Genomic DNA, 48,214 nt, shown 5'->3' with positions numbered 1-48,214 from the left:
CAACCGAAACAAGTAACAGCTGCAGGAAAACCACATGTCCGACCGGCTTACAGGCAAGCGCGCATTCGTCACCGCGGCGGCGGCCGGCATTGGCCGCGCCAGTGCGATCGCGTTCGCGCGCGAGGGCGCCGAGGTGTTCGCCACCGATATCGACGAAGCCGGCCTCGCCTCGCTGGCGGATCACGGCATCGCGCGCACCGCAAAGCTCGACGTGCGCGACACCGCCGCTGTCGAGGCGATCGGTCGCGAGGTCGGCACCGTCGACATCCTGCTCAACGCCGCCGGCTTCGTGCACCACGGCACCGTGCTCGAATGCTCCGACACCGATTGGGACTTCTCGTTCGACCTCAACGTCAAATCGATGCACCGCACGATCCGCACCTTCCTGCCCGGCATGCTCGAGGCCGGCCGCGGCTCGATCGTCAACATTTCATCGGCCGCCGGCGTGTTCAAGGCTGCGCCGAACCGCTACGTCTACGGCGCCACCAAGGCGGCGGTCGCGGCGCTGACCCGCGCGGTCGCGGCCGACTTCATCACCCGCGGCGTCCGCTGCAACGCGATCTGCCCCGGCACGATCGAGACGCCGTCGATGCTCGGCCGCGCCGCGGCTGCGGGCCCTCAAGGCCGCGAGATGTTCGTGGCGCGCCAGCCGATGGGCCGGCTCGGCACCGCCGAAGAAATCGCGGCGCTTGCCGTGTACTTGGCGAGCGACGAAAGCGCCTTCACCACCGGCGTCGCGCATATCATCGACGGCGGCTGGACGTTGTGAGTAGCATAGGGGCGAATAACGTCCGTCATTGCGAGCCAACGGGTCGGCGCAAAGCGCCGCCCGATGACAGGCTCCGCGAAGCAATCCAGGCCCCGCATGCTGAGCCCATGGATTGCTTCGTCGCTTCGCTCCTCGCAATGACGCAACCTGCAGGTCGAGCAAAGGGCGCGAACAGATGAACACGATCAACCTCAACCATCGCTGCGCCGTGGTCACCGGCGGCGCTCAGGGGTTCGGCCGCGCCATCGCCGAGCGGTTCGTCGCGTCCGGCGCGCGCGTCGCGATCTGGGATCACGACATCGCGTTCGCGGAGCGCACCGCGAAGGAGATCGGTGACGCAGTGATCGCGATCCAGGTCGATGTCGCCGATCCGGCCGCGGTCGACGCAGCGCGCGACGCCACGCTCAAAGCCTTCGGCAAGATCGACATCCTGGTCAACAATGCCGGCATCGCCGGCGTCAACAAGACCGTCTGGGACACCGATTACGAGGAATGGCGCAAGGTGCTGCGCATCAACCTCGATGGGCCGTTCATCTGCTGCAGGTCGATCGTGCCGGCGATGGTCGCCCACAAATACGGCCGCATCGTCAACATCGCCTCGATCGCCGGCAAGGAAGGCAACCCTAACGCCGCGCACTACTCGGCTTCGAAGGCCGGCCTGATCGCGCTCACCAAGTCGCTCGGCAAGGAGCTGGCGTCCTACGACATCACCGTCAATGCGGTGACGCCGGCCGCGGCAAAGACCGCGATCTTCGACCAGATGACGCAGCAGCATATCGACTTCATGCTGTCGAAGATTCCCAAGGGGCGCTTCGTGCTGGTCGAGGAGCTGGCCGCCATGGTCGCGTGGCTTGCGTCGGAAGACTGCTCGTTCTCGACCGGCGCTGTGTTCGACATTTCGGGCGGACGCGCGACGTACTAAGCCGGTTCGTCGTCGCCCCAACGCCCGTCATTCCGGGGCGACCGCAGCGCAGCTGCGGGCGAACCCGGAATCCCGAAGTTGTTGCAAAGAATGTCGCCCGGCAGTGCCCGCGTTAGATTCCGGTTCGCGCTGCGCGCGCCCCGGAATGACGCGCCTGAGGGTGTGGCGAGCGATCGGCGCAGTCGAGCGTCGGACTTTCGACGCGCGTTGATCAACGACCGCCCTAACCCTTCCCCTTGGTCCGGAAGATCACCGGAAGGCTGAACGTGAGGCCTTCGTCGGCAATCAGCGGCGGCGGCGCGGGGACGGGGTCGGCGCGCTTCACCATGTCGAGCGCGGCCTGATCGAACGCGGCGTCGCCGGAGCCTTCGACGATGCGGGTCGACAGCACGTGGCCGAGGCGGTCGAGTTCGAAGCCGACCACGATCTTGACGTTCTTCTGATTGGCTTCCTTCGGATAGCGCTTGTGCTTGTCGAGATACGCCACCAGTTCCTTCTGCCAGGTGGCGCGGATCCGCTGCGCGGCCTGACCGACGCCCTGAGCCGGGGCCACCGAGCGCGGACCTTCCTTGGCGGTCTCGTTGCTCGGCATCGCGGTGGCTTCGGCCGCGACCGACTCGGTCGAGGCCTGTTGCTGCACCACAGCCTTTTCCTTCTGCTCCTCGTCGGGCTTCTTGGATTCCTGCTCGGTGACGACGCGGTCCGGCTCTTCGGTCTCCTGCGGCGTATCCTTCGGCAGGTCGGTTTCCTGGACCTCTGCCTTCTGCTCGTTCAGCGCGGGCGATGCGGCCGAGGCGTCGGTGTCCGGCCCGGGCGGCAGATCGCTCGCTTCGTGCTTCGGCGACATCATCTCGAGGCCGACCTCGATCGCCGGCGCGCCGAGCGCGTCGTCGTCGAGTTCGTCGGCGCTGTGCGACAGCGCCAGCGCAACGCCGCCGGCATGCAGCGCGAAGGCGGCAACGCCGGCGATCAGCCACAGCGTGCGGGACGGTTTGTGAGAGAAATCGAACTCGGTCATGCGCTCAACGATCGTTCCGCGTCTCAACTATCACGAAGCCCCGCCGCAACGGCCGCTCCGCGCGCGCCTGCGGCGCCAGGCCGCAAGGCGCTTCCTGTCTGTTACTGCTGCGCGGCGCCGGGCGCCGCGCCTGGTACCGCTTCCAGCGCCACCAACTTGATCTTGGCGTAGCCACCGGCACGCAGCATCTCGAGCACGTCCATCAGTTCGCCATACGGCACTGCGCGGTCGGCACGCAGGAAGATGAAGCGATCCTTGGTCATGTCGGGCATCGTATCCAGCGTCTTCACCAGATCGACGCGTTTGACCTGGTTCTCGCCGATCGCAACCGCAAGATCGGGCTTGATGCTCACATAGGTCGGCTTGTCGGGCCGCTTCTGCGGCGTCGCGCTCGAGGTCGGGAGGCTCACCGGCAGATCGACGGTCGACAACGGCGCCGCCACCATGAAGATAATCAGCAGCACCAGAATGACGTCGATGAACGGCGTGACGTTGATCTCGTGGGTCTCGTCGAAATCGTCGTCGAGGCCGTCGGAATCATTCAGAGAAACAGCCATCGGTTACTCCGCCGCGCGGGCGTGACGGCCGCCGCTGTGGCTGCGATCGAGATCGCGCGACAACAGCCGGAGCGTCGCGCCGGAGGCCCGCGCGACCATTTCGAGATAGACCTTAATCTCGCGCGAGAAGTGATTGTAGATGATCACGGCCGGGATCGCCGCGACCAGACCGATCGCGGTAGCGAGCAGCGCTTCGGCGATGCCGGGAGCCACCACCGCGAGGTTGGTGGTCTGCGACTTCGAAATGCCGATGAAGCTGTTCATGATGCCCCACACCGTACCGAACAGGCCGATGAACGGCGCGGTGGCGCCAATGGTGGCGAGAAAGCCCATGCCGTGGCGCATATGCCGGGACTCGGCGCGGACGATTTCGCTGAAGCTCGAGGCGGCGCGTTCCTTGATGCCCTCGTCGCTGGTGAGGCCTGCCGACACCCGCGCTTCGTGCAGCGCCGCGGCCAGCAGCATCGACAACGGGCTTTTCTTATCGCCGAGCGCGAGCTGCGCTTCGGACATCGAACGGGCCTCGCCGATCTCCTTCAGCGCCGAGCGCAGCCGCCAGCGGGCGCGACCGAGCTCGATCTTCTTGGCGATCAGGATCGTCCAGGTAATCACCGAGGCCAGCGCGAGCCCGACCATCACGGACTTCACCACGAGGTCGGCCTGCAGGAACATGCTCCACGGCGAAAGCTCGTGAAGGCCCGGTGTCACACTTCCGTTGGTGGACGCTCCCGAGGCAGGCAGCGCTTGCGTCGCCGCTGTGGTGTCCGAGGTGGTCTCGGCCGACGGTGCCGACATCGCCGGCGCGGACGGCTGCTGCGCAAAGACCGGCGCAACCGGCGCTGCGAGTGCCAGCGACAGCAACGTCGCAGTGATCAATCGAATGTTCGACAGTTTCATACTTCGGCCCAGTAGCGGATGAGGTTGTGATAAATACCGGTCAATTTGACCGTTTCAGGGTCATCGCGTCCCAGCCGCTCGACCAAAGCCTGAATGGCGCCGTCGAGATCGTAGATCATGCTGCGCGCATGGGCATCACGTACCATGCTCTGCAGCCAGAAAAAAGACGCGACCCGGGCGCCGCGGGTCACCGGAGTGACCATGTGCAGGCTGGTCGATGGGTAGAGCACGCAGTCTCCCGCGGGCAATTTAACTTCGTGCGACCCGTAAGTGTCCTCCACCACGAGTTCGCCGCCCTCATATTCTTCGGGCTCCGCCAGGAACAGCGTGACCGACAGGTCCGTGCGGATTCTCAGGCCGGTGAGCGGATCGCCGCGCACCGCATTGTCGACGTGGATGCCGAAATGGTGATTGCCCGCGGCCGTATAGCGATTGAACAGCGGCGGGAAAATCTGCAGCGGCACCGCTGCGGAGACGAATTTGGGATTGCCGGTCAACGCCGAGATGATGCGGCGGCCGAGCGCACGCGCCAGCTCGCCATCCGGCGGCAGTTGCTCGTTGCGCTTGACCAAGGCCGACTGTGCGCCGGCGGTGGAGCGGCCATCCTCCCAGTCTGCGGCGTCCATGAGGCAGCGGAACTCCGCCACCTCAGGCTTGGACAGAACGTCGGGAATACAAACCAGCATAGCAACTCCAGTACCGGCGGCGCGTCAGAGCGTGCCGCGCAGCGTCAACCAGACCGACCGGCCTGGCGCAATAAACACGAACGGCGAGTTGCTGCGATAGAACGCGTCGTAATAGGTCGTGTTCAGGATGTTGTTGACCGAGAGCTTCGCGGTCAGGTGCCTGTCGACCTTGAACTCGACGAAGCTGTCGAACCGCCAGTGCTCCGGCAACACGTTGCCATTGATGGCGCCGAAGGTGCCGCCGAAGATCTTCGACGCGTAGGTCGCCTGCCCGCCGACTTCCCATTGCTCGCCAAACCTGTATTTGGAGAGCATGTTGAACGACTGGTGGGCGATGTTGGCGAGTTTGGCGCCGACCTGGTTCGGGTCGACCGACTGCAACACCTCGCTCTCCATCAACACCAGGCCGCCGAACACACTCCAGCGCTCGGTGATCTTGCCGGCGACTTCGAGATCGATGCCGCGGACGCGATACACCCCGGTGGAGAGGATATTGCTGCCGACCGTCTCGCGGGCGTTCGACTTCTCGGTCTGGAACAACGCTCCGGTGACGAGCAGATGCCGGTCGAACAACTCCCATTTGGTGCCGACTTCGGCGGCCTTGTTCATTTCAGGCGGCAGCGCCTGGAAGCTGTTATTATTGACAACGAGGCCGCCATAAGCGGTGCCCGACGCGTCGAGCTCGGCGCCGACCGGATTGGTCGAAGTCGCATAAGCCGCGTACAGGCTGGCGTAAGGCAGCGGCTTGACCACCGCGCCGAGATTGTAATTCCACATCCCCGACTGCACGCCGCTCGCATTCGTCGCGGTACGGCCTGTGATGTCGTAATCGTCGTAGCGCAGGCCGCCGTTGAGGATGACGACGTCGTTCCAGTTCGCCGTCTCGATCAGATAGGCGGACTTGGTGTCGACCTTGATGAACGTCGGATTGTAGGCCCGGCGCGGCGCATTGGCGAATTCGAACAGGTTCGGCGGCGCCAGCAGCGGAACGGTGATGCGGCCGCCGCTCTGGAAGCCGTTGAGCTCCGAGGTCAGCCCCGCATAGGTGTCACGCATCACGCTTTCGCGCGACACTTCCGCGCCGCCGATCAGCGCGTGCTTCACCGGACCGGTGTCGAATTTGTAGGTCAGGTCGGTCTGGTTGGCGAGCACGTCGGTGGTCTGATAGCGGCTCTGCGACGCCAGCGACACCGTGGTGGCGGTCGGATTGCTCGGCAGCGTGCCGATGTAATCGAGCACCGAATGCGCCGCGCGGGTGCGATTGCTGAGCTTGAGGTCGGGCGTGATCTCGAACTCGCCGGTGACCGTGCCGAAATCCTGCGACGCCTTCTGGAAGTCGCGGTTGACGAAGCCGTAATAGGTGTTGCGCGGCACGTTGACGTCGGTCGACGGCCGGCGCAGCGCGGTGTTGTAGGGCACACCGAAGTCCGGCAGGCCACTGAGATCGGTGTGAACGTAGTTCGCGGTGATCTTGATGGTGTCGGTCGGCGTCCACTTGACGGCGCCCATGGCGCCCCAGCGATCATCGTAGACGTAGTTGCGGCCGGCGACGTTGGCTTCCTGATACAGGCCGTCGACACGCACCGCCAAGGTCGGGTTGATGACCTGGTTGACGTCGACGGTGACGCGCCGCGTCGCATCGGTGCCGAACGTGGTCTCGGCCTTGGTGAAGTTGCCGGCCGTAGTCGCCTGCTTGGTGACGATATTGATCGCGCCGCCGGCCGTGCCGCGGCCCGCCATGGTCGAGGCCGGACCGCGCAGGATCTCGATCTGCTCGGTGAAGAAGTTCTCGCGGATCGACACCGCGGGATCGCGGATGCCGTCGATGAAGACATCGTTACGCGCATCGAAGCCGCGGATGAAGAAGCGATCGCCGAAGGCGTTGCCGCCCTCGCCGGTGCCGAGCGTCACGCCGGCGGTCGAGCGCGCGACGTCACGCAGCGAGGTCGCGTTCTTGTCCTCGAGCACTTCCTTGGTCAGCACCGTCACGGTGCGCGGCGTGTTGATCAGCGGCTCGGTGAATTTGGTGCCGGACAGCCGGTCGACCTTGTAGGGGGCTGCGGCGTCCGCATAGGGATTGACGTCGGCCGAGAGCGAGCCGGCGTTCGGGAACGGCACCGGCGCCACCTGAGCCGGCTGCGCACGGCGAGCGGCGCGGCGCAGCGCGGTGCGGGCGCGAATTTGATCGGGCGTCGGCTTCGCCGCCGCAGGTCGCGGTCGCGCCACCGGCGCGTCCACCGTCACAGCGGGCAGGCTCGATTGCTGCGCCTCGGCGCCGCCAATCGAGGCCACCGCGATCATGCCAGCCACCGCCGAAACCTTGCGACCGTAACGACCGTCGAACTCGTCGTTGAACGTCCGGATCGACGCGTCGGTGCGCAACGACCTTGGCGTCTTCACCCCGCTAATACCCGCCTCGTTTATCACTTGTGCCCCCCAAAACCTGCAGATGGTAATTATCTGCAGAATTTCAGTGGTATCGACCGCAAAATAGAGGGTCAACGCACGCGCGCGTTTGTCGCGCTGGAATCGTTCAAGATCAAAACGGTTCTAAACAAGCGCCTCCGTAAACATCCGGAGGCGGGTGAGCAATCCGAAGGAAATTGCGCAGAAGCTAAGCAATTGCGGATTTTTTGCGCGCAGAGCTGTGGTACTTGGATAGTACACAGAAAACGCGCACGCTTAGTCCGCCGGCGCGCTCGGCGGCTTCATCAACGCGAACAACTCATCGACCGTCTGCTGCGCCGTCACGCGCACGCGTTCGGAGTCCATTGTGCCGCCAATTCTGATGCCGCTCACCACCGCGCGGATCTCGTCGCGAAACTCACTGAGGAAACGCAGCGGATCGGCCTGATCGTTGGCCACGCGCGCGATCAGCCCGGTGATCAGGATCTGGCAGGCGATCATCCGCCCGTTCAGTTCTTCCATTCCCCACTCCGGCTCGCCCCGGCCGAATGCGGCTGGATTGTCGCCGGATATGACCGAGAGTCCGCCCGCTGACAATTGGAACCGTTCTCAACTGGCAAATTGGTCAGATCTAGGGCAAACGCTTCGGCCTCCCGAACTCGAAGCTATTGACCGCGCGAAAACCACTGCAGCGGTGCGCTTGGCAAGCGATTCATGAAGCTTTGGCAATGTAACGCACTTTCAAGCCCAAGTGTGTTTACACTGCCTGCACCGCTGGTTAGGTCCAATCGTCCCTGACCGCCGCAACAGGCTGGACGGCGTGTGCCCATGTGAATTCCGGCAGCGAACGTAACGGATCGTCATGATCTCTTCCCGCAGCCCCCGCCTCGCCTTGATCGTTGTCGCCCTCCTAGGAGCGGTGGGCGCAGGCACCTGGGGTTGGCAGCATTATCGCGCCGCGCCCGCAAGCCAGCAGGGCGCCGGATCCACCGCTAAGGACGGCGGCAAGTCCGGCTCGGCCGCGGCCGTTCCGGTCACCGTGGCAACCGTTCAGAAGGCCTCCTTCCCGGTCTATCTGACCAGCCTCGGAACTGTTCAGGGGTTCAACACCGTCGTGGTCCGGACCCGGGTCGACGGCCAGATCGACAAGATCGCCTTTAAGGAAGGTCAGATCGTCCAGGCCGGCGACCTGATCGCCCAGATCGACCCCCGGCCGTTCCAGGCCGCGCTCGACCAGGCCAAGGCCAAGAAGGAGCAGGACCAGGCCAATCTCGCCAACGCCCAGCTCGATCTCGGCCGCTCGGTGCGGCTCGGCGAATTCGCCACCAAGCAGCAGACCGACACCCAGCGCTCAACTGTCCAGCAGCTCACCGCCCAGATCGCGGCCGACGACGCGGCGATCGCCAATGCCCAGACCCAGCTCGACTACGCCAGCGTGAGGGCCCCGATCTCAGGCGTGACCGGTATCCGCCAGGTCGACAAAGGCAACATCGTCAACGCCGCCACCCAGACCGGGATCGTCACCATCGCGCAGATCGAGCCGATCGCGGTGATCTTTACGGCGCCCGAGGAGCGCGTCTCCGACATCAACAAGGCGCAGGCGGCGCATCCGCTGCAGGTGGTGGCGCTATCCACCGATGGAAAGACGCGGCTCTCGGAGGGCGTGCTCTCGGTCGTCAACAACCAGGTCGATTCCAACAGCGGCACGGTGCGGCTCAAGGCGGTGTTCGACAACAAGGACCACGCGCTGTGGCCCGGCCTCGCCGTCTCCACCGAACTGCTGGTGAAAACGCTCGACGATGTCGTCGTCGCGCCGAACGAGGCGATCCAGCACGGCGCCAACGGGCTTTATGCCTATGCGGTCGATGCCGACAGCAAAGCGCAGGTGCGCAAGCTGCAGGTCGGGCCGAGCAACGACCGTAACACCGTGGTCGAAGGCGGGCTGGAGCCCGGCGACCGCGTCATTGTCGGCGGCCAATACAAAGTGAAGCCCGGCTCCCCGGTGGCCTTCAAGGTCGCCGACAGCCAGCCACGGGGCGCCCCCATCGCCGGATCAGCCGACGGAGCCCGCTGAGATGAGCGGCGGCATTTCCTCTCCGTTCATCCGCTTTCCGATCGCCACCTCGCTGCTGATGGCCGGCATCCTGTTCGTCGGTCTGGTCGCCTATCCGATGCTGCCGGTCGCACCGCTGCCGCAGGTCGACTTTCCGACCATCCAGGTCTCCGCCAGCCTGCCCGGCGCCAGCCCCGAGACGATGGCCTCGTCGGTCGCGCAGCCGCTGGAGCGGCAGTTCGCCCAGATCCCCGGCGTCGCGCAGCTGACGTCGAGCAGTTCGCTCGGCAGCACCGCGGTAACGATCCAGTTCGACCTCGGCCGTGCCATCGACGGTGCCGCCAACGATGTCCAGGCGGCGATCAACGCCGCCGGCGGCCAGTTGCCGAAGACGCTGCCGAGCCCGCCGACCTATCGCAAGGTCAACCCGGCGGACTCGCCGATCCTGCTGCTATCGGCGACCTCCGACACGCTGCCGCTGATCAAGGTGAGCGACGCGGTCGACGCCCAGCTCGCCCAGCAGATCAGCCAGATCACCGGTGTCGCCCAGGTGCTTATCGGCGGCCAGCAGAAACCCGCCATCCGCATTCAGGTCGATCCGGCCAAGCTGGTCGCCAAGGGCCTGTCGCTGGAGGATGTCCGCACCCGCATCGGCATCACCACTGTGGACGGCCCGAAGGGCAATCTCGACGGCGCCAAGCGCAGCTACACGATCTACGCCAACGACCAGCTCACCCGCGCCAAGGACTGGAACGACGTCATCATCGCCTATCGCAACGGCGGGCCGCTGCGGATTCGCGATATCGGCCAGGCGGTCGCCGGGCCCGAGGACGCCAAGCAGGCGGCGTGGGCCAACGGCAAGCGCGGCGTGTTCCTGGTGATCTTCAAGCAGCCCGGCGCCAACGTCATCGACACCGTCGACAAGATCAAGGCGCAGCTGCCGCGCCTCGTCGCGGCGATCCCGCCGGCGATCAAGATCGACGTGATCAGCGACCGCACCCAGACCATCCGGGCCGCGGTCGAGGACGTGCAGTTCACCCTGCTGCTGACCATCGCGCTGGTGGTGATGGTGATCTTCCTGTTCCTGCGCAGCGTCTGGGCCACCATCATTCCGAGCATCACCGTGCCGCTCGCCTTGCTCGGCGCCTGCGCGCTAATGTGGGCGGCCGGTTATTCGCTCGACAATCTGTCGCTGATGGCGCTGACGATTTCGGTCGGCTTCGTGGTCGACGACGCCATCGTGATGCTGGAGAACATCACCCGCTACATCGAGGAAGGCGAGAGCCCGATGGCGGCGGCGCTGAAGGGCGCCGGCGAAATCGGCTTCACCATCGTGTCGATCTCGATTTCGTTGATCGCGGTGCTGATCCCGCTGCTGCTGATGGGCGGCATCATCGGCCGGCTGTTCCGCGAATTCGCCGTGACGCTGGCGATGACCATCGTGGTGTCGTTGGTGGTGTCGCTGACGCTGACGCCGATGATGGCGTCGCGCTTCCTGCGCAACGAGCATGCGGTCAAGCACGGCCGGCTGTACGAGCTCAGCGAGCGCGGATTCGAGGCGATGCTGCGCGCGTATGAGCGCGGGCTCGATCTGGTGCTGCGCTGGCGCTTCACCACGCTGATGGTGTTCTTCGCCACGCTGGGGCTTTCGGTCTACCTGTTCATGGTGATCCCGAAAGGCTTCTTCCCGCAGCAGGACACCGGCCTGATCACCGCGTCGTCCGAGGCCGCGCAGGACATCTCGTTCGCCGACATGAAGGCGCACCAGGAGGCACTCGGCAAAATCGTGCTGGCCGACCCCGACGTCGCCAGCGTGGCGATGTCGATCGGCGGCTCGGGCAGTGCACTCAATACAGGGCGGATGTACATCACGCTGAAGCCGCGCGACCACCGCGACGCCAGTGCGCAGCAGATCATCGCACGGCTGCGGCCCAAGCTCGAGCAGGTCGAGGGCGCGCGGCTGTTCATGCAGGCCGCGCAGGACGTCCGGCTCGGCGGCCGGCCGACCCGCACCCAGTTCGAATACACCCTGCAGGACGCCAATCTCACCGAGCTCAACGAATGGGCGCCGAAGGTGCTGGCCAAGCTGCAGACACTGCCGGAGCTGCGCGACGTCGCCAGCGACCAGCAGACCGAAGGCACCACGCTGACGCTGACCATCAACCGCGACACCGCCTCGCGCTTCGGCATCCAGCCGCAGCTGATCGACGACACGCTGTACGACGCCTTCGGCCAGCGCCAGGTCGCGCAATACTTCACCCAGACCAACTCGTATCACGTCATCCTGGAAATCCTGCCGGAGCTGCAGGGCAAGGTCGAGTCGCTGGACAAGATTTACATCACCTCGCCGACCACCGGCAGCGCAGTGCCGCTGTCGGCCTTCGCCAAATGGACCACCGTGCCGGTGCGGCCGCTGTCGATCGCGCATCAGGGCCAGTTTCCGGCCACCACGATCAGCTTCAATCTGGCGTCGGGCGCTGCGCTCGGCCAGGCCACCGAGGCGGTGCAGCGCGCGATGGCCGAGATCGGCGCGCCGCTGACACTGAACGGCAGCTTCCAGGGCACCGCGCAGGCGTTCCAGCAGTCGCTCGGCACCGTACCGCTGCTGATCCTCGCCGCACTGGTGGTGGTCTATCTGATCCTCGGCATCCTCTACGAGAGCTACATCTACCCGCTGACGATCCTCTCCACCCTGCCCTCCGCCGGCGTCGGCGCGCTGGCGATCCTGATGCTGTTCGGCTTCGATTTCAGCCTGATCGCGCTGATCGGCGTCATCCTCTTGATCGGCATCGTCAAGAAGAACGGCATCATGCTGGTCGACTTCGCCATCGCGGCCGAGCGCGACGAGCATCTCGACCCCGAACAGGCGATCCGCAAGGCGGCGCTGCTGCGCTTCCGCCCGATCATGATGACCACGATGGCCGCATTGCTCGGCGGCGTGCCGCTGATGCTGGGCACCGGCACAGGGTCGGAAATCCGCCAGCCGCTCGGCTACGCCATGGTCGGCGGCCTCGCCGTCAGCCAGGCGCTGACGCTATTCACGACGCCTGTCGTCTATCTCTATCTCGACCGCCTCTCCAACGCCCTGTCGAACTGGAGCCGCGGCAGACGCCCGGACCAGCCCGGCCTGCCGCACGGCGAGGTCAAGCAGGCAGCAGAGTGAGGCGAAGGGGAGTTCGATCCAAAGCTGGCATCTTCGTCAGGAAGCCCCTTGCAGGGAGCGCCCGACCCCGCTAGAAGTCGCCCCCATCCGAGCCGCCGGGCCGGCCCACTTCGCCCCGCCCCCGGCTCGACCCTAAGTGCCTGGCCTTGCCGGCATTTTCGGTGGGGAATGGTGTAACGGTAGCACAACAGACTCTGACTCTGTTTGTCTAGGTTCGAATCCTAGTTCCCCAGCCAGATCTTGAGGCAAAGCGATCGGCTCCGGCTTGCCTCCCCCGCTCTGCCACTTTCCAGATCTTCGTAAGAGAAAGCTTCGGCGCGTCGGCCGCAGGAATTCGCCGCGACAGGCTGACGAACCGCCCTCAAAGCCTTCCCTCTGACGCAGAAATTTCGCTTCGGCTCGCTCGCTTCTCACCGTCGTTCCGGCCGCGGATGGTGTTCGAAGCTGGCGCAAACGTACGGGCTGAGAAGCTTCTCTGCCTCAAAGAGGCGAGAATGGGTTGAATCGTCCTGTCGCAGCTTCGGCGAGCTGTTTGATGATCGCGAACTTTGCTGAGAAGCCTCGGATCTTGGTGGGTGTCGCCTCTCCTACGGGATAGCAGCGGCGTACGGGTATTTCGCAGATTCGATAGCGAAGTTGCCCGGCGCGCACCGTCAGATAGAACAGCAATTCGTAGTTGATGAAGATATCCCTGAACGGCGCCACTCGGGGATCGAGCAGGAAGCGGCGCGAATAGCCGCGATATCCATTTGTGGTGTCGGTCAACCAGTGTCGGCTGGCGAGGCTCATGACGGGCGCGTGGATCAGCCGATTGCCGATCGTGCGCTCCAGCGGCGTATTGATGGCGGCCCCCCCGCGGCGATAGCGCGAGCCCTGAACATAATCGTAGCCGTCATGCAGCTTGGCGACGAAATGGCTCACGGCCTCGACATTGTCCTTGCCGTTGCCGTCGATCGTGACGATGCCGGCGTAGCCTTGCTGCAGACACCAAGCATAGGCCACACGCAGCTGTGCGCTCAGGCGTCCGGATCCGGTCTTGGTAAGCACCGCGCGAACGCCGACGGAAGCCACGAAGTCCGGCGTGAGCGAGCCGTCGGTCGAGCCGCCATCGGTGACGATGACATCGACCGGCAGCGACGCAGCGAGCACGCGCCGTAGCTGGTCGCGGATCCGCTGACCTTCATTGATCACCGGAATCACCAACGCGTAGTCGTGGCGCTTTTCGCCATACAGATCGGCGCGGAAGGCCGGCACCTGCCAATCCGCGACCGCCGGCGTGGGAATGTCAATCATGTTGCGTCCGATCGGGCTTCAAATGACTTGTTCGGTCCCGGCGCGGAACACGAGATACTTGCTGAGGAGGTAGTTGACGGCAAACGACGTGCCGATCGCGATGGACAGCGTCGTGAATTCATGCCCTGCCCCGGTCAGGACGAAGAGCTGCAGAACCGCAATGACGCCGGCCCTGACCAACAGGGTGACGGCCAGGGTCGCCATATAGAGCAGCCAGCGCCGGCCGGATAGCCGGCCCCCGTTGGAGCGGAACGTCCATGTTTCGTGCAGCAGATAGTTGACGATCGCACCGACCAGGACGCCGACAGAGGCCGCACCCGCCAGCGGGATCCCAGCGAACACGGCCAGCGCCCAGGCGGTCGAGAGGTCGAAGCCGAGCCCGATGGCCGACACGATTCCGAAGCGCAGCAGGTCCCAACTGAGCATCGGCGACATCACACCGCCGCCATCGCAGCCTGCGGCGCAGCGACGACATAACCATCATGCGCCGCGGCCCACTCCGGTTCGCTCCGCCGCACCAGTTCGAACAGATCGTAGATGTTGTCGATCTTGCCGCCCATGATCGAAATCACGCGGGATTGCTGCGGCTGCCGATGGTACAGAATGGGCCGGCCGTCGTCGGTCTCGTTCTTCACCAGCACGGTCTTCACCTCATAGATCGACTTGACCCATTCGGCTCCCGTCAGACACGGCACGTAACGCCGGCCGTCGAGGATCATGTGCCGGTAGTGCGTGTCGGGATGCAACGATTCGAAAATGCTGTATGGCGACCGCTCGGACCCGCTGTCGGTCCAGCTTTGGTGCGGCGTGTAGCGTACATGCGTCAGAGAATACAGCCTCTCTGCCGGATAGGGCATCACCGACAGGAATGGCCCGTCCATGATCGTGATGCCGTATCGCTGCAATTGGCGCGGCGGCCGGATCAGGGCGATTTCTGTCAGCTCGTGCTTCAGATTCGCTTCGGGCAGCCCGCCGCTCCGCAACACGCTGTTGATCTGTGAATAGGTGACGTTGAACACGAAGCGCGCGTTCAGCTCTGCCCCGGTGGACAGTCGCACGACGACGTCATCGTCGCGCTCTTCCACCTCCTGCACGTCGGTGTTGAGCCGAAGATCGACAGCGAGCGCGTCGAGCCGGCCAACCATGTGATCACGCAGCACAGTGTAGTCGAATGCGAACTCGGTGCATGCAAAGGCGGCTTCAATCATTGCCGGATCGAATAGCGCCGCCTGAGACGGATCCGCCGGCGCGATCGGAGCGCCCATGTCCGAGAACATCCGATAGAACCGCTTGGCAGAAATCTTCGATCGCCGCCGGGCGATCGCGTAGAGCATCTGGAAATCGCTATCGATGGCATCCGGGAAATCCGCGGCGAAGCGGCGATGCAGCACCATCGATTTGACCGCCGTCATCGCGCTGCGGGGATAGTGAAACCCTGTGTGCACCCGGGCCTGATTGACGCGAGACGCGCGAGTCAGCAATTCGCCGGCGGCTTCGACCAACACGACGCGGCTAGAGATCGAGCGCAGGAACAGGGCCAGACTGCAGCCGTAGAAGCCGCCGCCGATGACCAGATAGTCGATGGGCGGTGTTGCGCTCATGCGGCTCCCTTCGCCTCGACATGAGCCGGCGGCCCGGACGGCACGGCGTGCACCGCCGCGGTCGTCTCGACGTTCAGCTCCTTCATGGCCTGGTCGAACATGTCGACCGACGCGCGCTCGTTGACGATGTCGTCCATCACGTCGCCCGACAGTCCTTCGATGACCTTCTGCAGGCCGATCGTCAGACCGAAGATTGCGCCGCCCAGGAACGCCGCCGTCAGGCTTAGAACCAGCGAGGTTGTGAACCAGCCGGGTTGGATCGTCGCGAGAGCCAGCCAGACGATGATCGCGTAGCCCACGTAAGCGAATGCGGAGAACACCACGATCAGCGAGAGCACCGACACGACAGTCAGCACCCGCGGCGCCGAGCTGACGAGCAATTTCTGAACGACCGCCAATCTGCGTCCCAATTCGCGGGCCGAGCGCGAGGGCGGCCGACTGTCGCCGCAGAGCTGCCAGCTCACCGGAATTCCGCCGTCCACGGGCGGGAAACGCAATGCCAATTGCCGGTCCGGATGGACGAGAAGCTTTCCGATCAGCGGACGCGGATAGCAGGCGGTCAGCATGTCGCGCATATCGACGCGAAATCCGGCGCTGTGTCCGAGCGCGCGCAGAACGGGATTCATCACGCCTGCTCTGCTGCGCCGCCCGATGACGATGCTGCCTTTCTGCGCGGCCACTTCGATCATCTCGATAATGTCCACGGCAGGGAGCTCGTCGAGCGAGGCGAGCACGACAACGTCGCCGATTGCCTCCAGCGCGACGGCTGTGCGGCGGCGATAGAATGGCGTGGCCGGTCGCACCATCAGCAGACGGGCGTTCAATACCCGACTGATCAGGGGCTGCAAATCCCGCTCTGAATCTGCGTCAACGACAAGCAATATCTCGCAATACCGGTAGCGTTCCGACAGGCGCCTCGACAGCTTGGCCAGTTCGGTCACGCAGGCTGCATCACCGAGGGGCACGTCGGCGAAGCAGACGGAGACGAAGATATCTTCGCAGCGCGAAGGACTTGTCATGTCAGCACGGCCTTTCGTCAGCAAGCATCGCAGCCTCGACCAGCCGGCCGAGTGCTTGATCGAGAGCGGCTAATCCGTGCTCGGGCTGAGGCTTCATCTCGATCGAGTACCAGCCGGAATAGCCTGCCTTCGTCATCACCGAGATCACTTGCGCGGCCTGCGCTACGGAGGCCGGCGCCGGCGCGAGGTTCGGTTCGCTCAGATGCACATGGCTGATCCGGCCAGCATGGCTCGCGACGACGTCGTCGATTCTGTCGAATTCGTCGTTCATGTGCATCGCGCCGAGGTCGAGGATCAACGTCACCGCGGCATGATCGACCCGTGCGACGAAGGCGGCCGCGGAGTCGACGTCATTGAGAAAATTCGTGCCATAGGCCGAGGGATTGAACTCGATCCCGAGCTTCGTGCCGGCTCGGCCGGCGGCGTCTCCGAGCCTGCGAAACGTGGCAACCGCGATACCCTCCGCAACATCCGCCGACATCCCATCGGGGATATTGCGTTGCCGAGGCGAGCCGAACACCAGATTGCCGATCGAAAAACGGCCGGCGAGATCAATCGCGCGCAGCATCGCCGAGCAAAATCTGTCGTGGGCGTCGGCGCCTTGAAACAGGGCGGCCCCCTCCACGTTGAAAAGCAGCGATTGCATCGACACCAATTCGAGATTGGCAACACGCGCCGCCGCCAATGCGCGCTCCGCTTCGTGGTGTCGCGGCTGGAATGGATCGGCTGCGCCGTCGAAGAACAGCGCAGGTGCGATCTCGAGCCCGCGAACCCCGTGGGCCGCCAGCAAGGCGTAGGCGAGATCCCGCTCGGCCGGAGCCCACGCAATGTTGGAGACTGCCAGCTTCATGCGTGCGCCCACAAGTTAGCGGCGAACCGCTTCAGCTTCTCCAAGGTGACGTCTGCATCGGCGATGTAGACACCATCGCGTCCGAACAATCCCGCGTAAGCCGTCCGCATATCCTCGCGATGCAGCCGAGCCGAATTCGGCGCCATGACGCCGCCGGTCAACGCGGCAAAGACCTCTCGCGCCGGCAGCGGTTCAGGCGCCAGGTGAACGATACCCAGCCCATGATCAAGACACAGCGCGATGTCGGCCCACAACCGCGTCATGTCGTAGTATTGGAAGCTGCTGTCGGGATGGGTGAACTGAATGGCCGACAATCCGAGCTCGGTCACCGCGGCATCATAGGCCGCGCGTTGGCCGGTCGATCCGAGCGCCTCGCGGTCGATCACGAACAGCTCGAGGCCATCGTCCCAGCTGTAAATGCCCGATAGTCCGTCCCGAAGCCGTACCGGAAGACGATCGCTCAATTCCGTGAGGCGCGCCCGCGCGAGCATGCTCGGCATCGGATTCAGAATGTCGAAGACGAAATTCTTCTTCAGTCCCTCCCCGAACAGCGCCGGAATCCGGACGATCAAACATTTTGAAAAATGCTCTACGCAGAACCTCTCCAGCGCGCGCCGGTTGCGCCCATACGCCAAGCCTGTCTCGAACGACGACATCGTCTCGTCCTGGCCGGCGCAATCGGCCAGCACAGCAATCGACGAGATCAGCACGAACCTTTGCGCATCGATGGTCGAGAGGCTGTCGATCAACGCATCGATCTGCGCCTGATCACGGTCGGGAAAGCGGTTGGCCTGGAACATCGATCCCGGCGCTGCGGCGCAGACGACCGTATGGAAGGCTTCGCCCGCAGCTTTGCAGATATTTCGGCTGTTGAAGCTTGCGGCAAACGCGTGCTGGCGGAGCAGATGTCCGCCGACGAACCCGGTGCTTCCTATGACAGCGTCGCCCATCGCCAAGTCGTCTCGCTTTGCAACGCCTGCCATCACCATCCAGCCGCCAACGGACGACGCGTCTCCCGCGGATCGTGCAAACCCTCACGCCCGTGGCGTCTGCCCAGCGCTCCTGGTCGTCAGCGCGGCGGCTGCGTCGCAGCCAGGATCTATGGAAGGTTGAAGGTTTCGGCTCGCTCCCTCGCGATAAAAATCGAAACTCCGCTGACCTCTCTAAACTTGACGTAATCGTAAGCCGCGAGGCCGCTGTACGCGCCGTCGAACGTCACATAGATCAGCTTTCTGCTCTGCGCCGCCGCCACGAACGTCCCGGGATACTCGGGATAGTAGCGTGCGTACGTTGAAGCAAAATGATCATTCGTCAACGTCTTGTGGAAGTTCGGTATTTTTCCGATCGCATAAATTCCGTCGGTGATCGACCAAAGGCTCGTATAAACGTAGCTGTCCGGATACTTCGGCGAATAGTTTCGGAAGAATTGCTCAACGAACAACAGCCGAGCCCGCATCGCATCGGGAAATTCAATGTTCTCGAAGTACTTGACCTGAGACGCTTGTGCAACTGCCCCTGTTCGAGAGGTCAGATATGTGATCGACGTCGTCACGGACTTCGACAACGCGTAAAGTGGGGCGGAGAAGAACAATGCCATCATGACGATGACGACTCGCGCCACAGCTTTGCGCGGCAGTTGGTCGACACAATAGAAGATCACCCCGATGCCCTGCGCCATATGCAAGGCATAGCGGAAATTATCCCATACATTGTGGAGCGCGAACAGCGGCCCCATTGCCGTCAGCATTGCGAGAAGAACAACACCCAGGGGCAGTTGCTGGGGAATTCTGCCGCGACTCGCTGTGCCTGATAGCGCCAAAACGCCAACTCGAATAACGACGAATGCACTGGGGAGAAAAACAAGAAGCCAAAGGATGCCAAAGAGATTGCCGAACGGAGCGAACCCGATCTGCAGATGTGGCTTTTCTGCCGCGAAGCCGGTCGTAAAGACCTCGAAGACCTCCCTCAAGCCGGAGAACGGCCCTTTGTCGGCGAAATACAATCGATCCTGAATCGCTACAGTCTGCAGATAGTAGTCCTTGAGCGTTCCCTGAAAGGCAAGCCAGAGCACAAACATTGCAAGCGGAAGAACGAACCCAGACGACAGGGCGACCGCCTTCGCTAGATGATCTTTGTTGCTGTAAAGAAACAAAGTCGCCAGCAGAACGGGGAGAAGCAAAACGTCCTGCGGGCGGATCAGCGCAGCGAAAAAGATCAACGCCCCTATGCCGAAAAGAACAGGCCGATACCGGTACGCGCCGTTGATTGCCTGGCAGAATAGCACGAGAACCAGAGCGTTGATGCCGAAGACGACGTAGTTGGACCACGGCATCAGAACAGTGCTATTGAGCGCAAGTAGAATGAAAACAGCGATCAGGCTTTCCAGCGGATCAAGGAACGTCCGAAACAGCTTGTGATAGATCACGAGCCCGCCAGCGAATGCCACGACCGGCAACACCCAAAGCGAAAGGTAAGTTTCGCCGAAAACGTAGAGCTGCAACGCATTCAGATAGGGCAACAACAGCCCATAGATCGACTGAACCTCACTAAGTAGAGGCTGCCCGTGAAGAACGTTGAGGGCGCCGTTCATCATGTTTCCGGGGTGATGGCCGTCCATGAAGAACCGCCCCTGCATCCCGCTCGCGATGGAGGTCACTGCAACGACCATCACTAGGACACCGCCGACCAGATATGTGTCGTTTCGGAGGGCGAATCGATACAGCGCACCCAGGACGCGAGCGCCTTTGGTCAAATTACTTCCAGCCAATCCAATCCGCTGCGAAGAACCGTGCATTGTTCCTCGTGCTCTTTCCCGCTTCTCAACTCATTGACCGCAAAAATTCGCGCCTTGGCAGACCTGGACGTCTTCTCGAGGCCCGATCATACAGATCGCGGGACAAGCCAACATCAATACTATCTATGTAACACAGTTATTCCTGGGATTCTCTTGGGAAAATACACATATTCACGCGTGAATGAACGCGACTGCGACGCAACGTCAACGCGCCTCCTGCAGTCCACCCATGGAGCTCACAACCGGTCGCCATCCACACCTGATCATGGAGGCTGCACTGCGGGGCGTAAAAAATGAAATATGCTGGCGCTTGCTGATGTCCTGACCGACACCCGGCCGAATCATGGCCGTCGGACAATGATCCGCGGCGTTAACGTGCAGGCGGGTTACCGAGTGGCGCGCACGCAGCTGCTTTGTGCTGCCCTGATCTAGCTGGACAAACCGCTCTGCATCTCGGTGTTCGCAGCGGTCGTGTCTTCGCTGATGTCCCGCGCCTGCACAAACACATCATACCGCACCGTCTTCCCCACAATCTGATACGACGCCTTCCGCACGCCCTGCAGCGACTCGGCTCGCAGCGGCCATTTCAGCACCACGCGGCCGCAGCGCGCGGCGAGCGCCGCCTGTAGCAGCTCCACAACATCCGGGTCGGTCCCAACCAGCTCCCGCAGCAGCCGCATCTCCTGCTTCACCAGCGCCGTCTTGGTGCGTTCGGGGTGCATGGGGTCGACGGTGACGACGTCGGCCTGCAGGGTCGGCAGCAGGTCGCGTGCGTCGCCGTGCAGCAACGTCATGCGGGAGACGATGGCGGCGAGTTCGGGGCTGTCCGCCTGCGCTGCCGCGAGAGCTTCGGCGAGCAGCGCATGGACCTGCGGCGAGCGTTCGATCAGCGTCACCGTGGCGCCCATCGCGGCGAGCAGGAAGGCGTCGCGGCCGAGGCCGGCGGTGGCATCGATGATCGTCAGCGAACGGCCCGGCGCCATGCCGGTCGCTTTCAGCAGTGCATGGCTGCGGGCGGCGCCGGAGCGCAGCTTGTAGCCGGTCGCGCCGCCGACGAAATCGACGGCGAGCGCGGGCCGGTCGGCCTTGGCCATCCGCCTATTGCAGGCTGAGCGCCACGAAACGCAGCTCGCCCTCGCCGTTCGAGACCAGCAGCAGCACCGACTTCTTGCCGTCCTTCTTGAGCTGGTCGACGCGCTTCTTGAGATCGGCGGCGTTCGCCACCGATTCCTGCGCGACCTCGACGATGACGTCGCCCGCGCCGAGCCGCTTCTCGGCGGCGTCGGAGCCGTTGTCGACACCGACCACGACCACGCCCTTGACGCTGTCCTTGATCTTATAGCGGCCGCGCAGATCCTTCGACAGCGCAGCGAGATCGAGGCCGAGCGCCTTCTGGGTCACCGGCTTGTCCGGCTCCGGCTGCGACTTCGCCGAGGCCGGCTGCGGCTTGGCGCCGTCGTCGAGCCGGCCGAGCGTGACCTGCTTGGTCTCTTCCTTGCCCTTGCGGATGATCACCACGTAGACGGTCTTGCCGACCGCGGTGTCGGCGACGACGCGCGACAGGTCCTTTGGCTCCTTGACGTCCTTACCGTCGAACTTGACGACGACGTCGCCGGGCTCGATGCCGGCCGGCTTGGCCGGGCCCTTGTCGTCGATGCCGGCGACCAGCGCGCCGCGCGCCGGCTTGATGTTCAGGCTCTCGGCGATCTCGTCGGTGACCTGCTGGATGCGGACGCCGAGCCAGCCGCGGCGCAGCTCGCCGAACTGGCGCAGCTGATCGACCACGCCGACCACCGTCTTCGACGGCACCGCAAAGCCGATGCCGATCGAGCCACCCGACGGCGAGATGATCAGCGTGTTGACGCCGATCACTTCGCCATTGAGGTTGAACAGTGGACCACCGGAATTGCCGCGATTGATCGCGGCGTCGGTCTGGATGTAGCTGTCATACGGCCCGGAGTTGATGTCGCGGTTGCGCGCCGAAACGATCCCGGCCGTCACCGTGCCGCCGAGCGAAAACGGGTTGCCGATCGCCACCACCCATTCGCCGAGCCGAAGCTTGTCGCTGTCGCCGAACTGAACCGAGGTCAGCGTCTTGCCGGCCGGCGGTGCGAACTTCAGCACCGCGAGGTCGGTCTTCTTGTCGACGCCGACCAGCTCTGCCTTGATCTTGGTGCCGTCGTTGAGGATCACGTTGATCTCGTCGGAGTCGGCGATGACGTGGTTGTTGGTCACTGCGACGCCGGCGGGATCGATGATGAAGCCGGAGCCGAGCGAATTGGTCTTGCGCGGGCCACCGCCCTCTTTGCCGCCGCGGCGGTTCTTGAAGAAGTCGTCGAAGAATTCCTCGAACGGCGAGCCTGGCGGCAGGTTCGGCTTGGCGCCGTTGCTTTCGCCGGAGCCCTTGGCCTCGACCGTCTGGGTGGTCGAGATGTTGACCACGGCATCGATCACCTTTTCGGCGACGTCGGCGATGCCTTCGGGGCCACGGGCTTGCGCCGGCGCCGCCAATAAAGCGGCGGCCGCGCCGAGGCACAGGGCGGTGACCAGAGGCCGGATACGAAGGCCGAAGGCAGAGATCGCTGCGGGCATGGTCGCTGCGGACATGGGCGAGACGTCTCCTGAACGAGGCGCGGCGCCAAGCGGGCGCGGCTGTCTGAGAACACTGCGCCGAGCCATGGGGCCCACGCAAGCGTCGGAATCGATCGAAGCTACCCCATCCGCGACACCGATTGCGGCGAAAAGCGGACAGACTGGCTCACGATGACGTTGAAAACGGCGGGGTGTTCCGAGCGTCCATCATGATCTCGGCAACAGACCGTCAGGTTGCGATCCGGGCCGGCATTCGCTGGACGGCGTTCCGATCCACCAGGATCCGAGACGTCAGTGCCGCACCACCCAGATCAGCACCAGCCCCAACACGGCGGACGCGAGTCCGACGATGCGCAGCACATTGTCCGGGGTTGCCAGCGCGCTCTTCATCGCACGCCGCATCCAGTTCGGGCTCGCCGCGAAGATCAGGCCTTCCAGCACGAACAGTACACCTACCCCGATCAAGAGGTCGGCGAATGCGAAAGACCTCATACGACTGGCTCCTCCCGGCCGGCGGGTCGGTCCCCGCCTGCGCTGCAATTGAAGAAGCGCGGACCCTGCGGCCCGCGCCCCTGTCTTGCGGCTGTTCTAATCGACCGCCGAGGGGAACGCAAAACGCATTCCCGCCCGACAGCTATTCGCGACTGCAGCGCTACCGCGCCGGGGCCGGTGCCGCCGGCTCCGTCACCGCAGGCGCCGTGGACGGAGCCGCCGCCGGCCGCGCGGGCGCAGCCGCCGAGGTCGAGGTGCCGTTACGACCGCCCGCAGCGCCGAAGAACCGGAAGAAGTCGGAATCCGGCCGCAGCAGATAGCGGGTGTCCGAGCTCTTCAGCGCGTTGTCGTAAGCCGACATCGAGCGATAGAAAGCGAAGAACTCCGGATCCCTGGAATAGGCCGCGGCGAACAGACGGTTGCGCTCGGCGTCGCCCGAACCGCGGATTTCTTCGGCCTGCGAGTTGGCTTCGGCGACGATGACGGTCGCCTCGCGATCCGCCTTGGAGCGGATCTCCTGCGCCTTCTGGCCGCCCTGGGCGCGGAACTCGGCGGCTTCGCGCTGACGCTCGGTCTGCATCCGCTGATACACGGCCTGGCTGTTCTGGTCCGGCAGATCGGCGCGGCGGATCCGGACGTCGACAACCGAGATGCCGTAGTTTTCGGCCTCGCGGTCGAGCTGGGTGCGGATCCGCTGCATCAGACCTTCACGCTCGTCCCGCACCACCTGAATGAAGGTGACCTCGCCGAGCACGCGGCGAAGCGCGGCGTTGAGCAGCGTGGTCAGCTGGATGTTGGCGGCCGGGATCGAGCCGACGCTCTGATAGAAGCGCAGCGCGTTGCGGATGCGGTAGCGCGCGAAGGCGTCCACCACGAGCCGCTTCTGGTCCGACGCGATCACTTCCTGCGACGGATTTTCGAGGTCGAGGATCCGCTTGTCGATGCTGATCACCGAGTCGATGAACGGCGCCTTGAAGTGCAGGCCCGGCTCAGTGACCACGCGGACCGGCTCGCCGAGGCGAACCAGCAGCACCTGCTCGGTCTGGCGCACGGTGAACAGCGACGACCAGCCGACGATGACGACGACCAGGAGAAGGATCAGGCCGACAATGCCCGCAATACCGGCTCTCATCGGGTGCCTCCCTGAGTCTGCGGAGCCTGCGGCTGCTGCGCGGCCGGGGCCTGCTGCTGCCGGCGCGGGCTGAGCTCGCTGAGCGGCAGATACGGCACCACGCCCTGGCCTCCGCCCGGTCCGGACCCTGAATCGTAGACCAGCTTCTCGGCCGGGCCGAGCACGCGCTCCATGGTTTCGAGATAGATACGCTCACGCGTCACGTCGGGAGCCTTCCTGTATTCTTCGTAGACGTCGAGAAAGCGAGCGCTCTGGCCCTTGGCCTCGGCGACCGCCTGGCCCTTGTAGCCTTCGGCGTTCTGGATGATCTGCGAGGCGCGGCCCTTGGCGTCGGGGATGACGCGGTTGGCATAAGTCTGCGCTTCGTTCTGCAAGCGCTCGAGGTCGGCGCGGGCGGCCTGAACGTCGCGGAACGCATCGATGACCTGCTGCGGCGGGTCGACCTTCTGCATCTGCACCTGCTGCACCAGGACGCCGGCGCCGTAGCTGTCGAGCGTCTTCTGCATCAGTTCCTGCACGCCGCTCTCGATCGTGGTCCGCGCGCCGGTCAGGATCGGCTGAATGTTGGAGCGCCCGATCACTTCGCGCATCGCGCTCTCGGCCACCGCCTTCACGGTGCCCTCCGGATTCTGGATGTTGAACAGGAAGTCGCCGACACCGTCGGGCTTGATGCGCCACAACACGGTGAAGTCGACATCGACGATGTTCTCGTCGCCGGTCAGCATCAGGCTTTCCTCAGGCACGTCGCGCACCGTGGTGCCGCGCCGGGCCGGATCGCTGATCAGCGTCATGCCGATGCTGATCGTCGACACGCGCAGCGCCTTCGGCAGCAGCACGGTCTCGATCGGATACGGCAGGTGGTAGTTCAGACCCGGCTGCACGGTGCGGACGTGCTTGCCGAAGCGCAGCACGACGCCGAGCTCTTCGGACTGCACGCGGAAGAAGCCGGACAGGCCCCAGATCGTCAGCGCGCCGAGCACCGCGATGGCGATGCCGAGCCCGCTGAAATAGCCGCCGGGCAGCATCTGCTGCAGCCGGTCCTGCCCGCGGCGAAGCAGGTCTTCCAGATCAGGCGGCCGTGGACCCGATGATTGCGGCCCCGAGCCCCAAGGCCCCTTCGGACCAGAACCCCACGGGCCTCCACCTTGATTCTTCCACGGCATCAACAATCTCCTCGGTGGCCCGGCGATCATGCGGACCACAATTTGTGCACGGCTTTATAGGGGACAGCCCGGGCAGGCACAACGCGCGTCGTCTCTGTCGCGAACTATGTCTGGACACAGGTTTGTCAATGCGAAGGCACGCGCCGCCAAGGTTAACGTGCAGTGCAGCGTCGATAGGTCACATATGAGAAGTCGGCCGTATCGGCAGGGCCGGCGGCTTGGCGCTCGCGCGCGACCTCCTGCCATTGCGCCCGGTCGATCGTGGGGAATGTGGTATCGCCCTCGGGACTCGCGTGCACTTCGGTCAATTCGATACGCGAGGCGAACGGCAACCAGTGAGCGTAGATCTCGGCGCCGCCGATCACCACGATTTCGGTGGCAAAACGCCGCAGCGCATCGCCAATCGCGACCTGTTCGGCAGCTTCGAACGACGGCGCCGCCACCACGCCACGGGCCTTAAACGCAGCGTCGCGGGTAACCACGATGTTAGTACGCCCAGGTAACGGACGGCCAATCGACTGATAGGTCTTGCGGCCCATGAGCACCGGCTTGTTCAGCGTGATCGCCTTGAACCGCTGCAGATCGGATTTCAGCCGCCACGGGATGGCGTTGCCCTGCCCGATCACGCCATTCTCGGCCACGGCGACGACGAGGCACAGATCCATCAGCGGCATCAAGCGGCAAGCCGATAAATCAGGGCATCGTCGATCAGGATGCCATTGATCATGTTCCGGCTGAAGCGGATCGTCGAGGCTCCGTCAACTCTCACGACACTCCCGATAGCTGCCAAGACTTTGTCCTTTGGTGGCACCAATTTGATGCGAGCCAAATCGATACGGCTTCTCAGGTCCCCGGCAGCGTCCATTGCCCCTGCCACTTCTCGGAGCGCACCAAGCAAATCTTTCTCGGCCCGCGGAGTTCGGATGAGCAAGCGCCATTCGCCGGCATCTGCGTAGTAAACCCATGCGGCTCCCGTGACAGGAAACGAGGCTGCATCCAGGATCCCCAAGAGTTCCTGTCCCATCTGGATATCTGATTCTACCAGTGCTGCTTCAGCCATGGGAACACTCCGTGCGTTGGGCTCTCGATCGCATCCTGCATTGCGGTGGCAGTCACCGAGCCGATCGCGTCATATCTCGACTCCACCGACCATTCGGTCAAAATCGACCAGCGGCTGTCGAATTCCGGATCCAGTCTCATCACTTTCAGGGGCTCGGCCAAGCCCGAAAGTGAGATCAGTCGTCCAAAATTATGATCGAGAAACCCTTTGAGGATGCTGGGATCTGGCACTGTTTCAGCCAAGATCTGACGCGCGATACACGCCTTCAGGGCTAACTCAATCCCGTACCCATAGAGATAGTAAGCATTCGACCAGCGGCTGTTCTCGAACAGCAAGCGGGCATCGTCGATTTTGACGATAGCTGCTTCTTGCAGAGACGTCCGCGACAAGATGGCCATCGGTCACACCGCCACCTCGGCCTTGATATGCGGATGGGGATCGTAGCCGTGGAGCGTGAAGTCTTCGTAGCGGAAGCCGAAGATGTCCTTCACGTCGGGGTTGATCGACATCGCCGGCAGCGGGCGCGGCGAGCGCGTCAGCTGCAGCCGGGCCTGCTCCAGATGGTTGGAATACAGATGCGCGTCGCCGAGCGTGTGGATGAACTCGCCCGGCTTTAGCCCGGTGACTTGCGCCACCATCATGGTCAGCAGCGCGTAGGACGCGATGTTGAACGGCACGCCGAGAAACACGTCGGCTGAGCGCTGATAGAGCTGACACGACAGCTTGCCGTTCGCGACGTAGAACTGGAACAGGCAGTGGCACGGCGGTAGCGCCATCTTCTCGACGTCTGCCGGATTCCACGCGGTGACGATCAGCCGGCGCGAGTCCGGACTGCGCTTGATCATCTCGACGACGTTCGCGATCTGGTCGATCGAGCCGCCATCGGCGGTCGGCCATGAGCGCCACTGGGCGCCGTAGACCGGGCCAAGATCGCCATTGGCGTCTGCCCATTCGTCCCAGATCGTCACGCCGTGATCGTGCAGATATTTGATGTTGGTGTCGCCCCGCAGAAACCACAGCAATTCGTGCACGATCGCTTTCAGCGGCAACCGTTTCGTGGTCAGCATCGGAAACCCGGCCGCCAGGTTGAACCGCATCTGATGGCCGAACACCGACAGCGTTCCGGTGCCGGTCCGGTCGGTCTTGTTCGCGCCGTCGGCGAGGATGCGTTCGAGCAGGTCGTGGTACTGGATCATGGGCTTTGCGTGCTCGCGGTAGCGCCATCCTCGCCGCCGTTGGCGACGGCTCCGGGACGGGGCTGCAGATCATGGACTCGGCGCTGAAATTACCCCCAAGGCGTCCATCCACAAAGGCCTATCCGGCCCGCCGAAGCCTTGCAAACCACTTTGTCAGGGAAGCGGCCGCTTGAGCATCTGGCGCCATTTCGGCAATTCGGCAGCCACAAGAGCTGCCAATGCCCCCGGGGTGCGTTGATCGGGCGGCGGAATCACACCGCCGAGACCGGTCATCGGTGCCCTGACCTCCGGCTGGTCGAGTGCATGGACCACCGCGGCATTCAGGATGTGAACGATCTCCGTTGCGGTATTTTTCGGCGCAAACACCGCATTCCAGGCCTCGACCTGGAACTGCGGCAGGCCGGCTTCCGCCGCCGTCGGCACCTCCGGCACGGCCGGGTCGCGATCTGCGCTGGCAATCGCGTACGCCTTGATCACCTCTGTGCGGAGCGGCAGTACCGCGTTGACGATCTGATCGCACATGTAATCGACCTGGCCGGCGACCAGCGCATCCATCGCCGGACCCGTGCCGTTGAATGGCACGCCGGTGGGATTGATGTCGAGGAGATGGTTGAGCAGCATGCAGGACGCGTAAGAGACCGAGCCGATCCCCGCATGCGCGACGTTGATCCGGTCCTGATGGCCACGAATATAGGCGAGGAATTCAGCGAGGTTCGACGCCGGGAAGCCGCGCCGAGCCAGCAGCAGCACCGGCATCCGTGCAACCAGCGCGACCGGCGCAAAATCGACATCCGGGCGATAGCCGAGCTTGGGGTATAGCGCGACCGCGGCCGCATGGGTGCCCATGTGACCGAGCACCAGCGTGTAGCCGTCCGGCAGCGCCTGCGCGGCCCGCAGCGTCCCGATCGTACCTCCGGCCCCGGTGACATTCTCGACGACGACCGGTTGGCGCAGTGACTTCGTCATCTCGGCTGAGATCAGGCGGGCCACAACGTCGGTGGGCCCGCCTTTAGCGAAGGGCACAATCAACGTGATCGGGCGCGACGGATAGCCGGGCGTTTGCTGGGCAACAGCCGGCCCTGACACCAATAGCGGAAACACCACCGTGGCGGCGATCACAGCCGCCACGCGCCCGAGCGCTGCCGCCTGAGCGAACCAAAGCATCGTCCGTCTCCAGTAAATGAGGTCGTAATCTCGAAATATCTTGTTGCAGTCGACTTTCCCGGATCACCTGATCTGGGCCGACGGACCGCCATACTCTGGCGGACGCTAGGCGCTCCGCGCTAACTCACCGAGTGAATATCATGCTTAGCCGGCCCGCCGACAGCAGCCTTTCGGCGCGATCGGCGGATATCTGCTCGAGCGGCGACCGTACAGCTAGTTCGCCGCCGCTCCCTTGAGGACCGGAGTCCATTTGGCGATCTCGGATTCGACCAGTTTGCCGAGCGCTTCGGGGGTGCGGTCGCCCCGTTCCGGAATGACGCTGCCGAGATCGAGCAGCCGCTTACGAACGTTGTCGTCGTCGAGCGCCTTCATGGCCGCGGCGTTGAGCGCCGCCACGATCGTCTCGGGCGTGCCCTTCGGTGCAAAGATCGCGTTCCAGGCCTGTGCCTGGAAGTTAGGCAGCCCGGCTTCCGCCGTGGTCGGAACATTCGGGAGCGAGGGGTTACGTGTCGGCGTGGCGATCGCGTAGGCCTTGATGGTGCCGCCGTTGATCTGCGGAACGGCGTTGACGATCTGGTCGCACATGAAGTCGACCTGCTTGCCGACCAGCGCGTTCATCGCCGGACCGGTGCCGTTGAACGGTACGCCCGTCGGCTTGATGCCGAGCACCGAATTCAGCAGCTGACAGGAAACGTAGGACACTGAGCCGACGCCCGCGTGGGCCTCGTTGAGCTTGTCGCCGTTGGCCTTGCTATAGGTGATGAACTCGGCGAGGTCCTTGGGCGGGAAATCGGTCCGAGCCAGGATCAGGATCGGCGTGCCGGCAAGCAGCGACACCGGCGCAAAGTCCTTGCGAGGATCGTAGGCGAGCTTCGGATAAAGCGGCACCGCTGCGGCGTGGGTGCCCATATGGCCGGTGATGATGGTGTAGCCATCCGGATTTGCGCGGGCAGCGCGGGTCGTCGCGGTGGTGCCGCCGGCCCCCACCACGTTCTCGATCACGATCGCCTGCCCCAGCGTGGTCGACATGTGCTGCGCAACGATGCGCGCGATCACGTCGGTCGGTCCGCCGGCCGCGAACGGTACGATCATCGTAATGGTGCGGGTCGGATAGTCAGCCGCGAGCGCCGGCGTTGCCAGAATGGCGCCCGCTGCCAGCGTGGTGCGGCCAAGCCGCAGCAATCGAGCAAACAACTTCATCGTCAAATGTCTCCAAGCCCTGCAGGATTTTTCTTGCGCGCAACAACATCCTAACAACTAACAGTCGACCAGAGTGGCGTAACGCCGCAGCCGGGCGCCCTAGCCCTCGGACTCGACGAAGACTTCGTCGCGCTTGCGCCGCAGTGCGGGCAGCACCGCCAGGATTAGCAGACCCGCCGCGATGGCGAGCAGCGTCGCCGACAGCGGCCTCGTGACGAACACTGTCGCGTCGCCGCGCGAGATCAGCAGCGCACGGCGCAGGTTCTCTTCCATCAGCGGCCCCAGCACCATGCCGAGCAGCAGCGGCGCCGGCTCGAAATCGTGCTTGACCAGCCAGTAGCCGACGAGGCCAAACACGCCGGCCAGCACAACATCCATCGGCGCATTGTTCACCGAATAGATGCCGATCGCGCAGAACACGACGATTACCGGGAACAACAAGCGGTAGGGCACGCGCAGCAATCGCACCCAGATGCCGACCAGCGGCAGGTTGATGATCAACAGCATCAGATTGCCGATCCACATCGAGGCGATCATGCCCCAGACCAGTTCCGGCTGCTTCTGCATCACCTGCGGGCCCGGCACGATGCCGTGGATGGTCATCGCGCCGACCATCAGCGCCATCACGGCGTTCGGCGGAATCCCCAGCGTGAGTAGCGGGATGAACGAGGTCTGCGCCGCGGCGTTGTTGGCACTTTCCGGCGCAGCGACGCCTTGGATCGCACCGCGGCCGAACAGGTGCGGCGTCCGCGAGATCTTCTTCTCCAGCGTGTAGGCCGCAAACGACGCGATCACCGCGCCGCCGCCCGGCAGGATGCCGAGGATCGATCCGAGCACCGTCCCGCGCGCGATCGCAGGGGCCGAGTCCGTCAGATCCTTGCGGGTCGGCATCAGTCCGGTGATTTTCTGTTGCACCAATTCGCGGTCGGACTCCGCGCCCGTATCGAGATTACGGATGATTTCAGCGAAACCGAACACGCCCATTGCGACGGTGGCGAAGCCGAGGCCGTCGGCCAGTTCTGGAATACCGAACGTCATACGCGACGCCCCGGTTTCAATATCGGAACCGACCATCGACAGCAGCAGGCCCAGCAGGATCATGGCGATCGCCTTCAGAACCGAGCCCTTCGCCAGCACCACCGCGAAGATCAGGCCGAGCACCATCAGCGAGAAATACTCGGCCGGACCGAACGCCAGTGCCAGCTTCGTCAGCGGCGCGCCGAGCACTGCAATCAGCACGGTGGCGGCGCAACCGGCGAAGAACGAACCGATCGCGGCGATCGCCAGCGCTGGGCCGGCGCGCCCCTGCTTCGCCATCTGGAAGCCGTCCAGCGCGGTCACCACGGACCCGGCCTCGCCCGGAATGTTGACCAGGATCGAGGTGGTCGAGCCGCCATACTGCGCGCCGTAATAGATTCCGGCGAGCATGATCAGCGCGCCGACCGGCGGCAGTCCGAACGTGATCGGCAGCAACATCGCGACGGTGGCGATCGTGCCAATGCCGGGCAGCACGCCGACCAGCGTGCCGACCAGTGCGCCGACGAGGCAGAGGCCGAGATTGGTCGGCGAAGCAGCGACCTGGAACCCGAGCGCGAGATTGGAGAACAGATCAAGCATCGCCCACTCACCGCATCAGGAAGTTGGGATACAGCGGCATCGGCAGGCCGAGCGCGTACGGAAACAGCAGGCTGCACCCGGTCGTCAGTGCGATGCCGACGATGATGGTTTGCTTCCAGCGCGTCTCCGGTGTGCCGAGCGCGGCGATCAGGAAGCTGGCGAACGCGGAGATGATCAGGCCGAGCGGACGAATCGTCGCAGCGAACGACAGGATCGCGAGCCCGACGAACAACGGCCCGCGCCAGTGGAATTTGGCCATCGGCTCGCCGTCGACGAGCACGGCGCTGACCGCCAGTGCGGCGCCGAGCAACAGGAGCAGTACGGCGAAGATGCGCGGTGCGGTACCTGCGCCGAACGAGAAACCCTGCATGCCTTGAAGATCGCTCGACGCCCACAACGCGAAGGCTGCCACCGCAACAAGCGCGAGTCCGCCGACGAAGTCCTGCGGCCCTCGGATCCACTTCGGGAATACGGATTTCTCCGCAAGCCCGCTCGGCGCTTCGCCCATCACACCCTCCCCGTTGATCGACTTTGCGCCCGTTTGTTGTGGGCGGCATTGCCTTCCTGACTACTCATTTTCATCCGACAACGCCAGCGAAACCCAAGACGCCGCCTCCAATCAGCAGCCAGAGCGGGTTCATTCGTGTGGCTCCGGCAACGACTGCGACGACGGCGGTGACCAGCGCCGCGCCTATCGTCCGGTCGGACGTTACCGCGAGCACGAAGCCGCTCGCGCCCATCAACCCGATCGACAGCGGCACCAGCGCCGCCTGGATGATGCCGGGCCATGGCGAATGGCTGGAGCGGCCGAGCACGCGGCTGACGACGTAAGCGAGAGCCGCGGTCGGGGCGCACATCGACAGCGTCGCCACCATGGCGCCGAGCACGCCGGCGACCTGATAGCCGATCAGCGTCACGATCAGCACGTTCGGGCCGGGCGAGAGCTGCGCGATCGCGTAGGCATCGGCGAACTGCTGATCGGTGAGCCAGTGGTGGACGTCGACGACGATGCGGTGAATCTCCGGAACCGCCGCATTGGCGCCGCCGATCGCGAACAGCGACATCACGCCGAAGGTCGCGGCCAAGGTCCCAAGCGAGGCATCGCTGCCGCTCATCGGAGCCGCTTCGCCATCACGTAGTTGGCGCCGATGCTGAGCGGAACCATCACGCCGAGCACAGCCGGCAGCGGCAACCGCAGCACGCCGATCGCCACGAACGCCGTCACCAGCAGAACCACAGCCACCGGATCACGCTTGCGCAGCAGCGGCAGCAACATCTTGAATGTGACTGCAAACAACAGCCCGATCGCCACACAGGTGACGCCGGCGAGCGACCGGCGAAGCGCGTCGATCTCGCCGTAGCGCGCATACAGCGCCGCCAGTACCGTCACGATCAGCACCGGCGGGGCCAGCAGTCCGGTGAACGCCGCGACCGCACCGGGAATGCCGCGAAAGCGCGCGCCGAAGACCACCGAGAGATTGACGATGTTCGGCCCCGGCAAGAAGTGGCAGAGCGCAAAGGTCTCGTTGAACTCGTCTGCGCTCATCCAGCGATGCTTCTCGACGATGCCCCGCCGCGCCCAGACCAGCACGCCGCCGAACCCGGCCAGCGACATCATTGCGAAGGCAACGAACAATTCGCCGAGCTCCGGTCGCGGAACCGGCGGCGCGGCGTCAACATCTGCGGGAGGATCGGCGGCCATCGCCTAGCTGTAAAACGGCGCCCAACGGCGGACCACCGCTTTCTGCGGCTCCCCGCAGTTCTGCACACGGACGAGATTCCTCACCAACGCCCTTCCGCCGCCGGCCGCCGCCGCCTATATTGGGGGCGTCGGGGCAACCCGACTATGGAAATAAATGGCTGTCGTAATAAACCATTCGGACCCGGGGGCAGTACCCGGCGCCTCCACCAAAGCCCGTGCCGGCCAACAAGCCGCGGGTTTCGGCGGGGGCGAAACAGGATCGACGAGGGCGTAAAGGGCTCGCTTTTTCCCGGTATTGTTCCGCCGTTATCGGGCTACTGCAATAGTTGCCAACGACAACTATGCTCCGGTTGCTCAGGCTGCGTAACGCAGTTTGAAAGACCAAGTCTAAAGTCCTAACGGGTTAAGCTCCGTTAGGCGGGGTTCGGAGGCACCTGGCAACAGAAGCCTCCACTCATTTTCCGCTTGGCTTTTTCCGCTTGGCTTTGCTCGCACGTCCGAGAGGCTGCGGCCGCCCAATATTCAGCCGTGTTGCCTGCTGACCCGAAGCTTGGGCCGGGGTACGCTGCACGGCAGGTTGCGAGTCGGATCTGCGTGGACCAATCCGCGTTGAAAGGCTCCGGGCGGATACGATTCAGACGACAAGGCACAGGACAACTCATGGCGACCGATCACATCCGATACGACGTGCTGACGCAGGATGCATTGCGCGGCGTTCTGCGGACGGTCCTCACCGATGCCGCCCAGCATGGCCTGCCGGGCGAGCACCACTTCTTCATCACGTTCCGGTCGAAGGCCGATGGCGTGAAGCTGTCGCCACGACTGCTCGCACAATATCCCGAAGAAATGACGGTGATCCTGCAGCACCAATTCTGGGATCTGGTGGTGACCGAGGATCGATTCGAAGTCGGGCTGTCGTTCGGCGGCATTCCCGAACGGCTGGTGGTGCCGTTCGCGGCGATTAAGAGCTTCTTCGATCCTTCGGTTCAGTTCGGCCTGCAATTCGAGGCCTCGGAGAGCGAGGCCGAGATGGCAGACGACACCACCGATGCTGCGCCGGCTCCAGCCCATGCTCTGCCGGTGGCTGCCGAGCCCGCGCCAGAAGCTCCGGCCGAACAACCGGTGAAGTCGGAAGGCGCAGAAGTCGTTCGGCTGGACAGATTCCGGAAAAAATAACCGTCGCGTGAATTGCGCATTTGTGCCGTGGGCGGCAACGTCCCGCGGCAATTCGCATGTTTTGAAACATCCCGAGAGGACGGTCACCATGGCGCGTAAATCGACGGCGCGTAAACCCGACAGCAAGGCAGCGGCCGCCACCCGCACCGAGACCGACAGCTTCGGTCCGATCGACGTCGCGGCGGACCGTTACTGGGGCGCGCAGACCGAGCGATCGCGGCAGAACTTCAAGATCGGCCACGACCGGATGCCGATCGGCCTCGTCCACGCCCTCGGCATCGTCAAGCTGGCGGCCGCCGAAACCAACCGGGAACTCGGCCTGCTCGATCAGCGCCGCGCCGGCGTGATCGCTCGCGCCGCACGTGAAGTGATCAGTGGCGAACTCGACGATCACTTCCCGCTGGTGGTGTGGCAGACCGGCTCCGGCACCCAGACCAACATGAATCTCAATGAAGTGATCGCCAACCGTGCCAACGAACTGCTCGGCGGCGAACGCGGCGCCAAGCAGCCGGTGCACCCCAACGACCACGTCAACATGAGCCAGTCGTCGAACGACTCGTTTCCGACCGCAATGCACATCGCGGCCGCCCAGGCGATCACGTCCGACCTGATCCCGGGCCTGACGACGCTGCATGACGCGCTGCGCGCCAAGGAGAAGGCGTTCGCCAGGATCGTCAAGATCGGCCGCACCCACACCCAGGACGCAACACCGCTGACGCTCGGCCAGGAATTTTCCGGCTACGCCGCGCAAATCGCGAGCAGCCTGGCGCGGCTGAAGCTGGCGGTGAAGGAGCTGTATCCTCTGGCGCAGGGCGGCACGGCGGTCGGCACCGGCCTCAACACCCATCCGAAATTTGCCAAGGCGTTCGCCAAGCGCGCCGCCGCGCTTACCAAGCTGCCTTTCGTCACCGCGCCGAACAAGTTCGAGGCGCTGGCAGCCAATGACGCCTATGTTTCGGTCCACGGCGCGATCAATGCGGCCGCCACCGCGCTGTTCAAGATCGCCAACGACATCCGTCTGCTCGGCTCCGGGCCGCGCTCCGGCCTCGGCGAACTGATCCTGCCGGAGAACGAGCCCGGGTCGTCGATCATGCCCGGCAAGGTCAACCCGACGCAGTGCGAAGCGATGACCATGGTGTGCTGCCAGGTGTTCGGCAATCACACCACGCTGACGGTCGCGGGCAGCCAGGGCCACTTCGAACTCAATGTGTACAAGCCGGTGATGGCGAACGCGATGCTGCAGTCGATCGGACTACTCGCCGATGCCGCACGCTCCTTCACCGCCAACTGCGTCGACGGTATCCGCGCCGACGAAGCGCGAATCGGTGAGCTGATGCAGCGCTCGTTGATGCTGGTGACCGCGCTCGCGCCCAAGATCGGCTACGACAACGCCGCGAAGATTGCGAAAGCGGCGCATCAACGAGGCACAACGTTGAAAGAAGAAGCGCTGCGACTCGAGCTGGTGACCGATGCCGACTTCGATCGCCTGGTCCGCCCGGACAAAATGACACATCCGGGCTGAGTCCAATCCTCAATAAGCGCAGACTACAATTTGCCATCAGGGAAATTGATGTAAATCATATCCCTTGCTCGCCCGGATTGATCAACTTGTTTCCGCAGTATTGCGGTTTGGTCGTGTGAGCCGTTTTGGCGAAGCAGATTTGGCAGCACCTGCAGCGGTAGGGACTGTGTTCTTGATGGTGATCGAGCCGCCTATGGTTTCGTGCATTCGTGCCCGGCCCATAATCGCTGCCCGTTGCCGATTTAGTCGATAATGGGTGCCCGTTATGGCGGACTTGGTCAATTTTAAACGTTTCAAGAAACGAGCCGAGCGGGAAGCAGCCGCTCAGCTCGCCGACGTCAATCGTGCAAGGTTTGGACGGACCAAATCGCAGCGCGCTGTGGACGATTATCGGGTTAGTCGCGCCGATGAACTGCTCAATCAACACAAAATCGGTGGCGAGGACGCGTCATGAAATCGCCGGTGGTCAAACGGTCGATTGTGGTTGCGGGCCACAAGACCAGTGTCAGCCTCGAAGAGGCTTTCTGGAATGGCATGAAGGAAATCTCCAGCGTGCGGGACATGACTTTGTCCGAGCTCGTCGGAGAGATCGATGGCGCGCGCCAGCAAGGCAATCTGTCTTCGGCGATCCGCCTGTTCGTGCTGGACTACTTCCGTAGCCGTGCACTGCAGCAAACTCAGCAGCCGGCAGCGGTCGAAGCGAAGGCCGATAGCAGTCTGGTTGCGCACTGATCAGCTTCGGCGATTGGTGCGCTGACTAATAGGCCGTCCGCGAATTGTTCGGGGGCGTGAGGATTAGCGGCTGACGCGGGCGCGACGTTGCGCGCGCGTCGCCGGGGGCCGGCTTGATTTCCAAAGGCGGCGGCAGAGGCTGCACCCTGTCATGTGAGCCCGAAAGCTCGCGCGGATGGGATGCGGCGTCGTTCGACGCTTGAGGCGGAGCCGGCGCTGGCTTGGGGGTCGGCGACGGCGACGCTGCACGTGACTTCGGCTGCGGCACCGGCGCGCGACGCGGATCCGCGTCGGGTAACGGCACCAATTGCGGTGCGGTGGTTTCCGCCGGCCTCGGCGTTTGGCCGGGTTGCTGCGGCACGGCGGCGCCTTGCGAGGCTGGGCCGGACGAGCCCGGCCCCGCGGAGCCTGGATCCGCCGAGCCCGGCGCGACAGGCTTTGGATCGACCGAGCCCGGCCGCGCCGCGTTTTGGCCCGCTGGACGCGTGTCTTGTTTGGCTTGATCGGGGCTGGCGTCGCCGCGACGCGCATTGTCCTGAGTCGGCTTGCCCTGGTCCTGCTTGTCCTGGTCCGTCTTGTTTTGATCGGGCCTGGTGACGTCTTGGCCAGCGTAGCCTTGCACGCCAGGGGCCGGCGGGCCGTCCGTCGTCGCACGACTCGGAGACAACGGCGCAGAAATCTGCGGATCCGGCCGCGCTGCGGGCAGGACCGGCGGGCGCGCCTCCTGCTCCAGCGTCTGTAGTTTCCTTGTTTCGCGCTCGATTCGCTTCACCGTCAGCCAGGACGACAGCGCCGACAGGTCGACATTGCGCGTCAGCCGCTCCGGCGGGCCGGCCGCAAAGATCCGGATTTCCGGCGGCAATCCCGGACCGGTGCCGGTCATCGTCAGCGTGGCGCGGATGTCGGCCTGCCCGGCGGGGATGTCGTAGCCGCCGGAGATCACCGCGCGAGCCCCCTTTGCCTGCAGCGTCGTCGGCGACACCCGCAGCCGTCCGTCGGCCAGGCTGATCGGCATCTGCACGCCGTCGACCATGAGCGGCCCAGCCGCCAGCACCGGCTCGATCATCTTCGCCAGACTGGCATCGTCGACCGGCTGTGCAGACTCCCCGGCGCGCATTGCGACTTCGAACGCCTTCAGGTCGAGTCCCGGAATCTTCGCCCGCTCCAGTGTCAGCGTGCCGCCGCCGGCGAGTGCCCCGCTCAGCGCCGACGGGCTGCGGCCGATGCTATCCAGCGTCATCTGCAACGATGCTTTCGCTGCCGGCATCGTCTGATTGCCGAAGCGCAACGCGGACGCGTTGGCGCCGTTCACATTGACGGTGGCGTCGAGCGATACGCCGACATCGCCGGGCCGCGCGTGCATCAGCACCTTGGCATCGCCGCCGCCGAGCTTGCCGTTGGCGTCGAGTGTCAGCATCCGGCCGTCGTGACGCAGCGTGCCGCCGAGCGGCTGCAGTTCGGAACCACCCGGCAGGATCGCTCGCACGCTCTGGAAACTGATCTTGCCGCGCCAGCCGCGCAGCAAGCCGGACCCCAGCGGCTCGGCGGGATCGCGGCCGGTGACGCCGAGCGCCAGTTGCAGCGTCGGGGCAAGCGCGAGGGTGTCGAGCCCGACTTCGCCGTCGACATTCACGTCGTCGCCGAGCGTCAGCGCCAATCGTCCGCGCAGGCGGGAGTCGCCAAGGGCCGCGTCGATCTCGTTGAACGTCCACTGCCGGCCGCTGACGGCGAGCCGCGAGGTTGCGCTGATCCGCGCAGCGCCGGCCTCCGTCCCGGTCAGCTCGAGCAACGGTGCCAGATCGAGCCGCCGAGCATTCAGCGACAGCGCCGCTTTCGGCTCCGCCGCCCACGGCTCGGCGTTGCCGTCCGCCTCGACGTCGAAAGCGCCGCCGGCCAGCCGCGCCTTCAACTTGAGTGCGCCCTGCCAGGTGCCGTTCGCCGTCGCGTCCAAGGTCGCCGCGCCCTCGCCGGCCGCGAAACTGCGGTCGAGGCCGAGCAGACCGAGCAGCGCCGCGCCGCGCGTTGCGGTCAGCCTGGTTTCTGCCCCGAAATCGATGCGGCCGAGGGCTGCGGCGTCCAGCTCACCGACGTCGGCGATCTTCGGAGCGGCGGTCAGCAAGGCCCGGCCGCGCAACAGTGGCGAATCGATCTGCACTACGCCGCTGGCCTTCACCTGCCCGGCTTTGGCGTTGTCGTGATCCAGAGACAGCGCAAGCGACGTCTGCGTGGCACCGGGCGCATCGCCCATCGCCTTCAGCCGCGCCGCCACCGCCGGAGCGATCGGCTCGAGCGCCTCCACGATCGGCGCGAGCGACGGCGCGCTCGCTTTCAGATTGAGCCGGCCGGTGGCGCTGGCGCGGTCGAGCGCCCCGTCGCCTTCCAGCGCTAATCCGCTAGCGCTGCCGGCGTGAAGCTGATCCAGGGTCATCGTGCCTGGGCCATAGCCGAACTTGACGATCAGCGGCCGCCAAATCTGGCCGCTCGCCCGCGACCGCGCCTCGCGGACATCGAGCGCCAGGCTGGCCTGCGCCGGCCAGCCGTCACGCGGCCCGGCCAGCGAACTCACCAGTCCCGATGCGCTGTCGAACTCGATCCCGTCGCCCGTCAGCGTCGCTTCGATCCGGCCGCCCGGCTCCGCAGGCGTCGCCCGATAGGCGACGCGCCCTTGCAGCGTGTTGCCGTCGGCCTCGATCTTCAGCGGATCGACCGACAGGCTGCCGGGCGCCGCGGCGACGCTGCCCTGCACGCGCAGCGGCTTCGGCGTACTGCCAGCAGTCGGCGGCCGTCCTTGCAACCAAGCGCTGAGCAGGTCCGGATCGGCGGAGTCGAGCGTGACCGTGCCTTTGAACGGGTCGCCGGCTCCCGCGGCCGCCGCACCGCTCATGGCGAAACGCGACCCGCCGGGCGCCCGCAGATCGAGCCGCTCGATCCGCCACGCCTCACCGTCGCCGCGCAGTTCGGCGGTGATGTCGGTCAACGGCCGGCTGCCGAGCATGACCTGCTCGGCATCGAATGCGATCTTCATCGGCAAGGGCGGGCGCGGAAGATCGCCCGCCAGCTCGCGCAGCCGCGGCAGCCAGGGGTCGCCCGCCTCCGCCGCCAGCAGTCGATCGCCGTCGAGCTGACGTCCGGTCATCTTGACCGTCAGCAGCGGCGACGCGCCGAGCCGAACATTGCCAGAGCCGACGAGCTTCACGGCGCGTTCTTCGGGTCCCCATGAGGTTTCGAGCTGATCCAGCACCAGCATTGCCGGATCGGCCTTGACCTTGGCCGAGATGCGCCAAGGCGTGCGCGGCGGCTCCGTTGCGGCCGTTGCCGCCAGCGCGGCGGTGCCGTCGAACCGCGGCGATTGCCCCTCGAAGGTCACGACGCCCTCGAGATCGGTCGCCAGCCCGGCGCCGGCTTGCTCGGCGCTGAACCGCAGCCGCGTCCCTGTCCCGTCGGTCGCGCGGCCGGCGGACAGGCGGAATGGATAGCGGTTGCCCCGGAAAGCAAAATTGCCGTCGCCGCGCAGCGCGCTGGCCTGCGCGCGCAGATCGCCGGCGAACGCGATGTCGTTGAGTTCGATTGTCGACCGGCTGGCCGCATCGTGCAGCGCGATCCGGCCGGTGAGGTTAAGCCGATCGATCGTCAGCGCCGCCAGATTAGACAGCCCGTAGGCCGGCCAGTCGAGCCGGCCGTTGGCGTCGAGGCCAAGATCGAGCGAGACGCCGTTGACGGACAGCTCGTCAGCCCGCCACTCGCCACGCATCAGAGATCCGAGGCTGAACTCGACATCGAGCTTGGCGGCGCTGATACGGCCGGGGTCATTGGCGCCGCCGACGGTGACGTCGCGCAGCCGCAGCGTCGGGGTCGGCAACAGTCGCGCATCAAGCGGCCCCGCGACCCGAACCGGTGCGCCGGCAAGCCGCGTCGCTTCCGCCTCGAACTGATCGCGAAACTGGTTCCAGTCGATCACGAACGGCCCGATGAGGGCAGCAAGAAGCGCCAGGATCAACGCGAGGGCCAAGCCGAGCAAGGTTGTTTGCAACGCGGTGTCCCCTCGGGCGAGCGAGCGCCCAGGCCAGCATCAGAGCAACGATCAATAACTCCGTATTTTCAACGTGTAACAACCAACTATGGCGAACTCACAGCAATTTCTGCCGGAGCCGCCGCCATCGCAAAAACAACAGGACTTCAAACCCCTTGCGGGAGGATCTTGCCGGGATTGAAGATGTTCTGCGGGTCAAGCGCCTGCTTGATCGCACGCATCGCCTGCAGCGCCTCGATGCCGAGTTCGGCCTGCAGATACTTCTGCTTGCCCTGGCCAATGCCGTGCTCGCCGGTGCAGGTGCCGTCCATCCCCTGCGCCCTCTCGACCAGCCGATGCATGAACTCGTCGGCGCGCGCCAACTCGTCCGCATCGTTGACGTCGCACAGCAGCGAGCAATGGAAGTTGCCGTCGCCGACATGGCCGACGATTGGCGCAAGCAGGCCGAGCCGCAGCATGTCCTGCTCGGTCTCGGCCACGCAATCCGCCAGACGCGAGATCGGTACGCAGACGTCGGTGGCGACCACGCCGACACCATCGCCCGGGCGGAGCGCCCGCACCGACCAGTAGGCATCGTGCCGAGCCTGCCAGAGCTTGTTGCGATCCTCGGGCCGCGTCGTCCAGGTGAACTCGCCGCCGCCGCAATCCTTGGCGATCGCGCCGAAATTCTTCGACTGCTCGCCGACCTCGACTTCGCTGCCGTGGAATTCAAGCAGCAGCAGCGGCGTCTCCGCCAGCGTCAGCTTGGAATAGGCGTTGACCGCCTTGACCTGAGATTCGCTGAGCAGCTCGATCCGCGCCAGCGGGATTCCGGTCTGGATCGCCAGGATCACGGCCTGGCAGGCGTCGGTCACGGTCGGGAACGAGCACGACGCGGCGGCGATCACCTCGGGGATGCCGCGCAGCTTGATGGTCAGCTCGGAGATGATGCCGAGCGTGCCCTCCGAGCCGACGAACAGATGCGTCAGGTCGTAGCCGGCCGAAGACTTCTTGGCGCGGGTGCCGGTGGTGATGATCTCGCCGTCGCCGCGCACCACCTTCAGGGCCAGGATGTTGTCGCGCATGGTGCCGTAGCGGACGGCGTTGGTGCCGGAGGCGCGGGTTGCCGCCATGCCGCCGATCGAAGCGTCGGCGCCGGGATCGATCGGGAAGAACAGGCCCTGGTCGCGCAGATTCTCGTTGAGCGCCTTGCGGGTGACGCCGGGCTGAATCACACAATCGAGATCCTCGGCGTGCACCGCGAGGATCTTGTTCATGTCGCGCAGATCGATGCTGATGCCGCCGGCCGGGGCGTTGATGTGCCCCTCCAGCGAGGTGCCGGTGCCGAAAGCGATCACCGGCACGCGGTGCTGCGCGCAGATGCGCACCACATCCTGAATGTCGGCGGTATCCTGCGCCATCACCACGGCGTCCGGCGGCTGGTTCGGCAGCCACGTCGTGGTGTGGCCATGCTGCTCGCGAACCGCCATCGAGGTGACGAGGCGGTTGCCGAACCGCGCCGCGAGCGCTTCAATGGCACTCGCCACTGCCTGCGGCTCTGCGCGCTGCGGGATGTTGGTGATGGTCAGACCCACGATAAAAATCCTCCGGCTCGGATCGACCGTGACAAAGGATACCGGAGGGGTCAAGGGAGGCAGGATTGACTTTGGAAGTAGATCGCAACGTCGACGCCGGCAGCATTGCCGCCCCGTTCGTCACCACGGTGATGCAGATCGAACCGGGCTGGATCGACTACAACGGCCACCTCAACATGGCCTACTACAACGTGCTGTTCGACCGCGCGATCGATCAGATGTGGCTCGAACTCGGGATCGGGCCGGACTATCTCAAGAGCCGCGGCGGCTCGACCTTCACGGCCGAATGCCACGTCCGTTATTTGCGGGAAGTGCATCTCGGCGATCCGGTGTGCGTGCACGTCTACCTGATCGCCGCTGACGAGAAACGCATCCATACATTCGAAGAGTTGCGCCACGCCGAAGAAGGCTGGCTGTCGGCGACGTCGGAGAACATGACGATGCATGTCGACATGAGCATCCGCAAGGTGGCGCCGTTTCCGCCCGACATTCGCGCCCGTGTCGACGAGGTAGCCGCGGCACATCGCGCGATCGGAAAGCCCGAGGGCACCGGACGCAGCGTCGCGATGCCCTCGAAGCGAACTTAAGTCCGCTTAGACGCGCGTGCGTCCCCGTACCAGGCCGACAACGGCCGAGATCACGAATAGCACGATCGCGATGAAGAAGATGATCTTGGCGATTTCGATCGAGGCACCGGCGATGCCGCCAAAGCCGAGCAGACCGGCAATCAGCGCGACAACGAGGAAAGTGACGACCCAACCCAGCATGAGATGCTCTCCGTTCGCTTCGGGAGATCCCGCGCGGGACATCCCTTGACATTTGGCCCGGCTGCGTGCAGCCGCACCGACTGAGCAACCAATCCAAGGGCGGAACGAAAGTTCCGCTCCGCTCGGATCGACGAAGAGACTTCATTTTTCGCGCTGGCCGGAACGAATTTGGCGCATCGGCACGGCTATGCAGCCGCGAGCCTGTCGCCGGAGGCCGTCAGCGCCTATATGGCCGGATAATCCTGCTATGAAGGCTCCCCTTTCCGCACCCGCGGTGCCATCGTGGGGCAAAGACGAGTCGCATGACTGAACCGAGCAAGCGCGCCAACCTCGATCTACCCGACTATCAGCCCGCCGCTGGCGGCATCGCCGCGCGCGCCCGCGCGGCGGCGGCACCGGCTTATTTGTCGGGGCTCAATCCGGAGCAGCGTGACGCCGTGGAAACGCTTGACGGCCCGGTGTTGGTGTTGGCCGGCGCCGGCACGGGCAAGACGCGGGTGCTGACGACACGGATCGCTCACATCCTCTCTACCGGCCGCGCACGCCCCGCCGAAATTCTGTCGGTGACCTTCACCAACAAGGCCGCGCGCGAGATGAAGCTGCGGCTCGGCCAGATGCTGGGTCAGGCTGTCGAGGGCATGCCTTGGCTCGGCACCTTCCATTCGATCGGCGGCCGCATCCTGCGCTATCACGCCGAGCTGGTGCAGCTCACCTCCAACTTCACCGTGCTCGACACCGACGACCAGATCCGCCTGTTGAAGCAGCTGCTCACCGCCGATAACATCGACGACAAGCGCTGGCCGGCGAGGATGCTGGCCGGGCTGATCGACGGCTGGAAGAACCGCGGCCTGACGCCATCGCAGGTGCCGGCCGGCGAAGCCGCAAGCTTCGGCAACGGCCGCGGCGGCAAACTCTATGCGCAGTATCAGGAGCGGCTGAAAGTCCTCAACGCTGCGGATTTCGGCGACCTGCTGCTGGAAAACATCCGCCTGTTCCGCGAGCACCCCGACGTGCTGCGGCAGTATCAGAACCGCTTCAAATTCATCCTAGTCGACGAATACCAGGACACGAACGTCGCGCAATATCTCTGGCTGCGGCTACTGTCGCAGACGCCGTCCTCCTCCTCGTCGTCATTGCCGGGCTTGACCCGGCAATCCATCATTTCTCAAGAAGATGGATCACCGGGTCTCGACGCTTCGCGTCGGCCCGGTGATGACGACAGAGCGAGCGGCGACGTCGCCGTCCAAAGCTCCCCGCCCAAAAACATCTGCTGCGTCGGCGATGACGATCAGTCGATCTACGGCTGGCGCGGCGCCGAGGTCGACAACATCCTGCGCTTCGACCACGATTTTCCGGGCGCCAAGGTCATTCGCCTCGAGCGCAACTATCGCTCGACAGGCCATATCCTCGCTGCCGCGTCACACCTGATCGCCCATAACGAAGGCCGGCTCGGCAAGACGCTGCGCACCGAGGACGTGGACGGCGAAATGGTCACTGTCACCGGCGCGTGGGACTCCGAGGAGGAAGCCCGCGGCATCGGCGAGGAGATCGAGCAGCTGCAGCGCCAGGGCCACAAGCTCAACGAGATCGCAATCTTGGTCCGCGCCTCGTTCCAGATGCGCGAATTCGAAGACCGCTTCGTCACGCTCGGCCTGCCCTATCGCGTCATCGGCGGCCCGCGATTCTACGAGCGCGCCGAAATCCGCGACGCGCTGGCTTACTTGCGCGTCATCAATTCGCCCGCCGACGATCTCGCCTTCGAGCGCATCGTCAACGTGCCGAAACGCGGCCTCGGCGACGCCACCGTGCAGATGCTGCACGACCACGCCCGCAAGCGGAAGATGCCGCTGTTCGAGGCAGCACGGCTGGTGATCGAGACCGACGAGCTGAAGCCGAAGGCACGGAGTAGCCTGCGCGGACTGATCGAGAATTTCGAGCGCTGGCAGGTGCAGCGTAACGCGCTGTCGCACACCGAGCTCGCCGAAATCGTACTCGACGAGAGCGGCTACACCGAGATGTGGCAGAAGGACCGCTCCGCCGACGCCGCCGGCCGGCTGGAGAATCTGAAAGAACTCATCCGCTCGATGGATGAGTTCGAGAACTTGCAGGGCTTCCTCGAACACATCTCTCTGGTGATGGACCGCGAGGGCGCCGCCGACGAGGACGCCGTCAGCGTCATGACGCTGCACTCTGCCAAGGGCCTCGAATTCGAGACCGTGTTTCTGCCCGGCTGGGAGGAAGGCCTGTTTCCACATCAGCGCGCACTCGACGATCAGGGCCGCGCCGGCCTGGAAGAAGAACGCCGCCTCGCCCATGTCGGCATCACGCGCGCGCGACGCCGGGCGAAGCTGTACTTCGCCACCAACCGCCGCATTCACGGCACCTGGAACACCACGATCCCGTCGCGCTTCCTGGACGAGCTCCCCTCGGCCAATGTCGAGATCACCGAGTCGAAAGGCGGCTCCGGCTGGGGCGGCATGAGCGGTTACGGCCCGTCGCGCTTCGACAATGTCGAATCGTTTGGATCGAGCTACTCGACGCCCGGCTGGCAGCGCGCGCAGGCCAATCGCAGCAAGAACGGCGGCGGCCGCAGCGGCAGTGGCGGCTTCAGCGACAACGGCTCACCATTCGGCGGCAGCACACGCCGCGCACCGTTCACCATTGAAGGCGAACTGGTCGCGAAGTCGACCGGCACCGACTCGGACTTCACCGTCGGTGACCGTGTCTTTCACCAGAAATTCGGCTACGGCCGGGTGACGAAAATCGACGGCAACAAACTCACCATCGCGTTCGACAAGGCCGGTGAGAAGAAGGTCGTCGATAGTTTCGTGCAGCGGGTGTAGGCGCAGCTATTGCGAGGACCGGCTGAGAGTTTTCACGTGGGCGTCGGCACGAGTGCTTTCTCCACATCATCAACTCGGTAAGTAGTCCTCGGTGAATCCATGGCTTTGTACGTCGCCTTGATCCGCCAAGACGTTGACGGCAGCTTCAGCGTCTCGTTTCCCGATATTCCCGGCGTCGTCACCGCGGGCGACACGATGGAAGAAGCCGAGGAAGAGGCCGCCGAGCTTCTCGCCTTCGCGGCTGAGGATATGGACGGCGCGATCGTTCTCAATCCACCGCGCACGATCGATGAACTGAACAAAGACCCGGGCTTCATCGCAGCCAGCAAGGACGCGACCGTCGTCATGATCGAGTACTCCCCGGACGCCTAGCCGACCGAGTGATCGCACAGACTATCCCCGTCATTGCAAGCGAAGCGAAGCAATCCAGGGCTCCGCATACTGGGCTCTGGATTGCTTCGTCGCTTCGCTCCTCGCAATGACGGTGGAGAGGTTGGGCCTCGCATCCAAATTGGTCGAGCGCGGCGGTCGCTGGCCCGGGATCTTCCCTGGCCACATTCTTCCCTCCCCGTGTCGGTTGCACCCCGCTTCGTTCGTCCTTATGTAAGCCGCCCGCGCAACCGGCGGCGTTTTGCTACCCCTTCCCCGCGCCACACGACGACGAGCCCGCATGGCCCCGATCATTTCCGTCACAAAACTCAGCAAGACCTACGGCACCGGCCGCAAGGCGCTCAACAACGTCAATCTCGAGATCATGGGCGGCGAAATCTTCGCGCTGCTCGGGCCGAACGGGGCCGGCAAGACGACGCTGATCGGCACGATCTGCGGTCTGGTCAATCCGACCACCGGCAACGTCACGGTCGGCGGCCACGATATCGTGAGCGATTACCGTGCGGCGCGCGCGATGATCGGGCTGGTGCCGCAGGAGCTGCACACCGACGCGTTCGAATCGGTATGGGATACGGTCAGTTTCAGCCGCGGCTTGTTCGGCAAACCGAAGAACCCGGCGCATATCGAGAAGGTGCTGCGCGACCTGTCGCTTTGGGACCGGAAGAGCAGTAAGATCATGACGCTGTCGGGCGGCATGAAGCGCCGCGTGATGATCGCCAAGGCGCTGAGTCACGAACCGCAGGTGCTGTTCCTCGACGAGCCGACCGCCGGCGTCGACGTCGAACTTCGCAAGGGCATGTGGGAAGTGGTGCGGGCGCTGAAGGCGACTGGCGTCACGATCATCCTGACCACGCACTACATCGAGGAAGCCGAGGAGATGGCCGATCGTGTCGGCGTCATCAACAACGGCGAACTGATCCTGGTGGAGCAAAAAGCCGCGCTGATGCAGAAGCTCGGCAAGAAGCAGCTCAAGCTGTATCTCGATGACGCGCTGGGCGAGATCCCGGCGCAGCTCGCCGCTTACGATCTGGCGCTGTCGGACGACCGCAGCAAGTTGATCTACACCTACGACACCCGCGCCGAGCACACCGGCATCACCGCCCTGCTCGCCGACGTCCGCGCCGCAGGCATCCGTTTCCACGATCTCGACACCAGCCAGTCGTCGCTGGAAGAGATCTTCGTCAGCCTGGTGCAGGCATGAGCATGAACTACCGGGCCGTCAAGGCGATCTATCTGTTCGAAATGGCGCGGGCCTGGCGGACGCTGATGCAGAGCATCGTGTCGCCGGTGCTGTCGACCTCGCTTTATTTCATCGTGTTCGGTGCCGCGATCGGCTCGCGCATCGACAATGTCGAGGGCGTCAGCTACGGCACCTTCATCGTGCCCGGCCTAATCATGCTCAGCGTGTTGACGCAGAGCGTGGCCAACGCATCTTTCGGCATCTACTTCCCGAAATTCACCGGCACTATCTACGAGATCCTGTCTGCCCCGGCGTCGTTCCTCGAGATCGCTCTGGGCTATGTCGGCGCGGCGGCGACCAAGTCGATCATCCTCGGCCTGATCATCCTCGCTACCGCGGGGCTGTTCGTGCCGCTGCACATCGCGCATCCGGTGTGGATGCTCGGCTTCCTAGTGTTGACGGCGGTGGCGTTCAGCCTATTCGGCTTCATCATCGGCATCTGGGCCGACGGCTTCGAAAAGCTGCAGGTGATCCCGCTCCTGGTGATCACGCCGCTGACCTTCCTAGGTGGCAGCTTCTATTCGATCTCGATGCTGCCGCCGGTCTGGCAGACCATCGCGCTGTTCAATCCCGTGGTCTATCTCGTCTCCGGCT

Annotated in this window: 44 protein-coding genes, 1 tRNA gene and 1 other RNA gene (1 of these 46 cut by a window edge); 15 read left to right on the top strand and 31 right to left on the bottom strand. The window is 64.5% G+C overall.

The genetic code is table 11. The features are described 5' to 3' along the window. The first annotated feature begins 34 nt into the window (after window positions 1-34). Window positions 35-769 (top strand): SDR family oxidoreductase, encoded by a 735-nt coding sequence (locus LPW26_RS19770; protein ID WP_238737333.1) that lies wholly within the window; start codon window positions 35-37, stop codon window positions 767-769. Between the two features lie 175 nt (window positions 770-944). After that, window positions 945-1,691 (top strand): SDR family oxidoreductase, encoded by a 747-nt coding sequence (locus tag LPW26_RS19765; protein WP_238737332.1) that lies wholly within the window; start codon window positions 945-947, stop codon window positions 1,689-1,691. 223 nt (window positions 1,692-1,914) lie between these two features. Here the strand turns inward: LPW26_RS19765 and LPW26_RS19760 are convergent, their stop codons facing one another. From LPW26_RS19760 to LPW26_RS19735, 6 genes are all read right to left on the bottom strand, one after another. Beyond that, entirely contained in the window at window positions 1,915-2,709 is a 795-nt protein-coding gene (locus LPW26_RS19760) for a TonB family protein (RefSeq protein ID WP_238737331.1), read from the bottom strand. A gap of 101 nt (window positions 2,710-2,810) precedes the next feature. Further along, a complete protein-coding gene (gene exbD / locus LPW26_RS19755; RefSeq protein WP_238737329.1) occupies window positions 2,811-3,266 on the bottom strand; it encodes a TonB system transport protein ExbD in 456 nt (151 codons plus the stop codon). Window positions 3,267-3,269: 3 nt separating this feature from the next. After that, window positions 3,270-4,163, bottom strand: coding sequence for a tonB-system energizer ExbB (gene exbB, locus LPW26_RS19750; RefSeq protein ID WP_238737328.1), 894 nt, complete (start codon window positions 4,161-4,163; stop codon window positions 3,270-3,272). After that, entirely contained in the window at window positions 4,160-4,849 is a 690-nt protein-coding gene (locus LPW26_RS19745) for a Fe2+-dependent dioxygenase (protein WP_238737326.1), read from the bottom strand. The genes exbB and LPW26_RS19745 overlap by 4 nt, the downstream gene beginning before the upstream one ends. Window positions 4,850-4,873: 24 nt before the next feature. Then, complete coding sequence (locus LPW26_RS19740; protein WP_238737338.1) at window positions 4,874-7,258, bottom strand: TonB-dependent receptor; 2,385 nt, start codon at window positions 7,256-7,258, stop codon at window positions 4,874-4,876. A gap of 273 nt (window positions 7,259-7,531) precedes the next feature. Next, entirely contained in the window at window positions 7,532-7,777 is a 246-nt protein-coding gene (locus LPW26_RS19735) for a hypothetical protein (RefSeq protein ID WP_238737324.1), read from the bottom strand. A 340-nt stretch (window positions 7,778-8,117) separates the two neighbouring features. On the opposite strand from LPW26_RS19735, the gene LPW26_RS19730 reads away from it, so the two are divergent. The 3 genes from LPW26_RS19730 (at window position 8,118) to LPW26_RS19720 (ending at window position 12,707) form a co-directional block, all read left to right on the top strand. After that, a complete protein-coding gene (locus LPW26_RS19730) occupies window positions 8,118-9,329 on the top strand; it encodes an efflux RND transporter periplasmic adaptor subunit (protein ID WP_238737322.1) in 1,212 nt (403 codons plus the stop codon). Window position 9,330: 1 nt separating this feature from the next. After that, a complete protein-coding gene (locus LPW26_RS19725; RefSeq protein ID WP_238737320.1) occupies window positions 9,331-12,471 on the top strand; it encodes a multidrug efflux RND transporter permease subunit in 3,141 nt (1,046 codons plus the stop codon). A 162-nt stretch (window positions 12,472-12,633) separates the two neighbouring features. Then, window positions 12,634-12,707 (top strand) — tRNA-Gln (locus LPW26_RS19720). A gap of 244 nt (window positions 12,708-12,951) precedes the next feature. On the opposite strand, the gene LPW26_RS19715 is transcribed toward LPW26_RS19720, so the two are convergent. The 22 genes from LPW26_RS19715 to LPW26_RS19610 all read right to left on the bottom strand — a co-directional run bounded on the left by LPW26_RS19715 (window position 12,952) and on the right by LPW26_RS19610 (window position 33,346). Continuing rightward, entirely contained in the window at window positions 12,952-13,725 is a 774-nt protein-coding gene (locus LPW26_RS19715) for a glycosyltransferase family 2 protein (RefSeq protein ID WP_238737318.1), read from the bottom strand. A gap of 57 nt (window positions 13,726-13,782) precedes the next feature. Continuing rightward, the gene (locus LPW26_RS19710) at window positions 13,783-14,199 is read right to left on the bottom strand and encodes a GtrA family protein (RefSeq protein ID WP_238737316.1); all 417 of its coding nucleotides are present in this window, start codon (window positions 14,197-14,199) and stop codon (window positions 13,783-13,785) included. After that, window positions 14,199-15,365 (bottom strand): FAD-dependent oxidoreductase, encoded by a 1,167-nt coding sequence (locus LPW26_RS19705; RefSeq protein WP_238737314.1) that lies wholly within the window; start codon window positions 15,363-15,365, stop codon window positions 14,199-14,201. Before LPW26_RS19705 ends, LPW26_RS19710 begins: the two co-directional genes overlap by 1 nt. After that, on the bottom strand, window positions 15,362-16,384 hold the full coding sequence (locus LPW26_RS19700) for a hypothetical protein (protein WP_238737312.1): 1,023 nt from the start codon (window positions 16,382-16,384) through the stop codon (window positions 15,362-15,364). Before LPW26_RS19700 ends, LPW26_RS19705 begins: the two co-directional genes overlap by 4 nt. 1 nt (window position 16,385) lies before the next feature. Beyond that, window positions 16,386-17,234, bottom strand: a complete 849-nt coding sequence (locus tag LPW26_RS19695; RefSeq protein WP_238737311.1) for a sugar phosphate isomerase/epimerase family protein — start codon at window positions 17,232-17,234, stop codon at window positions 16,386-16,388. Continuing rightward, a complete protein-coding gene (locus LPW26_RS19690) occupies window positions 17,231-18,190 on the bottom strand; it encodes an NAD-dependent epimerase/dehydratase family protein (RefSeq protein ID WP_238737310.1) in 960 nt (319 codons plus the stop codon). Before LPW26_RS19690 ends, LPW26_RS19695 begins: the two co-directional genes overlap by 4 nt. A 143-nt stretch (window positions 18,191-18,333) precedes the next feature. Next, complete coding sequence (locus LPW26_RS19685) at window positions 18,334-19,986, bottom strand: hypothetical protein (RefSeq protein ID WP_238737309.1); 1,653 nt, start codon at window positions 19,984-19,986, stop codon at window positions 18,334-18,336. Window positions 19,987-20,456: 470 nt separating this feature from the next. After that, window positions 20,457-21,122, bottom strand: a complete 666-nt coding sequence (locus tag LPW26_RS19680; RefSeq protein WP_238737308.1) for a class I SAM-dependent methyltransferase — start codon at window positions 21,120-21,122, stop codon at window positions 20,457-20,459. A 4-nt stretch (window positions 21,123-21,126) separates the two neighbouring features. Then, entirely contained in the window at window positions 21,127-22,620 is a 1,494-nt protein-coding gene (locus tag LPW26_RS19675; RefSeq protein ID WP_238737337.1) for a Do family serine endopeptidase, read from the bottom strand. Between the two features lie 291 nt (window positions 22,621-22,911). Next, a complete protein-coding gene (locus LPW26_RS19670) occupies window positions 22,912-23,112 on the bottom strand; it encodes a DUF2065 domain-containing protein (protein WP_238737307.1) in 201 nt (66 codons plus the stop codon). A gap of 160 nt (window positions 23,113-23,272) precedes the next feature. After that, window positions 23,273-24,244 carry a protease modulator HflC gene (hflC, locus tag LPW26_RS19665; protein WP_238737306.1) on the bottom strand — a complete coding sequence of 324 codons (972 nt, stop codon included), beginning with the start codon at window positions 24,242-24,244 and terminating at the stop codon, window positions 23,273-23,275. Further along, window positions 24,241-25,407: an FtsH protease activity modulator HflK gene (gene hflK / locus LPW26_RS19660; protein ID WP_238737304.1), complete on the bottom strand. Its 1,167-nt coding sequence runs from the start codon at window positions 25,405-25,407 to the stop codon at window positions 24,241-24,243. The genes hflC and hflK overlap by 4 nt, the downstream gene beginning before the upstream one ends. 152 nt (window positions 25,408-25,559) lie before the next feature. Beyond that, window positions 25,560-26,072, bottom strand: coding sequence for a dihydrofolate reductase (locus LPW26_RS19655; RefSeq protein WP_238737336.1), 513 nt, complete (start codon window positions 26,070-26,072; stop codon window positions 25,560-25,562). An 8-nt stretch (window positions 26,073-26,080) separates the two neighbouring features. Continuing rightward, a complete protein-coding gene (locus LPW26_RS19650) occupies window positions 26,081-26,467 on the bottom strand; it encodes a hypothetical protein (protein WP_238737302.1) in 387 nt (128 codons plus the stop codon). Beyond that, window positions 26,446-26,865, bottom strand: coding sequence for a HEPN domain-containing protein (locus LPW26_RS19645; RefSeq protein WP_238737300.1), 420 nt, complete (start codon window positions 26,863-26,865; stop codon window positions 26,446-26,448). Before LPW26_RS19645 ends, LPW26_RS19650 begins: the two co-directional genes overlap by 22 nt. A 3-nt stretch (window positions 26,866-26,868) precedes the next feature. Next, a complete protein-coding gene (locus LPW26_RS19640; RefSeq protein WP_238737299.1) occupies window positions 26,869-27,663 on the bottom strand; it encodes a thymidylate synthase in 795 nt (264 codons plus the stop codon). A 153-nt stretch (window positions 27,664-27,816) separates the two neighbouring features. Next, entirely contained in the window at window positions 27,817-28,827 is a 1,011-nt protein-coding gene (locus LPW26_RS19635; RefSeq protein ID WP_238737298.1) for a tripartite tricarboxylate transporter substrate-binding protein, read from the bottom strand. Window positions 28,828-29,040: 213 nt separating this feature from the next. Beyond that, complete coding sequence (locus tag LPW26_RS19630) at window positions 29,041-30,027, bottom strand: tripartite tricarboxylate transporter substrate-binding protein (protein ID WP_238737297.1); 987 nt, start codon at window positions 30,025-30,027, stop codon at window positions 29,041-29,043. Between the two features lie 99 nt (window positions 30,028-30,126). Next, complete coding sequence (locus tag LPW26_RS19625; protein ID WP_238737296.1) at window positions 30,127-31,644, bottom strand: tripartite tricarboxylate transporter permease; 1,518 nt, start codon at window positions 31,642-31,644, stop codon at window positions 30,127-30,129. Window positions 31,645-31,651: 7 nt separating this feature from the next. Beyond that, window positions 31,652-32,152, bottom strand: coding sequence for a tripartite tricarboxylate transporter TctB family protein (locus tag LPW26_RS19620; RefSeq protein WP_238737294.1), 501 nt, complete (start codon window positions 32,150-32,152; stop codon window positions 31,652-31,654). A 70-nt stretch (window positions 32,153-32,222) separates the two neighbouring features. Further along, entirely contained in the window at window positions 32,223-32,759 is a 537-nt protein-coding gene (locus tag LPW26_RS19615; protein ID WP_238737292.1) for a chromate transporter, read from the bottom strand. Continuing rightward, on the bottom strand, window positions 32,756-33,346 hold the full coding sequence (locus LPW26_RS19610) for a chromate transporter (protein ID WP_263859019.1): 591 nt from the start codon (window positions 33,344-33,346) through the stop codon (window positions 32,756-32,758). Before LPW26_RS19610 ends, LPW26_RS19615 begins: the two co-directional genes overlap by 4 nt. Before the next feature lie 88 nt (window positions 33,347-33,434). Here LPW26_RS19610 and ssrA point away from each other — a divergent pair. The 5 genes from ssrA (at window position 33,435) to LPW26_RS19585 (ending at window position 36,776) form a co-directional block, all read left to right on the top strand. After that, window positions 33,435-33,801, top strand: a transfer-messenger RNA (tmRNA) gene (gene ssrA, locus LPW26_RS19605). 205 nt (window positions 33,802-34,006) lie between these two features. Then, a complete protein-coding gene (locus tag LPW26_RS19600; protein WP_238737291.1) occupies window positions 34,007-34,522 on the top strand; it encodes an SspB family protein in 516 nt (171 codons plus the stop codon). Between the two features lie 88 nt (window positions 34,523-34,610). After that, window positions 34,611-36,044, top strand: coding sequence for a class II fumarate hydratase (fumC, locus tag LPW26_RS19595; protein ID WP_238737290.1), 1,434 nt, complete (start codon window positions 34,611-34,613; stop codon window positions 36,042-36,044). Between the two features lie 265 nt (window positions 36,045-36,309). Further along, window positions 36,310-36,498 carry a DUF4169 family protein gene (locus LPW26_RS19590; protein ID WP_238737289.1) on the top strand — a complete coding sequence of 63 codons (189 nt, stop codon included), beginning with the start codon at window positions 36,310-36,312 and terminating at the stop codon, window positions 36,496-36,498. Next, on the top strand, window positions 36,495-36,776 hold the full coding sequence (locus LPW26_RS19585) for a ribbon-helix-helix domain-containing protein (protein ID WP_238737288.1): 282 nt from the start codon (window positions 36,495-36,497) through the stop codon (window positions 36,774-36,776). The genes LPW26_RS19590 and LPW26_RS19585 overlap by 4 nt, the downstream gene beginning before the upstream one ends. A gap of 25 nt (window positions 36,777-36,801) precedes the next feature. On the opposite strand, the gene LPW26_RS19580 is transcribed toward LPW26_RS19585, so the two are convergent. Beyond that, on the bottom strand, window positions 36,802-40,806 hold the full coding sequence (locus LPW26_RS19580) for an AsmA family protein (RefSeq protein WP_238737287.1): 4,005 nt from the start codon (window positions 40,804-40,806) through the stop codon (window positions 36,802-36,804). Between the two features lie 146 nt (window positions 40,807-40,952). Beyond that, on the bottom strand, window positions 40,953-42,380 hold the full coding sequence (locus LPW26_RS19575; RefSeq protein WP_238737285.1) for an FAD-binding oxidoreductase: 1,428 nt from the start codon (window positions 42,378-42,380) through the stop codon (window positions 40,953-40,955). Between the two features lie 65 nt (window positions 42,381-42,445). On the opposite strand from LPW26_RS19575, the gene LPW26_RS19570 reads away from it, so the two are divergent. Continuing rightward, window positions 42,446-42,967, top strand: coding sequence for a thioesterase family protein (locus LPW26_RS19570; RefSeq protein WP_238737283.1), 522 nt, complete (start codon window positions 42,446-42,448; stop codon window positions 42,965-42,967). Window positions 42,968-42,973: 6 nt separating this feature from the next. On the opposite strand, the gene LPW26_RS19565 is transcribed toward LPW26_RS19570, so the two are convergent. After that, on the bottom strand, window positions 42,974-43,147 hold the full coding sequence (locus LPW26_RS19565) for a DUF1328 domain-containing protein (RefSeq protein ID WP_238737281.1): 174 nt from the start codon (window positions 43,145-43,147) through the stop codon (window positions 42,974-42,976). Window positions 43,148-43,449: 302 nt separating this feature from the next. Here LPW26_RS19565 and LPW26_RS19560 point away from each other — a divergent pair, with 302 nt between their 5' ends. From LPW26_RS19560 to LPW26_RS19545, 4 genes are all read left to right on the top strand, one after another. Further along, a complete protein-coding gene (locus tag LPW26_RS19560; RefSeq protein WP_238737280.1) occupies window positions 43,450-45,990 on the top strand; it encodes an ATP-dependent helicase in 2,541 nt (846 codons plus the stop codon). Window positions 45,991-46,089: 99 nt separating this feature from the next. Next, window positions 46,090-46,362, top strand: a complete 273-nt coding sequence (locus LPW26_RS19555; RefSeq protein WP_238737278.1) for a type II toxin-antitoxin system HicB family antitoxin — start codon at window positions 46,090-46,092, stop codon at window positions 46,360-46,362. Between the two features lie 298 nt (window positions 46,363-46,660). Next, window positions 46,661-47,581 carry an ABC transporter ATP-binding protein gene (locus LPW26_RS19550; RefSeq protein WP_238737276.1) on the top strand — a complete coding sequence of 307 codons (921 nt, stop codon included), beginning with the start codon at window positions 46,661-46,663 and terminating at the stop codon, window positions 47,579-47,581. Window positions 47,582-47,583: 2 nt separating this feature from the next. Beyond that, window positions 47,584-48,214: the 5' portion of an ABC transporter permease gene (locus tag LPW26_RS19545; protein WP_238737334.1), read on the top strand. The gene runs 131 nt beyond the window's last position; 631 of the gene's 762 nt are visible here — the first part of the coding sequence; the start codon lies at window positions 47,584-47,586; its stop codon lies off the right edge, out of view.

Source organism: Rhodopseudomonas infernalis (genome assembly GCF_022271405.1).
GTDB classification, from domain to species: Bacteria; Pseudomonadota; Alphaproteobacteria; order Rhizobiales; family Xanthobacteraceae; genus Rhodopseudomonas; species Rhodopseudomonas infernalis.
Note: the sequence above shows the minus strand (reverse complement) of the source record. Positions and strands in the feature narration are given on the sequence as shown.

Coding starts and splice junctions, on each gene's coding strand:
- LPW26_RS19625 (WP_238737296.1), bottom strand. CDS start 31,644: ATGCTTGATCTGTTCTCCAATCTCGCGCTCGGGTTCCAGGTCGCTGCT.
- LPW26_RS19725 (WP_238737320.1), top strand. CDS start 9,331: ATGAGCGGCGGCATTTCCTCTCCGTTCATCCGCTTTCCGATCGCCACC.
- exbD (WP_238737329.1), bottom strand. CDS start 3,266: ATGGCTGTTTCTCTGAATGATTCCGACGGCCTCGACGACGATTTCGAC.
- LPW26_RS19560 (WP_238737280.1), top strand. CDS start 43,450: ATGACTGAACCGAGCAAGCGCGCCAACCTCGATCTACCCGACTATCAG.
- LPW26_RS19765 (WP_238737332.1), top strand. CDS start 945: ATGAACACGATCAACCTCAACCATCGCTGCGCCGTGGTCACCGGCGGC.
- LPW26_RS19565 (WP_238737281.1), bottom strand. CDS start 43,147: ATGCTGGGTTGGGTCGTCACTTTCCTCGTTGTCGCGCTGATTGCCGGT.
- LPW26_RS19645 (WP_238737300.1), bottom strand. CDS start 26,865: ATGGCCATCTTGTCGCGGACGTCTCTGCAAGAAGCAGCTATCGTCAAA.
- LPW26_RS19730 (WP_238737322.1), top strand. CDS start 8,118: ATGATCTCTTCCCGCAGCCCCCGCCTCGCCTTGATCGTTGTCGCCCTC.
- LPW26_RS19705 (WP_238737314.1), bottom strand. CDS start 15,365: ATGAGCGCAACACCGCCCATCGACTATCTGGTCATCGGCGGCGGCTTC.
- LPW26_RS19675 (WP_238737337.1), bottom strand. CDS start 22,620: ATGCCCGCAGCGATCTCTGCCTTCGGCCTTCGTATCCGGCCTCTGGTC.
- LPW26_RS19550 (WP_238737276.1), top strand. CDS start 46,661: ATGGCCCCGATCATTTCCGTCACAAAACTCAGCAAGACCTACGGCACC.
- LPW26_RS19680 (WP_238737308.1), bottom strand. CDS start 21,122: ATGGCCAAGGCCGACCGGCCCGCGCTCGCCGTCGATTTCGTCGGCGGC.
- LPW26_RS19695 (WP_238737311.1), bottom strand. CDS start 17,234: ATGAAGCTGGCAGTCTCCAACATTGCGTGGGCTCCGGCCGAGCGGGAT.
- LPW26_RS19770 (WP_238737333.1), top strand. CDS start 35: ATGTCCGACCGGCTTACAGGCAAGCGCGCATTCGTCACCGCGGCGGCG.
- LPW26_RS19735 (WP_238737324.1), bottom strand. CDS start 7,777: ATGGAAGAACTGAACGGGCGGATGATCGCCTGCCAGATCCTGATCACC.
- LPW26_RS19655 (WP_238737336.1), bottom strand. CDS start 26,072: ATGGATCTGTGCCTCGTCGTCGCCGTGGCCGAGAATGGCGTGATCGGG.
- LPW26_RS19670 (WP_238737307.1), bottom strand. CDS start 23,112: ATGAGGTCTTTCGCATTCGCCGACCTCTTGATCGGGGTAGGTGTACTG.
- LPW26_RS19615 (WP_238737292.1), bottom strand. CDS start 32,759: ATGAGCGGCAGCGATGCCTCGCTTGGGACCTTGGCCGCGACCTTCGGC.
- LPW26_RS19600 (WP_238737291.1), top strand. CDS start 34,007: ATGGCGACCGATCACATCCGATACGACGTGCTGACGCAGGATGCATTG.
- fumC (WP_238737290.1), top strand. CDS start 34,611: ATGGCGCGTAAATCGACGGCGCGTAAACCCGACAGCAAGGCAGCGGCC.
- LPW26_RS19590 (WP_238737289.1), top strand. CDS start 36,310: ATGGCGGACTTGGTCAATTTTAAACGTTTCAAGAAACGAGCCGAGCGG.
- LPW26_RS19650 (WP_238737302.1), bottom strand. CDS start 26,467: ATGGCTGAAGCAGCACTGGTAGAATCAGATATCCAGATGGGACAGGAA.
- hflK (WP_238737304.1), bottom strand. CDS start 25,407: ATGCCGTGGAAGAATCAAGGTGGAGGCCCGTGGGGTTCTGGTCCGAAG.
- LPW26_RS19585 (WP_238737288.1), top strand. CDS start 36,495: ATGAAATCGCCGGTGGTCAAACGGTCGATTGTGGTTGCGGGCCACAAG.
- LPW26_RS19710 (WP_238737316.1), bottom strand. CDS start 14,199: ATGTCGCCGATGCTCAGTTGGGACCTGCTGCGCTTCGGAATCGTGTCG.
- LPW26_RS19555 (WP_238737278.1), top strand. CDS start 46,090: ATGGCTTTGTACGTCGCCTTGATCCGCCAAGACGTTGACGGCAGCTTC.
- LPW26_RS19630 (WP_238737297.1), bottom strand. CDS start 30,027: ATGAAGTTGTTTGCTCGATTGCTGCGGCTTGGCCGCACCACGCTGGCA.
- LPW26_RS19620 (WP_238737294.1), bottom strand. CDS start 32,152: ATGGGCGAAGCGCCGAGCGGGCTTGCGGAGAAATCCGTATTCCCGAAG.
- LPW26_RS19700 (WP_238737312.1), bottom strand. CDS start 16,384: ATGACAAGTCCTTCGCGCTGCGAAGATATCTTCGTCTCCGTCTGCTTC.
- hflC (WP_238737306.1), bottom strand. CDS start 24,244: ATGAGAGCCGGTATTGCGGGCATTGTCGGCCTGATCCTTCTCCTGGTC.
- exbB (WP_238737328.1), bottom strand. CDS start 4,163: ATGAAACTGTCGAACATTCGATTGATCACTGCGACGTTGCTGTCGCTG.
- LPW26_RS19760 (WP_238737331.1), bottom strand. CDS start 2,709: ATGACCGAGTTCGATTTCTCTCACAAACCGTCCCGCACGCTGTGGCTG.
- LPW26_RS19635 (WP_238737298.1), bottom strand. CDS start 28,827: ATGCTTTGGTTCGCTCAGGCGGCAGCGCTCGGGCGCGTGGCGGCTGTG.
- LPW26_RS19610 (WP_263859019.1), bottom strand. CDS start 33,346: ATGGCCGCCGATCCTCCCGCAGATGTTGACGCCGCGCCGCCGGTTCCG.
- LPW26_RS19745 (WP_238737326.1), bottom strand. CDS start 4,849: ATGCTGGTTTGTATTCCCGACGTTCTGTCCAAGCCTGAGGTGGCGGAG.
- LPW26_RS19640 (WP_238737299.1), bottom strand. CDS start 27,663: ATGATCCAGTACCACGACCTGCTCGAACGCATCCTCGCCGACGGCGCG.